At 37.7% G+C, this 57671-nt stretch carries 43 protein-coding genes (1 of these 43 running past the window's edge); 23 read left to right on the top strand and 20 right to left on the bottom strand.

What is annotated here, in order from left to right; translation table 11 throughout:
• Together HHL23_RS15170 and alaS are read right to left on the bottom strand one after the other, a co-directional pair.
• On the bottom strand, positions 1 to 592 hold the 5' end (the start) of the coding sequence (locus tag HHL23_RS15170) for a hypothetical protein (protein WP_169235637.1). The gene continues 890 nt to the left of window position 1, outside the view; 592 of the gene's 1482 nt are visible here — the first part of the coding sequence; its start codon is at positions 590 to 592; the stop codon falls past the left edge of the window.
• A gap of 195 nt (positions 593 to 787) precedes the next feature.
• Positions 788 to 3391: an alanine--tRNA ligase gene (alaS, locus tag HHL23_RS15165; RefSeq protein WP_169235636.1), complete on the bottom strand. Its 2604-nt coding sequence runs from the start codon at positions 3389 to 3391 to the stop codon at positions 788 to 790.
• A gap of 482 nt (positions 3392 to 3873) precedes the next feature.
• Here alaS and HHL23_RS15160 point away from each other — a divergent pair, with 482 nt between their 5' ends.
• From HHL23_RS15160 to msrB, 4 genes are all read left to right on the top strand, one after another.
• Positions 3874 to 4428: a sigma-70 family RNA polymerase sigma factor gene (locus tag HHL23_RS15160; protein ID WP_169235635.1), complete on the top strand. Its 555-nt coding sequence runs from the start codon at positions 3874 to 3876 to the stop codon at positions 4426 to 4428.
• Between the two features lie 14 nt (positions 4429 to 4442).
• Entirely contained in the window at positions 4443 to 4715 is a 273-nt protein-coding gene (locus HHL23_RS15155) for a hypothetical protein (RefSeq protein ID WP_169235634.1), read from the top strand.
• Positions 4716 to 4794: 79 nt separating this feature from the next.
• Entirely contained in the window at positions 4795 to 5241 is a 447-nt protein-coding gene (locus HHL23_RS15150) for a DUF417 family protein (protein WP_169235633.1), read from the top strand.
• Between the two features lie 21 nt (positions 5242 to 5262).
• Positions 5263 to 6360, top strand: coding sequence for a peptide-methionine (R)-S-oxide reductase MsrB (msrB, locus tag HHL23_RS15145; protein WP_169235632.1), 1098 nt, complete (start codon positions 5263 to 5265; stop codon positions 6358 to 6360).
• Positions 6361 to 6549: 189 nt separating this feature from the next.
• Here the strand turns inward: msrB and HHL23_RS15140 are convergent, their stop codons facing one another.
• The 4 genes from HHL23_RS15140 to HHL23_RS15125 all read right to left on the bottom strand — a co-directional run bounded on the left by HHL23_RS15140 (position 6550) and on the right by HHL23_RS15125 (position 9704).
• Positions 6550 to 7185 (bottom strand): hypothetical protein, encoded by a 636-nt coding sequence (locus tag HHL23_RS15140; protein ID WP_169235631.1) that lies wholly within the window; start codon positions 7183 to 7185, stop codon positions 6550 to 6552.
• On the bottom strand, positions 7100 to 7810 hold the full coding sequence (locus tag HHL23_RS15135; RefSeq protein WP_169235630.1) for a hypothetical protein: 711 nt from the start codon (positions 7808 to 7810) through the stop codon (positions 7100 to 7102). Before HHL23_RS15135 ends, HHL23_RS15140 begins: the two co-directional genes overlap by 86 nt.
• A gap of 144 nt (positions 7811 to 7954) precedes the next feature.
• On the bottom strand, positions 7955 to 8800 hold the full coding sequence (locus HHL23_RS15130; RefSeq protein ID WP_169235629.1) for an ABC transporter permease: 846 nt from the start codon (positions 8798 to 8800) through the stop codon (positions 7955 to 7957).
• On the bottom strand, positions 8793 to 9704 hold the full coding sequence (locus HHL23_RS15125; protein WP_169235628.1) for an ABC transporter ATP-binding protein: 912 nt from the start codon (positions 9702 to 9704) through the stop codon (positions 8793 to 8795). Before HHL23_RS15125 ends, HHL23_RS15130 begins: the two co-directional genes overlap by 8 nt.
• 212 nt (positions 9705 to 9916) lie before the next feature.
• On the opposite strand from HHL23_RS15125, the gene HHL23_RS15120 reads away from it, so the two are divergent.
• The 6 genes from HHL23_RS15120 (at position 9917) to HHL23_RS15095 (ending at position 16822) form a co-directional block, all read left to right on the top strand.
• A complete protein-coding gene (locus tag HHL23_RS15120) occupies positions 9917 to 10912 on the top strand; it encodes an alpha/beta fold hydrolase (protein ID WP_169235627.1) in 996 nt (331 codons plus the stop codon).
• Between the two features lie 138 nt (positions 10913 to 11050).
• A complete protein-coding gene (locus HHL23_RS15115; protein ID WP_169235626.1) occupies positions 11051 to 12415 on the top strand; it encodes an AAA family ATPase in 1365 nt (454 codons plus the stop codon).
• A 149-nt stretch (positions 12416 to 12564) separates the two neighbouring features.
• A complete protein-coding gene (locus HHL23_RS15110; RefSeq protein ID WP_169235625.1) occupies positions 12565 to 13671 on the top strand; it encodes an NAD(P)/FAD-dependent oxidoreductase in 1107 nt (368 codons plus the stop codon).
• A 15-nt stretch (positions 13672 to 13686) separates the two neighbouring features.
• Positions 13687 to 14727, top strand: a complete 1041-nt coding sequence (locus HHL23_RS15105) for a tetratricopeptide repeat protein (protein ID WP_169235624.1) — start codon at positions 13687 to 13689, stop codon at positions 14725 to 14727.
• 199 nt (positions 14728 to 14926) lie between these two features.
• Positions 14927 to 16039, top strand: a complete 1113-nt coding sequence (gene prfB, locus HHL23_RS15100) for a peptide chain release factor 2 (protein WP_169235623.1) — start codon at positions 14927 to 14929, stop codon at positions 16037 to 16039.
• An 87-nt stretch (positions 16040 to 16126) separates the two neighbouring features.
• A complete protein-coding gene (locus HHL23_RS15095; RefSeq protein ID WP_169235622.1) occupies positions 16127 to 16822 on the top strand; it encodes a DedA family protein in 696 nt (231 codons plus the stop codon).
• 41 nt (positions 16823 to 16863) lie between these two features.
• Here HHL23_RS15095 and HHL23_RS15090 read toward each other — a convergent pair whose 3' ends face one another.
• Both HHL23_RS15090 and HHL23_RS15085 read right to left on the bottom strand, forming a co-directional pair.
• Entirely contained in the window at positions 16864 to 17733 is an 870-nt protein-coding gene (locus HHL23_RS15090) for an alpha/beta hydrolase (RefSeq protein ID WP_169235621.1), read from the bottom strand.
• 202 nt (positions 17734 to 17935) lie between these two features.
• The gene (locus HHL23_RS15085; RefSeq protein ID WP_169235620.1) at positions 17936 to 18511 is read right to left on the bottom strand and encodes a GLPGLI family protein; all 576 of its coding nucleotides are present in this window, start codon (positions 18509 to 18511) and stop codon (positions 17936 to 17938) included.
• Between the two features lie 480 nt (positions 18512 to 18991).
• Here HHL23_RS15085 and HHL23_RS15080 point away from each other — a divergent pair, with 480 nt between their 5' ends.
• Entirely contained in the window at positions 18992 to 19891 is a 900-nt protein-coding gene (locus tag HHL23_RS15080) for a DUF808 domain-containing protein (RefSeq protein WP_169235619.1), read from the top strand.
• A gap of 50 nt (positions 19892 to 19941) precedes the next feature.
• On the opposite strand, the gene dnaJ is transcribed toward HHL23_RS15080, so the two are convergent.
• The 5 genes from dnaJ to proS form a co-directional block, all read right to left on the bottom strand.
• Complete coding sequence (gene dnaJ / locus HHL23_RS15075) at positions 19942 to 21060, bottom strand: molecular chaperone DnaJ (protein WP_169235618.1); 1119 nt, start codon at positions 21058 to 21060, stop codon at positions 19942 to 19944.
• 80 nt (positions 21061 to 21140) lie between these two features.
• On the bottom strand, positions 21141 to 21677 hold the full coding sequence (locus tag HHL23_RS15070; RefSeq protein ID WP_169235617.1) for a nucleotide exchange factor GrpE: 537 nt from the start codon (positions 21675 to 21677) through the stop codon (positions 21141 to 21143).
• A gap of 462 nt (positions 21678 to 22139) precedes the next feature.
• Positions 22140 to 23471, bottom strand: a complete 1332-nt coding sequence (locus HHL23_RS15065; RefSeq protein ID WP_169235616.1) for an Nramp family divalent metal transporter — start codon at positions 23469 to 23471, stop codon at positions 22140 to 22142.
• A gap of 114 nt (positions 23472 to 23585) precedes the next feature.
• Positions 23586 to 24884 (bottom strand): OmpA family protein, encoded by a 1299-nt coding sequence (locus tag HHL23_RS15060; protein WP_169235615.1) that lies wholly within the window; start codon positions 24882 to 24884, stop codon positions 23586 to 23588.
• Positions 24885 to 25002: 118 nt separating this feature from the next.
• Positions 25003 to 26478: a proline--tRNA ligase gene (proS, locus tag HHL23_RS15055; RefSeq protein ID WP_169235614.1), complete on the bottom strand. Its 1476-nt coding sequence runs from the start codon at positions 26476 to 26478 to the stop codon at positions 25003 to 25005.
• Between the two features lie 144 nt (positions 26479 to 26622).
• Here proS and HHL23_RS22845 point away from each other — a divergent pair, with 144 nt between their 5' ends.
• Together HHL23_RS22845 and HHL23_RS15045 are read left to right on the top strand one after the other, a co-directional pair.
• Positions 26623 to 27717 carry a prolyl-tRNA synthetase gene (locus tag HHL23_RS22845; protein ID WP_169235613.1) on the top strand — a complete coding sequence of 365 codons (1095 nt, stop codon included), beginning with the start codon at positions 26623 to 26625 and terminating at the stop codon, positions 27715 to 27717.
• Between the two features lie 28 nt (positions 27718 to 27745).
• Positions 27746 to 29152, top strand: coding sequence for an OmpP1/FadL family transporter (locus tag HHL23_RS15045; RefSeq protein ID WP_169235612.1), 1407 nt, complete (start codon positions 27746 to 27748; stop codon positions 29150 to 29152).
• A gap of 84 nt (positions 29153 to 29236) precedes the next feature.
• On the opposite strand, the gene HHL23_RS15040 is transcribed toward HHL23_RS15045, so the two are convergent.
• Together HHL23_RS15040 and HHL23_RS15035 are read right to left on the bottom strand one after the other, a co-directional pair.
• Entirely contained in the window at positions 29237 to 29962 is a 726-nt protein-coding gene (locus HHL23_RS15040; protein WP_169235689.1) for a ZIP family metal transporter, read from the bottom strand.
• Positions 29962 to 30690: a class I SAM-dependent DNA methyltransferase gene (locus HHL23_RS15035; RefSeq protein ID WP_169235611.1), complete on the bottom strand. Its 729-nt coding sequence runs from the start codon at positions 30688 to 30690 to the stop codon at positions 29962 to 29964. The genes HHL23_RS15040 and HHL23_RS15035 overlap by 1 nt, the downstream gene beginning before the upstream one ends.
• Before the next feature lie 135 nt (positions 30691 to 30825).
• Here HHL23_RS15035 and HHL23_RS15030 point away from each other — a divergent pair, with 135 nt between their 5' ends.
• The 3 genes from HHL23_RS15030 to HHL23_RS15020 all read left to right on the top strand — a co-directional run bounded on the left by HHL23_RS15030 (position 30826) and on the right by HHL23_RS15020 (position 33632).
• The gene (locus HHL23_RS15030; protein WP_169235610.1) at positions 30826 to 31989 is read left to right on the top strand and encodes a THUMP domain-containing class I SAM-dependent RNA methyltransferase; all 1164 of its coding nucleotides are present in this window, start codon (positions 30826 to 30828) and stop codon (positions 31987 to 31989) included.
• A gap of 63 nt (positions 31990 to 32052) precedes the next feature.
• Positions 32053 to 32457: a branched-chain amino acid ABC transporter substrate-binding protein gene (locus tag HHL23_RS15025; RefSeq protein ID WP_169235609.1), complete on the top strand. Its 405-nt coding sequence runs from the start codon at positions 32053 to 32055 to the stop codon at positions 32455 to 32457.
• Positions 32458 to 32627: 170 nt separating this feature from the next.
• On the top strand, positions 32628 to 33632 hold the full coding sequence (locus HHL23_RS15020; RefSeq protein WP_169235608.1) for a glycosyltransferase: 1005 nt from the start codon (positions 32628 to 32630) through the stop codon (positions 33630 to 33632).
• 53 nt (positions 33633 to 33685) lie between these two features.
• On the opposite strand, the gene HHL23_RS15015 is transcribed toward HHL23_RS15020, so the two are convergent.
• The gene (locus HHL23_RS15015; RefSeq protein ID WP_169235607.1) at positions 33686 to 34912 is read right to left on the bottom strand and encodes an aminotransferase class I/II-fold pyridoxal phosphate-dependent enzyme; all 1227 of its coding nucleotides are present in this window, start codon (positions 34910 to 34912) and stop codon (positions 33686 to 33688) included.
• A gap of 158 nt (positions 34913 to 35070) precedes the next feature.
• Between HHL23_RS15015 and HHL23_RS15010 the strand changes: the two genes are divergently transcribed.
• Positions 35071 to 35529, top strand: a complete 459-nt coding sequence (locus tag HHL23_RS15010; protein WP_169235606.1) for an Lrp/AsnC family transcriptional regulator — start codon at positions 35071 to 35073, stop codon at positions 35527 to 35529.
• A gap of 2 nt (positions 35530 to 35531) precedes the next feature.
• On the opposite strand, the gene HHL23_RS15005 is transcribed toward HHL23_RS15010, so the two are convergent.
• From HHL23_RS15005 to HHL23_RS14995, 3 genes are all read right to left on the bottom strand, one after another.
• Positions 35532 to 36566, bottom strand: coding sequence for a bestrophin family protein (locus tag HHL23_RS15005; RefSeq protein WP_169235605.1), 1035 nt, complete (start codon positions 36564 to 36566; stop codon positions 35532 to 35534).
• 125 nt (positions 36567 to 36691) lie between these two features.
• Positions 36692 to 38764: an alpha-ketoacid dehydrogenase subunit alpha/beta gene (locus HHL23_RS15000; protein ID WP_169235604.1), complete on the bottom strand. Its 2073-nt coding sequence runs from the start codon at positions 38762 to 38764 to the stop codon at positions 36692 to 36694.
• 75 nt (positions 38765 to 38839) lie between these two features.
• Positions 38840 to 40969 (bottom strand): S8 family peptidase, encoded by a 2130-nt coding sequence (locus HHL23_RS14995; protein WP_169235603.1) that lies wholly within the window; start codon positions 40967 to 40969, stop codon positions 38840 to 38842.
• A gap of 427 nt (positions 40970 to 41396) precedes the next feature.
• Here HHL23_RS14995 and dnaE point away from each other — a divergent pair, with 427 nt between their 5' ends.
• From dnaE to HHL23_RS14975, 4 genes are all read left to right on the top strand, one after another.
• Positions 41397 to 46064, top strand: coding sequence for a DNA polymerase III subunit alpha (gene dnaE, locus HHL23_RS14990; protein ID WP_169235602.1), 4668 nt, complete (start codon positions 41397 to 41399; stop codon positions 46062 to 46064).
• A gap of 365 nt (positions 46065 to 46429) precedes the next feature.
• Positions 46430 to 49945, top strand: a complete 3516-nt coding sequence (locus tag HHL23_RS14985) for a T9SS type A sorting domain-containing protein (protein ID WP_169235601.1) — start codon at positions 46430 to 46432, stop codon at positions 49943 to 49945.
• Positions 49946 to 50219: 274 nt separating this feature from the next.
• The gene (locus HHL23_RS14980; RefSeq protein ID WP_169235600.1) at positions 50220 to 51806 is read left to right on the top strand and encodes a GEVED domain-containing protein; all 1587 of its coding nucleotides are present in this window, start codon (positions 50220 to 50222) and stop codon (positions 51804 to 51806) included.
• 77 nt (positions 51807 to 51883) lie between these two features.
• Positions 51884 to 54391 carry a T9SS type A sorting domain-containing protein gene (locus tag HHL23_RS14975; RefSeq protein WP_169235599.1) on the top strand — a complete coding sequence of 836 codons (2508 nt, stop codon included), beginning with the start codon at positions 51884 to 51886 and terminating at the stop codon, positions 54389 to 54391.
• Between the two features lie 274 nt (positions 54392 to 54665).
• Here the strand turns inward: HHL23_RS14975 and HHL23_RS14970 are convergent, their stop codons facing one another.
• Positions 54666 to 55493: an ion transporter gene (locus tag HHL23_RS14970; RefSeq protein ID WP_169235598.1), complete on the bottom strand. Its 828-nt coding sequence runs from the start codon at positions 55491 to 55493 to the stop codon at positions 54666 to 54668.
• 61 nt (positions 55494 to 55554) lie between these two features.
• On the opposite strand from HHL23_RS14970, the gene HHL23_RS14965 reads away from it, so the two are divergent.
• Positions 55555 to 56652, top strand: coding sequence for a Nif3-like dinuclear metal center hexameric protein (locus HHL23_RS14965; RefSeq protein WP_169235597.1), 1098 nt, complete (start codon positions 55555 to 55557; stop codon positions 56650 to 56652).
• Between the two features lie 3 nt (positions 56653 to 56655).
• Positions 56656 to 57432, top strand: a complete 777-nt coding sequence (locus HHL23_RS14960; protein WP_169235596.1) for a zinc ribbon domain-containing protein — start codon at positions 56656 to 56658, stop codon at positions 57430 to 57432.
• Positions 57433 to 57671 lie beyond the last annotated feature (239 nt).

Raw genomic sequence — 57671 nt, 5'->3', positions numbered from 1 at the left:
TAGGAAGCGGAACCGCATTCTCCATAGAAGCTTTTCCCAAAGCCGGTTTTACTCTTGACTGATCAGAGGCCTGGGAAGCAGGTGCCAATGGATTAAGATCGTGAACCATACTTTCTTCACCAGATTCGCCAGCGGTAAGAAACGCACTGAATCCGTGGGTTTCCGGGGTGGCCAGCGTAGCAGAGCATAATCTGGTCATACCGCCCATTCCGTTCAAGATGTATTCTCCTTTGATAGGCTTAAATGTTTTATCTAAATAAACTCTGGAAACAGATTGGGTGATCTCATGATTGGTGATCATTAAGTAGCCGTCAGAATTAGGATCTTTCATGATTCCCATGCCGTCCGGCTGTCCTGCGAAAACAAAATTCGGAGTTCCTGAAAGTACATCAGAACTTGAGATCAGGGTAGTGATGCTCAGATTTTCAAAACCCGTCATTCCAAAAACGAAAGCTGGTTCCTGTGAAAAATTTTCAATCTTTATATTCTGATTGACAGGAGTGGTTTCCTGCTGATCGGTATTGTCGTCATTACAACCCTGAAATGCCATAGAAGTAAACAATAGAGCTCCAATAGTTTTGTTAATTTTCATAATTACTTTTATTGATTTCGATAGTAGCAAAGCTAAAGGTCTATTGTGAATTGTATTTTAAGGGGACGAAACAAATAGTTTAAGTTTAGGTAATGGTTTGTTAAGATAAGATCAATAATTAGAATGGATATAAATAAAAAAACTCCTGAAATTTTCAGGAGTTTTTACTTTTTTTATGATAAAGGACCTCTAATCCTAAAGATTTAGAGCTTTTTGGTAAGCATTTTCTAAACCATCAAGGTTTTTACCTCCTGCGGTTGCAAAGCCCGGGTTTCCGCCGCCGCCGCCCTGGATCTCTTTTGCCAGGTCTTTGACGATAGCTCCGGCCTGATAATCTGCTGCCAGATCTTCAGAAACGCCAACTGTAATCATTGGTTTTCCGTCGGCATCAGAAAGAATGATGGTTACGGAAGTCGGGATTTCTTTCTTCAACTGGAAAACAATATCTTTTACAGAACCAGCATCCAGAGAAGTTTTCTTCACCAATAACTGTTTGTTTCCTTTCTGCTCGTAAGCGTTTTTCCATTCGCCGATCTCGCCTTTTGCTTTTTCTTTTTTTAGAGCTTCTACTTCAGATTTTAAAGAAGCATTTTCTTCCATCAGTTTCTCGATAGATCTTACCACATCTTTAGACTTCAATAATTGAGAAAGCTCGTGAATTTGATTTTCCAGGTTTTTGAAATATTCCTCAGACTTGTCTCCGGAAATCGCTTCAATTCTTCTGATTCCTGCAGCAGCAGAACCTTCAGAAGTAATTTTGAAATGACCGATCTCAATGGTATTTTTTACGTGAGTTCCACCACAAAGTTCCTTAGAGCTTCCAAACTGAATCATTCTCACGCTATCACCATATTTTTCACCAAACAATGCCATGGCTCCTTTATCCAGAGCTTCCTGAATAGGAATACTTCTGAATTCCTGCAAAGCAATGCTTTCCTTTATTTTGTGATTTACTTTTTCTTCTACCAACGCCAATTCTTCCTCTGTCATTTTATTGAAATGTGAGAAGTCAAAACGGAGATAGTCAGGACCTACGTAAGACCCTTTCTGCTCAACGTGAGTGCCTAAAACCTCTCTTAATGCCTCATGTAAAAGGTGAGTCACAGAGTGGTTAGCCTGAGAATTTTTTCTGTCGGTAGCATCTGCTTTAGCATAGAAAACAGCTCCTGCGTCTTTCGGAAGACCATTAATCAATGAAATGATCAGTCCGTTTTCTTTTTTAGTTTCTAAAACCTCAAAGCTTTCTACAGCATTTTCCAGAACCCCTTTGTCTCCCACCTGGCCACCGCCTTCAGGATAGAAAGGAGAACTGCTCAATACCACCTGGTAGAATTCCCCGTCTTTATTTTCTACTTTTCTGTATCTTGTAATATACGTTTCCGATTCGATCTGATCGTAGCCTACAAAGTTTTCAGGTTTTGTTTCCAAAGTGACCCAGTCGTATACTTTCTGAGCAGAATCCGCCTTTGAACGAAGTTTTTGCTTTTCCATTTCAGCTTTAAATCCGGCTTCATCAATGGTAAGACCTTTTTCTTCCGCGATAATTCTCGTTAAATCATCCGGGAATCCATAAGTATCATATAATTCGAAAACTTCTTCGCTTGGTAATACTTTTGAACCGTCTGCAATCGTCTGCTCAATTAATTTTTCAACTCTTATTAACCCATTTTCAATGGTTTTTAAGAATGAATCCTCTTCACTTTTAATAACCTCAGTGACCAGGTTGCCTTGTTTTTCCAATTCAGGGAAGAAAGGTCCCATCTGATCTTTAAGAACAGCGACCAGTTCAAAAAGGAAAGGTTCTTTCATTCCTAAAAATCGGTATGAATAAGAAATAGCTCTTCTTAAAATTCTTCTGATCACATATCCTGCACCTCCGTTTGAAGGAAGCTGCCCATCTGCAATGGCAAACGAAACAGCTCTTATGTGGTCTACCACAACACGGATTGCAATATCTTTTTCGTCTTCTAAAATTCCGGTATATTTCTTTCCTGAAAGTTCCTCCACTTTAGCAATAAGCGGTGTGAAAACGTCAGTGTCATAGTTGGAAGACTTACCCTGAAGTGCCATACAAAGACGCTCAAAGCCCATTCCTGTATCAACGTGCTGTTGAGGAAGCTTTTCTAAACTCTTATCTGCCTTTCTGTTGAATTCCATGAAAACCAGGTTCCATACTTCCACCACCTGAGGGTGATCATTGTTAACCAGGTCAAGTCCTGAAATTTTAGCTTTTTCTTCAGGTGTTCTAAGGTCAATATGAATTTCTGAACACGGTCCGCACGGTCCGCTTTCCCCCATTTCCCAGAAATTATCTTTCTTGTTTCCGTTGATAATTCTGTCTTCAGAAATATGAGATTTCCAGAAATCGTAAGCATCCTGATCTCTTTCAAGATTTTCAGAGGCATCCCCTTCGAAAATCGTTACATATAAATTTTCTTTGGGAACTCCGAATACTTCAGTCAGTAATTCCCAGGCAAAAGCAATAGCATCTTTTTTAAAATAATCACCAAAAGACCAGTTTCCTAACATTTCAAACATGGTATGGTGGTAGGTATCTCTTCCCACATCATCCAGGTCATTGTGCTTTCCTGAAACTCTAAGACATTTCTGGGTATCGGCAATTCTTGGTGCCGTAGGTGTTTTATAGCCTAAGAAAAAATCTTTGAACTGCGTCATTCCCGAGTTGGAAAACATAAGGGTAGGGTCGTCTTTCAGAACGATGGGTGCTGAAGGAACGATCAGGTGGTCTTTACTTTTAAAATAATCTAAAAATTTTTGACGTATCTCTTGTGATGTCATAGTATTGCTTTGCTTTTAAAACTATCAAATTTTTGATAAGATGCAAATTTAATGTTTTTAAGCGATTTGTAAATCATTTTATGCTATGTTTTGAATGGGGTAGGAAGCAGATTTGTTATAGAAGACATTTCAGTTTGTTTTAAAGTGGATAGAGGATTGTTGCATTAGCACAAGGGCGCAAAGTTTCCAGGAAGTATCCTTGTCAAGGTTTTAAACTTTGACAAGGATACTTAGTAATTCCTAATCTCCCTCTCTCAGCTTCTTTTAATTCCCTTACTCCGAACTCAGATTAGCAATTAAAATTTTTTTACCTATGGTTCGCAGTGACATGCGTAATAAAAATTTTGCATGGTATGATTTAACTTTTTATATTCGTTTTAATATTACATAAAGACTCAATAGATTTTACGATTTGGAGGGGCGATATAATCAATCTTCTCCAAAATTGAAAAATTAGTTTTTATCATATTAAAGAATAAGAAATGACGAAAAATGAAGTGCTGAAAAGCTGGGTAGAACAATATTCAGGGCCTCTTCTGAAAAGAGCAGCGTATGTACTTTCAGATAAAATAGAAGCAGAAGATATAGTACAGGAAGTTTTTTTAGCTGCATTTTCGTCCTACGATTCTTTTGAAGGGAAAAGCCAGCCGCTGACCTGGCTGATGGCTATTTTAAATAGAAAAGCCGCTGACTTTTACCGGAAAAAATATAAATCAGAACCGCAGATCAAGCTGGATCATTTTTTTGATGAAACGGGTTCCTGGAAAAATGATGGTGTTTTGAACGACTGGAATGTTTCAGAGAAAGAATCTGAACTTTTAGACGATAATGATTTCAATAAAACGCTGGAAGATTGTATCGAGGATTTGCCCTCCAGATGGAAGATTCCGTTGAAAATGTATTATCTTCAGGAGAAAAAAGCACCGGAAGTGAGTCAGGAACTGGAAATTTCTGCGACCAATCTATGGAAGATCCTTCAGAGAAGCAGAATGCAGCTGAGGGAATGTCTGGATGCTAACTGGTTTGCCAACTTATAACCCTATCATAAAACATGTTGAGAAAATTTATTCATATTCTGTTCCTGCCATGCAGCAAAGCTACAATGCTGATGGAAAAAAGGAACGCACAACTGATATCCCGAAAGGAAGACTGGCAACTTTCCGTGCATTTGAAAATCTGTAAATGGTGCCGTGCTTATGAAGAAAAACTCAAAATTTTGGATGATATTTTAAAAAGAAAGCTTTCTCAAAAAGAAAATACTGAAATTAATGATTCTGATATTCAGGGTTTTAAAAATAAATTTTTAGAAAAACTGGATCTTTAGATAAAAAACTGTCAGGATTTTGAAAGGGTTCCGACTATACTTTTGAAAATCATAAAGTATCATTCAAAATCTTAAAGACATGAACGGAGCATCACCACTTAACGTCGAATCGGGGACGTACAAATCAGGGTATTATATTTCACTTTTCGGAGCTGCATTGATTCTGCTCTGGATCGGGATATTCAAATTTACGCCCACTGAGGCTGCTGCCATTAAACCTTTGGTCGAAAACCATTTTCTTACTTTCTTCGTATATAAAATAGCCAGTGCGCAGACGGTGTCAAATGCTATCGGAGTGATAGAAATTATCATTGCCTTACTGCTGGTATTTAGTGTGAAATTTGCATCTCTAAAGAAGTATGCCGGAATCGGAATGATTGTCACATTTTTGGTAACACTGAGCTATCTGTTCACCACTCCCGGAATCTGGAAAATAGTGGATGGCGTTCCTATCACAGATTTTTTTATTCTAAAAGATCTGATGTTATTGGGATTCGGTTTGATGATCGTTCAAAACAATAAATAAGTAATGGATAAAAAGAAAAAAATGAAAAATATATTTATCGTACTCGGAATTATTCTGGGTATCGCAGTTTTTGCTGCAGGATCGGGGCTTTTTAAAAATTCAAAGTCTAAAGAAATAACAAAAGAAAAGGAAAATCAGAACATTATGGATAATAAAAATGTCAGAGAAATCTATTTTGCAGGCGGATGTTTTTGGGGTACGGAACACTTCTTTCAGCAGATCCGCGGAGTCGTGGGAACTGAAGTAGGATATGCGAACGGAAATACTCAAAATCCAACCTATGAGGAAGTGGTAAGCCATACCACAGGTTTTGCAGAAACGGTAAAAGTAAAATATGATCCTGAACAGGTTGATCTTAAACTGCTGATCGATCTTTATTTTAAAACGATAGATCCTACAACTCTTGACAAACAAGGGAATGACAGAGGAAATCAATACAGAACAGGAATTTATTTCTCCAATAAAGAAGATGAAACAGTTGTGAAAAATGAGGTTTCGAAATTGGCTAAAAACTATTCTCAACCGGTAGTGGTAGAGACCGTTGCGTTGAAAAACTTCTACAAAGCTGAAGATTATCATCAGGATTATCTGGATAAAAATCCGGGAGGTTACTGTCATATCGAACCGGGACTTTTTGAAATAGCCAAAAATGCAAACCCTCTTCCTAAAGCAAAATACGAAAAGCAGGATAAAAATGCTTTAAAAGAAAAACTAACTGCTGAACAATACAATGTAACGCAGGAAAACGGAACAGAAAGACCTTTCCAGAATGAATATTGGAACGAAACCCGTGAAGGAATCTATGTAGATATCACGACGGGTGAACCTTTATTTATTTCTACAGATAAGTTTGAATCAGGTTGCGGATGGCCAAGTTTTTCAAAACCGATTACTAAAAAGCTGATCGATGAGAAAATGGATAAAACCGCCGGAATGATCAGAGTGGAAGTAAGAAGTAAAACCGGAGATGCCCATCTGGGGCATGTTTTCACCGATGGACCTACGGATAAAGGAGGACTTCGATACTGTATCAACAGTGCTTCACTGAAGTTTGTTCCAAAAGCTGAAATGGAGAAAAAAGGCTACGGAGATTATATTCCGTTGTTGGATAAAAAGTAATATGAAGGAGAGACCGCCGAGAGGCGGTCTTTTTTTGCCTAGACTAAAATATAAAACTTGTCCCGCTGATTTTGCGGATGACGAGGATGTTTGTGTTTTATTGATTATAACCTTATAGGTTTCTAAAACCTATAAGGTTTAATTATTGTGTAATTATTAACCAAGACAGGCCTCAAAATAAAAGACCTTTTAGTAATGAATTTGAAATCTTTCTTTAATACCGAGCATTGAGATATTCAGTAGAAATAAAAATCCGAATATGATATAATATCCTTCTTTGGGAAGATTGGTTAAAAACAGCTGAATTTTATCAAATAAATTTACTCTATAAACTTCATTTAAAGAAATAACATCATAGCAAAGTAGACAATCATATTCAAATTGTTTGACATTTGGATCGATGTAATTAACGGTTGCAAATAAATGTCCTGTCTTTTCTAAATCATATTCATAAGTATCCTGCTTGGCAATTGCCATATCATTCAATAAAGACGCAAAATCTCCATAGGTATTGTTCTTATCTAAAATAAATTCAATACCTGAATTTTTCTCATTTCTTTTCTGCAAATTTTTAATTTCAGCAACATAGAGCTTTGTATTTTCCCTTGCTTTATTGGGAGCCACTCTTATTTTTTTATACTTCCAGTTTCTATACGGCTCAAAACTTAAAAAGGATGGCTTCTCTCCAGTTTTTGCTTTTGCTGGAAGCCAGATATCCATAACAGAAACATTGATTTCCTCAAACTTCCGGTTGCCATAATACCAGAACAGTAGCGGAATAATAACAGCGCTGATCAGTCCCGGAAAGTAATACATCTTTTTCATACAAATGTTTTTCTTTGGATCTGAAGATTTTCTTTAATGCTGACATAGACATATTCACCAAAAATAAAAATCCGAATAGGATATAAAATGCCTGTTTAGGTAGATTTTTTATCACATTTTCTGGATCAGAAAAATTCTTGGTTTCTCTTTCTTTATAGTAAGGATCTGGTCCCACTGTTCCTCCGCAAGTAGCATAGTTTTTATTAGGATCTTTATAAAAATGGACAGCAAAAAAATGACCTGTTTTCTCTACATCAATTGCATAAGTTTCCTGTTGGGCCAGCTGCATAGTATTAATGAGTGCTATAAAATCCAGATAACTGTTATGATCGTCGATAACAAACTCAATTCCGGTTTCTCTTTCATTTCTTGTTTGAAGTTTCTTTAATTCAGAAATATAATATCCTTGATTTTGGGTGAATGTATTAGGCTTTACAATGATTTTTTTATACTTCCAGTTTCTATACGGTTCAAAGGTATTCTTCGGATTGTAGGCTTCTTTTGAAGGAAGTGCAAAATCCAGAACTGTATATTGGGGTTGTACCCTCTGGTTGCCATAATACCAGAACAACACTGGAATTAATACAGCACTGATCAGCCCCGGTAAATAGTATATTTTTTTCACTCCTGTCATTTTTATAAAATTAATGAAAAATTTAATACACGAATGGGTAGCCACTATTTTTAACATTCCAGCCATAAAAAACAAATAAAGTGATCCAAGGGACCACTTCATTATTTAATTTTTCAATTTTTAAATCTCAGATGTCTACCAATCCCTTTTTCTCAGGATCCAGTAAGAACCCCAAATAAAGACCACAGACCAGATGATACATGCGATCATACTTTCTGTAGGATAATGAGCTTCATATTTCACCCCCATCACCTTCACAAGATTCAATCGCATCAGTGGATTTGGAATTAGATTAGACATGCTCTCTAAAGGTAAAAGATTGGTGATGAAGAAATCATTCTCGAGAACGGCTTTTCTTTGTTCCCCCTGCATTCCTGTTAATTTCTGGTAGGCTTCGATACCTGCTAAAATCTTTTCAGCGATCCAGTAGGCGAAGAAACCAAGAAATACAAACATTGATTTTCTCAGCAATACCGAAAGGAACATGAGGAAAGAAAAGAACGTAAATAGTTTCACAAAATAATTTCCAATATAGTAAACCTCCTCATACACTTTGGCAGAATCGGTGACCTTAGAATATTGATGTCCCAAAAACATGGTGATAATAAATACAATCAATGTAGAAACAGTCGTAAAGATCGTAATGGTTAGAAGTTTTGACCCTATAAATTCCTTTCTGCTCAGTCCGTCTATAGTATTTTGCTTAAACATCCTGTTCGTGAACTCCTGGGAGATTGAAAATACAATGATCAGCCCCAGGAAAATTTTCAATAGCGCGACGATCCATGTGGTGAAATTCCATATTTCAGGGAAATTATAAATTCCCTGTTCCTTTAAATTGATGGTTCCTCCAAAAACATCCAGATCTACCAGTCCTATGAACAGAAGAGCGATCAGAATAGCAAAATATAAGACCGTGAAAACCTTAAACGGTCGGTAGTTCAGGTTTTTATAATATTCAAGTTTTAATAATTTAAGCATGGGTATTCGTGTTTTTTACAAGTTCAAGGAATTGAGTTTCAAGAGACAGTTTTTTCTTCATTAAATGGGACAGAAAAATTCCCTTTTCAGCCAGTTTCTGATTTAAAGCCGAAGCAGATATAGAAGCATCTTCGCGGATCTGAGCTTTGATGATTTCTCCATCTATTTTTACTGCGCTGAACCATTGAAGTTCTTCCAAAGCGCTTAAAAGCTGGTTATTATTGTCTGCTTTTAATTCAAAATATCCGTTGTTGGCCGTCATTTCATCCACTCTTCCGCTATAGATGGCATTTCCTTCTTTCAGGACAATCACGTGACTGCAGATCTTTTCGATCTCATCCAGAAGATGGCTGGCTATGATAATGGTAATGCCTTGCTTTGCGATATTACTGATGATCTCCCTGATCTGGATAATTCCTTCGGGATCTAGCCCGTTAGTCGGTTCATCGAGGATCATCACCTCAGGATTATTCAGCATAGCTGAAGCGATGGCCAAACGCTGCTTCATTCCCAATGAATACGTTTTGAAAGCATCATTTTTTCTTTCAAAAAGACCTACGGTTTTCAGAACTTCAGCAATTCTGGTATAAGGAGTTTCTTTGATCTCCGCTACAATCTTAAGATTGGTTTCGGCATCCAGATAAGGATAAAAATTAGGTTGCTCAATAATGGCTCCTATTCTTTTCAGGGTATCAGGCTCCGTTCCTTTCTTTCCAAACCAGTACCAGTCACCACTGGTAGGATTGATGGTAGACAGAAGCATCCCAAATGTGGTAGATTTCCCGCTTCCGTTAGGCCCCAACAGACCATATACATTTCCTTTTTCTACATCAAAGGAGATATTGTTGACTACAGTTCTTTTGAATTTTTTGGTTAAATTCTTTACTGACAAAATTTTTTCCATGTAATTTGTTTTACATAGTAGTAGTCTATGTAATTGAAGGATTGTTACAGATCCTGATATTTTTTCAGGGATGATAAAATTAATTTTCTCTATATTGAATGTAATAAGATTCAGATTGTCATTGTTTTATCTGTGTAACTATTTTTGTTGGACATAGACCTATTGACTACGTTTTAGCTTTGAAATTATCAACCAGATCAAAAAATATAACTATGAAAATTGCTAAATGGCTCAAAAGAATAGGCATGGCACTCCTTTTAATCATAATCCTGGTCTTAATTACAGGATTTATTTTCGAAGAATTATCCCGCTCAAAAGCTGAAAAAATTCAGGCTGACGGTCAGTTTGCAGAAGTTGAAAATCATAAGATGCATTACCTTCAGAAAGGAATCGGTGGACCGACAGTAGTTTTTGAAACGGCTTTCGATCCGGCAGGTCACCTTCAATGGTACCATATCCAGCAGGATCTTCCCAAAAACTACACTACCTTTTCCTATGACAGATCCGGAATTTTGTGGAGTGAACGGGGAGCAAATCCTAAAACAGGAGAGAAAATAGCAGAAGAGCTTCACACGCTGCTTGAAAAATCAAAAGTACCCAAACCATACATTCTTGTCGGACATTCTTTCGGGGGAATGCTTACCCGGTTTTTTGTCAAAAAATATCCTCAGGATGTTGCCGGAGTGATTTTGGTAGACAGTCAATATCCATCTGATGAAAAATACCTGTCCCCGGAATTATACAAAATGGTGAATCAGGGACTTCCTGGTGGTTTCTTAAAGTTTGCGAATACGTTTGGAGCAGCAAGGCTTATGTTCAGCAATATGTTTCCGGCCACTGCGCAATATCAATACCAAAATTCTATTATGCCTGCACTGCTCTATAAAAGTGCCGACGCCACACTGGAAGAACAGGATCATATGAAATCCATTAAAACAGAAGCTGCTGCGATCAATTCTTTTGGTTCTATTCCTCTTTTCGTCATTACAGCAGGAGATAAGACAAGATATAATAGTTTCATTAAAGATCAAAAAATAAAAAACGAAATACTTACAGCATGGGATAAAATGCAGAAAGATCTATTGAATCTATCTACCGACAGCAGACAAATTATAGTTGAAAAAAGCGGTCATTACATCAATCAGGACCAGCCTGAAGCCATAGAAGATGCTGTGAATGATATGGTGAAAAAAATCACAGTCCAATAGCTGAATGGATGACTTATAATCTGAGCCTCAATCTCAACCTTCATTAAACAAACTTTTTAATCTGCTATGTTATTTTAGTTATTTTCAACAGATGTTCAAGATTAAAATATTAAATTTGATAGAATTAATCGGTAGTTTATGAAGTTAATTGAGTTAGCAAAAGAGCTTAATGTTTCGGCAGAAGCCATCAAACAGTTTATTCAGGATTTTGATCTTGAGTTGGCAATCTGTATCAGTACCAACTTTGAAGTGAAGGAAGATTTTGAAAAATTTGCCCGTGAAAACTTGGATTTTTTAAAATTGTATGAAAAAGATCTTGACGAAAGTAAAACCCTGGAACAGATCGCTGGAGTGATCAACCAGCCAAAGGAAAAAGTAGAAGAAGTCATCAAAGAAGACAACCCCAATATTTTTGATAATGGTTTTTTCCGTTCATCAATTTCAAGTTATGGGATTGATAATAAACTCGGCGGCAACTACCAATTTGTCTACGATTATTTCGGACATAAGACCAGTCTGCAGCATCGGGATTTCATTGGATACAGAGATCTTTTCTTTTATATATCGGCGGTTTTAGAGCCGTTCCTCAATCCACAGCAGATCAAAGACTGGGGAATTCACAAACCTGCCGGGGTCATTCTGTACGGACCTCCGGGCAGTGGGAAAATATTCTGGGCCACCAAAATAGCTGAGATTATCGGGTATAAGTTCAAAGAAGTGAAAAAACATTATCTGGGGACATCTTTCATAGATGGAAACCAAACCAATTTTACTGATTTTCTGCTCACTATGATGAAAGAAGAAAAAGTCCTGCTTTTCCTTGATGATTTTGATGAAATTATGATGGAAAGGAAAGCAGAAACAGATCTCGCTTCCTGTAATCTGGAAACTCAGGAACTGATCCTGCATTATATTGGAAAATTTGGAAAAGAAGAATTGCTGATGGTGGGTTCCGCTAATACCGTTTCGGAGATCGACGAAGAAATTCTTGCTCAGGGAAGATTTGATGTCATGATTCCTATATTCCCACCCAATGCAGCAGAACGTTCGGAAATCATTCTTTATGTGATGACCAGAGGGCTTGAAGAAGACTCTCTTCTCTATAAGATTCTTAAAAAGAACAAAGCAGATAAAGTTCCGTTCTGGCATGAGATCTCTTCTAAAATGAAGGCGTTCAGCAACACCATGCTTATCGATTTTACACAGAGTCTTAAAAAGCGCCTTAAAAATCAATACCAGAAGACTAAAAACGAAAACCTTAAGATCGATCAGATTCTCCTGAATGCAGCTTTAAAAGATGCAGGAGGAAAGCTTACCGAAGAATATCTTGATCAGGTAGCAAGATTCCTTGCAGATGCTATTATCAATAATTTCGACGATTTTAAATTAAGAATCCAGGCTCTGAAAAAAGAACTGGAAACCTATAAAGTCGTAGAAGAACCAAGAAGAGCCATTGGTTTTCATCATAACGGAGAAAAGGAAGATGATAGTGCACAGGGATGATACGGGTTTTGCGTGTAGGAGAGTTTTAGAGTAGGAGGGTTTGATTATCAGCAAGTCTAAAATCTGATATCTAGCATCTAAAGTCTTTATTCCTGGCTCTTGTTTCTTGGCTCTTAACTTTTCAAATACATCAATAAGTTTTACAAAAAATGAATAGCATCTGGGAACTTGAAACTTTTTACAGAAAAAGAGATATTATCATTATCGGGTCTGGATTTTCCGGGCTTTGGACTGCTATATCCATTAAGGAAAAATATCCTCAAAAATCTGTTTTAATTATTGAAAGAAGTACCATTCCTCTTGGAGCCTCGACCCGGAATGCCGGTTTTGCCTGTTTCGGAAGTCTTACGGAAGTGATTGCCGATTCTCAGAAAATGGGCTGGCAAAAGACATGGGAACTCGTAAAGATGAGGTTTGAAGGTCTGCAGAAAATCAAAAGATATTTTAACAGTGATGAAATAGATTTTGAATTGAATGGAGGCTATGAAATTTTAAATAATGCTGAGCCTTTAGAGCATTTAGATACCGTTAATGAAAAGCTGAAAACGATAACCGGTCTTGATACAACTTACTTTCTGAATCAGGAAAAGATCAAAGAATTCGGTCTCGGAAAATCGGAGTTTTTAATTGAGAACTCATGTGAAGGAAGTCTGCATTCCGGTAAACTGCTGCAGAAACTTCTGGAGAAATGTTACGAACTGAAGGTAGAATTTCTTTTCGGAACGGAGGTAGAGTATGTTAATGAAAAAGCGAACGAAGTAGAAATCCATCTTTCTGAGACTCTTTCTGTAAAGGCGGACAAAATTATTTACTGTACGAATGCCTTCATCTCAAAATTCCTGGAAAAAGAAGAAATTATTCCGGCGCGCGGACAGATTCTTTTGACGGAACCCATTGATGGCTTAAAGCTCAAAGGAACATTTCATTACGATGAAGGATTTTACTATTTCAGAAATCTGGGAAACAGAATTTTGCTGGGCGGTGGTAGAAATCAGGATTTTAAAAGAGAAGAAACCACAGATTTTGAAACTACAGAATTTTTACAAAATCACCTGGAAAACTTTTTAAAAGAAGTGATTCTGCCTGATCAGGACGTGAAAATCTCTCTCCGTTGGTCAGGCATTATGGCGATGGGTTCAGAAAAAACACCCATTGTAAAAAAGCTTTCAGAAAGGCAGTTCTGCGCAGTAAGACTTTCAGGAATGGGAGTGGCGCTGGCTCCGGAAGTAGGGGAGATGATGGCTGAGATGATTTGATATAATTAACGAATGATGAAAAAAATACTACTTATTTTAGGCTTGGCCTGTTCGGCCTTTTGCCTGTCTCAGAAAAAAGAAATGAAGGATGCGTTTAAAACGAAGGATTATAAAGAAGCAGTTTCTTTAGGACAAGAAGTCCTTGAAACTACTCCGGAAGATTTTGAAACTAATCTTATCATTTCTGCTTCGTATAATAGTCTTGGTGATTTTCAGAATGCCCTTCTGTATTCAGGAAAACTTGAAAATATAGCGAAAAGTGATCAGGAGAAGAGTTGGACATTAATGCAGTTAATGGCTGTGAATTATGGACTTGGAAATAAAGAAGCTGCGAGGAAATACTATGAAAAGGCGAAAAACATTCAGCAAACAGGAAAAGCTGCATTAGAATTGGATAATTTGGGAAGGTTGATGGGTTTTGACGGCTTTTATGACCAATGGATTACTGTAGAAACAGAAAATATAATATTTCATTTTGAAAGTTCAATCAATCAGGAAACCAGAAATAAGATAGTGAAAACTCGACAAAATGCCTTTGTGAAAATCAATGAATTTTTTCAGGCAAACCTACCTAAGAAAATTGACTTTTTTGTCTGGGGTTCCAATGATGTATATAATCAGTTTTTAAAGCAAAGTTTAGGATTTACAGTGCCTAATTATGCCATTTCTCATAATCGGTTAAATCAGACTGCAGGACACGAGATCACACATAATCTCAGTTTCTGGCAGGGAAGTATAGGAAAAATCAAAACAGCATTAATCAATGAAGGAATTGGGGTCTGCTTCGATCAAAGTGGAAATGATAAACTTCAAGCTGCCAGGGAAGCCTATAAAAAATTTCCACTGGATATACAAAAAGTATGGGCAGAAAATCAGAATATCAACAGTGATATCTTATATCCAGTTTCAGGAGCATTTGTACAGACTTTAATTGATTATGATAAAGCTAAATTTCTTGAGCTGAATAATAATCAGACCTATGAAAGTGCAAAGAAAATTTATGGTGATAAAATAGATTCTCTGATCAAAAGATTTACGGATAAACTGAAAGAGTAGACTTAAGATAATTAGATTTCAACTGGGATATAACAACAACGGTCCTGTTTAAACCTCGAATGTTGAAATCAAACCCTCTTTCTCTCCCAAACTCTCCTACACTCAAACCTGCAACTTGCAAACTCTTCTACACCTAAACTCTCAAACTCGAAAGCAACTCACAAAAGAATTCCGTATTTTTGCATAAAATAAAAAATTCGTGATCAACAACGACCAGATAAAAGAAGTTCAGTCCAGAATCAGAGACTTACATAAATACCTTCAGATCGAAAAAAAGAAGATAGAAATAGCGAATGATGATGAAAAAACAGCTGCTCCAGAATTTTGGGACAGTCCAAAAGGAGCAGAAGTCTTTCTGAAGCAACTCCGCTCTAAAAAGAGATGGGTAGAAGATTATGAAGAGATCAGTACCCAGTTTGAAGACCTGCAGGTACTAGCAGAATTTGCCAAAGAAGACCCGGACTCTGAGAAAGAGCTGGATGAAACATTTCCGAAGCTTGTAGAAAAAATAGAAGACCTGGAATTCAAAAATATGCTTTCTAATGAGGGAGACGAGCTTTCTGCTGTTCTTCAGATTACTGCCGGAGCAGGAGGGACAGAAAGTTGTGACTGGGCTTCAATGCTGATGAGAATGTATACAATGTGGGCTGAAAAGCAGGGTTACAAGATTCGTGAACTTAACTATCAGGAAGGTGAAGTTGCCGGAGTGAAAACTGTAACGCTAGAGATCGATGGTGAATATGCTTTCGGATATCTGAAAGGCGAGAACGGGGTACACAGACTGGTAAGAATTTCACCGTTTGACAGCAATGCAAAACGACATACCAGCTTCGTTTCTGTGTATGTATATCCTTTGGTGGATGATACTATTGAAATCAACATTAATCCTGCAGATATTTCATTTGAAACGATGAGGTCATCCGGAGCGGGAGGGCAGAACGTAAACAAGGTAGAAACTGCCGTACGTCTTCGCCACGCACCAACCGGAATTATCATTGAAAACTCCGAATCCCGATCTCAGCTTCAAAATAAGGAAAAAGCCATGCAGCTCCTTCGTTCAAGACTTTATGAAATGGAACTTGAAGCCCGTATGAAAGCAAGAACCGAGATAGAAGCCAATAAGATGAAAATAGAGTGGGGAAGCCAGATCAGAAACTACGTGATGCATCCTTATAAACTGGTGAAAGACGTACGTTCTGCTCATGAAACTTCAGATGTGGATTCTGTGATGAACGGAAATATCACACCATTCCTGAAAGCCTTCCTGATGGCCGATGGTACCGCCGTTTCAGACGATGACATGGACTTGTAAAATATCATGTCCTTATTTTAGTTAAAATCTTATAATTAATTTTTGTTTAAGATATTTTACGCTTACTTTTGTTGTTAATCGTTATATATGGAAGATTTCAATAGCTGGAGAGATTTACTGAACCCCGAGTTTTATATTAAAATGGGTGGGTTCTGGCTTATTTTATTTATTGTTTTTGCTGAAACAGGTCTTTTTGTAGGGTTTTTCTTACCTGGAGATTCATTACTGTTTGTGTCAGGAATTTATGCGGTTGATATCATCAAAGCGACTTTTGGCTCCACAGGGAGCGACTTCCTGGATACGACTATTCTGGCTTCCTGCGTGGCAATTGCTGCCATTATTGGAAACGAGGTAGGGTATTATTTTGGAGTGAAGGCAGGTCCTGCTTTATACAAAAAGCAAGACACCATGCTGTTTAAAAAGAAATATCTTTATCAGGCTCATGACTTTTTTGAAAAACATGGTGCACTGGCGATCATTATGGCTAGATTCTTACCGGTAGTAAGAACATTTACTCCCATTGTTGCAGGTATTGTAAAAATGGACAAGAGAGAATTTTTAAGAGATAACGTTATAGGGGCTATTCTTTGGTCGTTTATTCTGATCTTTGCCGGACATTATTTAGATAAATTGTTCCAGGAGCAGTTCGGGATCAATTTAAAAGAGAAACTTGAACTGATCATCATCATTATCGTTTTAGTAACAACGCTTCCGGTGATCATCAAATTTGTATTCGGTAAAAAAGAAGATCATTCCAAATACGAGAACAAAGATTTAGATTAATACTACCACACAATTATATAGATAACCTGCTTTCCGGCAGGTTATTTTTTTATCCAGTTAAGAATGTTGGGATAGATAATGCTGTCTCTTTTTACTTTGCTGAAAAATCGTGGTACATGGCCTGTTCTTTTCATAAAGATCAGTTTGTGGGGTATATTCTGTTTGGAAAGAGCAGAATCCATGGACAATCCTTGATGCTGATTGACCAAGAAGTCATTATTTCCTTGAAAAAGCAGTGTAGGAACATTGGATATATTAGCGATGGGACTGGCTTCCTTAAATGCTTCAGATATATTTTTACGATCAAGTTTTGTTCCTACTACTTTCTGAAAAGTAGGAGAGGTGTATTTTGAATAAAATGAATTAAGATATTCCGGACTGTAAAAATCTGTTGGCCCGCTCAGAGAAATGATTTTTCTGATCTGCTCAGGATGACGATAACCGTAAAGAAGGGCAAGATGCCCTCCGGCACTTTCTCCCAGAAGTATATAATTATCCGGTTGAAGTTCTGCTTTTCCAGCCAGGGAATTAAATTTTTCAATGGCGAGGCCAATGTCTTCCAACTGTTGTTTATAAGTAATGTTTTTTCGTTTGGAAACAAGTCTGTAATTCATATTGACACTCGGAATCTTATGCTTAAAAAGCATTTTCTGAATTTGGATCATGTGCTCTTTTTTCCCGAGAGTCCAAGCACCGCCGTGTACAATAAGAACTACGGGAGCATCTTCAGCATAATCCAGCGGAAGAAAAACGTCCATTTTCTGTCTTTTATGCTCACCATATTTCAAATTATATATTTTCTGCTGGCCACCTTCGCCCACCCAAACCTTGAATTTTGTATGGCAAGACTGCATCAGAAAGCTTAAACAGCCTACAACAAAAAAATGGTATCTGAGAACGAGCTTTTTCATTAATTAAATGTAAAGAAAAATTGTCATATCAAGGAGCTTTGAAGCATGATTTTTACTATGTCCGAAGCAATATTGATATTAGCGATGTTGTTGTTTATAAATGTATTATTATTATTTCTTTTGTTAAATTTTTGAACCTGAAAAAATTAAAATCCTATTTATTTTTTCAGCAGATCCATTTCAATGATATTATTATCTTTCCTTATGGCTTCTTTCCTGATTTTTTCCAATTCCCGGACCTTCTGCTGGCCACTGATTGTAGTTCCATACTGATCCTTAAATCAGGGATTTTCCCCACTAAATGCGCTACAGGATTAACACGGTAATTTTTATAAAGCTTGATATACTGCGGATGGGATATCTTAATCTCTTTATTATTGTTCGAAACAGGATACGTAAAGTCGTCCTGAATACTCTTAATAGCTGTAATGATATAATAATGACTTTTCGTACTGTCTTCCATTTCAAGGATTAGCCCCGGAAGCCCTCCAAATTTATATGGCCCGTTCTGAAATGGGATATCTTTTGAAAACCATGCGGTCCAGTTTCTTCCACTATAGGCAATGGTGGTTTTCTGTGTTTTATAATTCATAATCGTTTTGAATTCAGGAATCAGTTTCCACTGTAAATTCATTGTCTCGCTGATTATGTATTGATCAGAAGCGATCATTTTTACAAAATCTATTGCAGAAGAATTGGAATATTTTATAATTCGTTCACTAATCATTCTCTTATTGGATGGCATAGGAAAATTTCCTTTTGCACTTTCACTGATCATGGTGGAATCTGATCTCTACCATTCTTGACCATAGAATTCAGATTTGTCTTTTCCCAATGAAAGAATCATTATTTCTTTTTCAATCTGATCTCTTTGTGTTGAATCTGGGATAAAGCGATATTCATAAATAAACTCTTTGTTTTGGCTTAAGAATAAATGATATGAAAAAAGGGTCAGGAATAATAGAACGGGTCTCATTTTGGTGATTGGGTTTAATATTTTGGTGATTATCACGAATATACGCAATTACACACAAGTTTTATGACCCATATTTAAGTTCTGTTTAAAGCTTTTCAGTGGTTTTAGAGGAAAGTCCTTTTTTGATCATATTAAAAACAGTTAAAAGTAAGCAGAGTTTTGCTCAGATGAACGCCCCATCGGCATAAAATATTTAAAATTAATATTCAGAAACAAATAAAAATAGATTTTAATAATTATTTTTGCCCTACTTAACATATATTAAAAAAACATTAAAATAATATGGCATCTGGTTTTTTTGCGATTTTAGATGATATTGCGGCACTGATGGATGATGTAGCTGTTACGAGTAAAATAGCTACACAGAGAACAGCCGGTATTCTGGGCGATGACCTAGCTGTGAATGCAGAGAAAGCTACTGGTTTTCTTTCTTCACGGGAAATCCCTGTTTTATGGGCTATTACCAAAGGCTCCTTTATCAATAAGCTGATCATTCTTCCCGTTGTATTCCTTCTCAACTGGCTCTATGCTCCGGCAATTAACTATGTGTTGATTCTGGGTGGATTATATCTGGCCTTTGAAGGTGTTGAAAAAATAATAGAATTTCTTTTTCACAGGGATAAAAAAGGTCACGAAGTGGTAGAAGAAATTATAGAAGATGAAAAGAGTGATGAAGAAATAGAAAAATCAAAGATAAAATCGGCCATTACCACAGATTTTATTTTATCTGTTGAGATTGTCATCATTGCTTTGGGAACGGTTTTGGAAGAAAGTCATCCTTTCATTACCCAGATTTTGGTAACGAGTCTGGTTGCTTTTATAGCTACAGTGGGCGTGTACGGAATTGTTGCTTTGATCGTAAGGATGGATGATGCAGGATTCAAATTAATCAAAAAGAGTAATGACAAAGGTTTCTTTGGAAAGCTTGGACACTTTTTGGTGAAAGCTTTACCTGTTGTTATTAAAGCTTTGGGAGTGATAGGTACCATTGCCTTGATTATGGTAGCCGGCGGTATTTTTGCCCATAGAATAGAATTTCTTCACCATGTTTTGCCTTCCTGGTCTTCTAATGAGATGCTTACTATTTTAAAAGAAATTATTCTCGGACTTATAGGGGGCTTATTTGCTGTAGCTCTTTTTACAATGGGAAAAGGAGTTGTTTCTTTAGTAAAGAAGAAATAGTCGTTTAAGATCAAAAAAAAGAGGCTTTTTAAAAGCCTCTTTTTTATATTTTAATTGAATAAATCTTTCACTTTATCAAAAAAAGTTTTTTCCTTTCCGGAAGGTTCTGCAACCATATCTCCGCTTGACATCTGTTTTTCAAAGAAATCTTTCTGTTCCTTATTCAGTTTTTGTGGTGTCCATACATTGATGTGGATGAACATATCTCCTTTTCCATAGCTGTCGATGCTTGGAAGCCCCTTTCCGGCTAGTCTAAGGATCTTTCCGGACTGAGTCCCCGGATCAACCGTGATTTTCACTTTACCACCTACCGTAGGGATTTCTTTCTTAGTTCCTAAAGCAGCTTCTGCATAAGATATATATAATTCCTGATGAAGATTGTCCCCTTCTCTCTTGATGGTTTTATCTACTTCCTCTTCAATGATTACCAATAAGTCTCCGGGAATTCCTCCGAACGGAGCGTCATTTCCTTTTCCTCTTACATTAAGCTGGATGCCGTCTCTTGCACCTGCCGGGATGTTAATTGAAATTTCTTCTTCATCTTTGATCAGTCCCTGTGCATTGGCACCTGCAGGAATTTTATCAGCTACTTTTCCGATTCCCTGACAAGATCCACAGGTAGTCTGTGTCTGCATCTGTCCGAACATCGTATTCATGACCTTCATCTGAACACCGGACCCGTTACAGGTAGGACATACTTTTGAAGTAGCCCCTTCAGCCATCTTCATTTTCTTTACTTTGATGGTTTTTTGGGTTCCGTTCACTATTTCCTCAAGATTCAGTTTGATTCTGATTCTCAAGTTAGATCCCTTTACCTGCTGGCGTCCTCCGCCTCCAAAACCTCCGAAGCCTCCTCCGCCTCCGAAAATATCTCCAAACTGACTGAAAATATCTTCCATATTCATACCTCCACCGAAGCCTCCGCCTCCAAAACCACCGTTACCACTCATTCCGGCGTGGCCGAACTGGTCATATCTGGCACGTTTCTGGTCGTCGCTCAGTACTTCATAGGCTTCTGCAGCTTCTTTAAATTTTTCCTCAGCCTCTTTATCACCAGGATTTTTATCAGGGTGAAATTTAATGGCCATTTTTCGGTATGATTTCTTTATCTCCTCGGCCGATGCAGATTTACTGATCTCAAGAACTTCGTAATAATCTCTTTTTGACATAATGCTTATAATTGATTATTGATGAGTCATCAATGAGATATTGTCTCACCATTGATGACCCATCATTGATCATGGGTATTTTAGTTTCCTGTTACTACTTTTGCAAAACGGATCACTTTATCACTTAAAGTATATCCTGTTTCAATAACATCTACGATTTTGCCTTTTAGATCTTCCGATGGTGCAGGAATCTGAGTAATTGCCTCATGGAAATCTACGTTGAATGTATCACCTGCATTGACTTCCATAGCTTTTAAGCCCTTTTCGGTAAGTCTGTTCTTCAATTTCTGATAGATCAGTTCTACACCCTGAAGGTCAGATGAATTTCCGTTTTTAGCAATTTCTTTCAAAGCTCTTTCGAAATCATCCAAAATTCCCAGCATAGAAATCATCATATCTTGGTTGGCATACTGGAAGAATTCCATCTTCTCTTTTGCCGTTCTTTTTTTATAGTTTTCGAATTCAGCGTATAATCTGATGTAACGGTCTTTCTCTTCTGCCAAAAGTTCCTCTGCAGAAGGTTTTGCTGTCACATTTTCCTCAGCTACCACTTCGTTCTGAATGTTGTTTTCTTCGTGATTATTGATGCTTTCTTCGTTAATATCCTGATTTTCCATAATTCAATATTTATTTAAATAGTTGTTTGACAAAGAGCCTGCCAAATAGAAAAAATGGACATTAAGGCAGAAAAAGGGAAAGAGAAATTGTCAATTTTGCAGCACAGTCTAATGGTTGATTTTGGGTGTAATTTGGATTCACCATTACTTTTTCACTGCTCACAACCATTTTTTTAATGTGAATGGTCAATTCCGCTTCGCAGGTCAATGGTCAATCTTAGTTGTTGGTATAATTCACAATTGCCTAATCACCATTCACAATCATTTTTAAATGTGAATAGTCAATTCTGCTTCGCAGGGCAATGGTCAATTTGGTTGTTGGTATGGTTCACAATTTACTATTCACCATTCACCATCATTTTTAAATGTGAATAGTCACTTCTGCTTCGCAGGGCAATAGTCAATCTTAGTTGTTGGCATGATTCACCATTGACTATTCACCCTCATTCACCGTTATTTTTTCTATCCGGCAAACGTCTGGTACAGAAGGTAAAGGTTTAGAACAATGATGACAAGAGAAATAATCCAGACAATGATTTTTAAGAAAGGTTTATTTACAAATTCTCCCATTTTAGCTTTATCATTGGTAAACATAACTAAAGGAACTACCGCAAAACTCAGCTGCATAGATAAGATTACCTGGCTTAAAACCAATAAATCAGTGGTTCCCTGTTCACCATAAATAATGGCCACTATTAAAGCGGGAATTACAGCAATCAGTCTTGTAATCAATCTTCTCAGCCATGGTTTTAATCTGATATTCAGGAAGCCTTCCATAACGATCTGTCCTGCAAGCGTTCCCGTAAGCGTTGAATTTTGTCCTGATGCCAGCAAAGCAATTGCAAAGGCAATACTTGCCATGGAAGCACCTAAAATCGGAGTAAGCATTTTGTAGGCATCATGAATGTCAGCTACGTGCTTATTTCCTGTAGTATGGAAGGTGGCAGCAGCTAAAATAAGGATCGCAGCGTTGATAAAGAAAGCAAGCATCAATGAAACGGTACTGTCTAAAGTGGCAAATTTTATGGCCTCTTTTTTTCCTTCTTTGTCACGCGTATAATCTCTGGTCTGAACAATACTGCTGTGCAGATATAGATTGTGAGGCATAACCGTAGCTCCCAAAATTCCTATGGCGATGTACAGCATAGCCGGATTTTGAATAATTTCCTTTTGAGGAACAAGTCCACCCAGTATTTCATTAAAGGCAGGTTGTGAAATCACAATCTCATAAATAAAACAGGCGAGAATAATGAAAATAAGACCGCCAACAATACTTTCTATCCATCGGAAACCTTTGGCCTGAAGCAAAAGTATGATCAAAACATCTACGGTTGTAATCACAATTCCCCAAGTCAGAGGAATGTGGAAGAGTAAGTTTAAAGCAATGGCAGAACCTATGACCTCGGCGAGATCGCAGGCGGCAATCGCTATTTCACAAAATACCCATAGGATAAAATTGGTCGTAGGGCTGAAATGGTCGCGGCATGCCTGTGCCAAATCTCTTTCCGCAACAACGCCCAATTTCACAGAAAGGTGCTGCAAAACCATTGCGAAAATGTTTGAAATAAGAATAACCGAAAGCAATGTATATCCGAATTGAGCTCCTCCTGCAATATCAGTCGCCCAGTTTCCGGGATCCATGTATCCTACGGCAATCATCAGTCCCGGGCCTGCAAAAGCAAGGTATTTTCTCCAAAATGAACCATTTTTTGGGACTTTTATAGATGAATATACCTCCGGCAGGGAGTGGGAAGTTTTATCTTTACGCCAGGCGTTATTTAAATTGAAATTCATAAATGTTAGAAATGACTAACAAATTTACTTAAATAAATGTAAATACGAAAGTAAGGTGAAAAAAAAATCCCGAAAACTAAATTTCGGGATCTTATTTTTATGGATTCTAGAGATCTATTTTGCAAATCTTACAGACATTTTTCTGTCTGCAGCTCTTTCTGCGTCAGAAGCTTTAGCATCTACTGTAGCAAACTTGCTACCGTAACCTTCTGCTTCTAAAACCTGAGTTCCTACTCCGGCTTTCGCTAAAGCTGCCTTAATAAATTCAGCTCTTGATTTAGATAATTTTACGTTGTTGGCTTCGTTTCCTACTTTATCAGTATACCCTCCAATTTTAATTTTTGCATCCGGGAATGCTTTTAAAATTGCTACTAAATTATCAAGCTGTCCCTGAGAACCTGCTTCCAGTTCAGTAGAACTTCCCATTTTGAAGTTTACATGGTCAAAATCATACCACTTATCTTTTAATGCAGCATCGTCAGCAGCATTTTTATAATTTCCTGATTTCAGGAAGGTAATCATCTGATCTTCCATTCCTCCTTTGTAACCTTTCAGCATAACCCCGTTAAGATCAATGTTCTCATCTGTTTTAGCAACCGGTGTTGCAGTTGGTGCCGAAGTATCTGCAGGAGTGATGGTAGCAGCAGTATCTGCTGTTGATCCTGTAGAATCAGTGGTTGTAGTGGTGGTGGTAGTCTGTTTCTTGTCACACTGTTTCCAAATGAAATAAGCTGCGGCAATTAAAAGTAAAAGCGGAAGCAACCATTTCCAGATTGAACCTCCGCCTTCATTATTATTTCTGTCAGGATTGGTTCCTGCAGATGTAGTACTTCTTGTAACTTCTATTTTAGGCTCTGGCTTTGGTGCTGCTTCTGCATGGGAAGTTGTTGTACCTCCTCCGAACCAGCTTCCTAAATTTAGAGAGGCTAAAGATAGTCCTGCCGGAAGAAGTGAAGAAACAATTCCTTTTTGCTCACCTAGCAGACTTGAAATACCTGATTTGTCTAAATTATTATCAGCAGCATATTTTCCGATAGAACCTACCGTAGCTCCCGTTACTAAATTCAACAGCGAACTTGAAGAGTTATTGCTGATTCCTGCATAGGTAGCAATAGCATTCACTATTCCACTGATTTTGTCTCCAAAAATAGAGGTCAACAAAGTGGAAATCACAGGGCTGCTGGATGCACCACCTAATAAATTTCCTAAAATTCCGCTCGACGAGGCATTGGTAATTGCATCCAAAACTCCCGGGTTATCAGAATTATTTGCTAATCCTCCAACAATGGCAGGAAGTAAACCTCCAATTGCTTTTGAAATACCGGATTCACTCTCTCCAAATTGAGAAGCTGCTTGTGAAACCAAAGCGGGACCTAACTGTCCTTTAATTAAATCAATGACATTTAAAGACATAATAAATTATTTTTTTAGATTAATGTTGAATAAATTTAAACAAAAATCTGTCCAAAAGTCACTTTTTTTGAATATTTATTTAATTTTTAGGAAAGTTTTTGAAAATGAGCCAAATATTTTAATAAGCTTTTGCGAATAATACACGTCTTTGAGACGGTTTACCGCTTACTAAAGAAATACCTTCTTCAACATCATCATCTAAAGGAATACATCTGATCGTTGCCTTCGTTTCATCCTTGATTTGCTCTTCTTCCTCAGCTGTTCCATCCCAATGTGCATAGATGAAACCTCCTTTTTCTTCAAGAACTTTCTTGAATTCTTCATAGGAATCCACTTTTGTGATGTTATCTTGTCTGAAATTTAATGCTTTTTCATAAAGATCTTTCTGAATCGTCTGCAATAATTCTTCGATATAAGTGTCTACTCCTTCAATAGAACGAAGTTCTTTAGTCAGATTATCTCTTCTTGCGATTTCCACAGATTTATTTTCAAGATCCCTTGGTCCCATTGCAATTCTTACCGGAACACCTTTTAATTCGTATTCTGCAAATTTCCATCCTGGTTTGTTATGTGTATCATCATCAAATTTTACAGAGATGCCTTTCGCTTTTAATTTAGCCACGATACCAAGGGCTACTTCGCTGATCTGAGTCAATTGCTCTTCACCTTTGAAGATGGGAACAATAACCACCTGGATTGGAGCAAGAGTAGGAGGAAGTACCAATCCGAAATCATCAGAATGGGTCATGATCAAAGCGCCCATCAAACGGGTGGAAGTTCCCCATGATGTTGCCCATGCGTGTTCAATTTTACCTTCTTTATTGGTGAATTTTACATCAAACGCTTTCGCGAAATTCTGACCAAGGAAGTGAGATGTTCCTGCCTGAAGAGCTTTTCCATCCTGCATCAATGCCTCGATACAATAAGTATCATCAGCTCCTGCAAATCTTTCAGATGGTGTTTTTACTCCTTTAATAACAGGCATAGCCATGAATTTTTCTGCAAAATCTGCATATACATCATTCATTTTTTCAGCTTCTTCTATTGCTTCATCTTTGGTAGCGTGTGCTGTGTGTCCTTCCTGCCATAAAAATTCTGCTGTTCTCAGGAACAGACGGGTTCTCATTTCCCAACGAACAACATTTGCCCATTGGTTAATCAGGATCGGAAGATCTCTGTAAGACTGGATCCAGTTTTTGTATGTATTCCAGATAATTGCTTCTGAAGTAGGACGCACGATAAGCTCTTCTTCTAATTTAGCATCCGGATCTACAATAAGTTTGTGTGGATTGTCCGGATCTGTTTTTAATCTATAGTGAGTAACTACTGCACATTCTTTAGCAAAACCTTCTGCATTTTTCTCTTCTGCCTCAAAGAGGCTTTTGGGCACAAAAAGCGGGAAATAAGCATTAACGTGACCTGTTTCTTTGAATCTTTTATCCATTTCATCACGCATTTTTTCCCAGATTGCATAGCCGTATGGTTTGATCACCATGCATCCTCGCACTCCAGAGTTTTCAGCTAAGTCAGCTTTTACCACCAACTCATTATACCATTTGCTGTAATCTTCGCTTCTTGAGGTTAATTTTGCCATTATTTTTTAAAATTTTTTTAACTTTTGTACATTATTGTAATCTAAAAATAAAAATCTATTTTTGATAGATTTTTCTACCAGTGTTTTGGTACATTTTTGGTACAGATTGCAAATATAATTTAAATTAAAAATCTTTACGTTATCATGAAAAAAAATATACATAAAAATTTACTCGGTTTGTTAAAGTCCAAAGGGATTTTAGCAATATCAGGTGGATTGCTACTTGTGTCTTGTGGCGCCCAGATGGGAGGATATACAGAGACCGATGGGGTGTACTATGACCCTAATAAAGATACACTGCCAGAAGGAGTAATCATCAATGATGGCGGAAACAGAGTTGGAGAATATTATGATTATTACCAGGACTCTAATGTGATACAGAATGCACAGGCTAATTCTAAGGAACAAGATAATAAATACAGTACATGGAGTGATAGCAATTGGGATACCAATGCTACCAACTCAGACTGGGGCGCATTTGCCGGAGCTCAGACCAACTTTTACGACAATTCCTGGGGATCTCCTTGGGGATGGGGAGGTTATAGTCCATATTGGGGGATGAACCGCGGCTGGGGTGCATCATTCGGTTGGGGCGGATCTTTTGGCTGGGGCTGGGGAGGCTCTATGGGCTGGGGAAGTCCTTACTGGGGATATGGATATTCACCTTATTGGGGAGGATATTATGATCCGTTCTGGGGTGGCGGTTACGGTAACCCATATTGGGGCTGGAATGGCGGCTACTGGGGGAATGGGTACAGGCCCGTTTACAGAAGAAGCAGTGGCGGAGGATTCAGTAATCCAGGCTTAACCAATGCTGTATATAGAACAAATACTTACAGAGGCGGCTTCAGAAACAGTAACGGAAACGGTTTCCAAAATAATAATGGCGGTTTCAGAAATAGCAGTACAAATGGCGGTTTTAGAAACGGTTCAAATGGCGGTTTTAGAACCAATGGTTCAAATAATGGCGGCTTCAGACAAGGAAACGGGAATGGTGGTTACAGACCGCAGCAACAGTCTGGTGGATTCCGTAATTCGGGTTCTCAACCAAGACCTAATTATAATTCTCAACCTAACTATAACAACAATAACAATGGCGGTTTCAGATCCAATGACAATGGAGGCTTCAGATCAAGTGGAGGTTCTTCAGGAGGAGGTTTCAGAAGCGGTGGTTCGTCCGGTGGTGGCGGAGGTATGAGATCTGGCGGCGGAGGCGGCGGCTTCAGAGGCGGCAGATAATTTCAAACTAAATAACTATTAAAAAATAATGTTAAGAAAATCTTTAGTATTAATGAGTGTTTCTGCTGCATTTTTTGCGCAGGCTCAGGATGTTTCTGTATTAAGAAATACTGTAGATGTTTATTCCAGTACTCCAATGGTGGGTTCGTCGAAATTTAATGCAATGGCTGGAGCTAACGGAGCATTAGGAGGTGATGCCAACTCACTGCTTACGAACCCTGCAGGTTTGGGAGTTGCCATTTCCGGAGAAGTTTCCGGAACACTGTCTATCGCAGGGAATAAGAATAAAAGTACATGGGCGGGATCTACTGTTGATTACAGTCAAACCAATACAGATCTTGGAAATGTAGGAGCCGTAATAGCTTTTCCACTAATGAGTGAAACAGGGTGGAAGTTTATTAACATAGGAATTAATTACTCCAACCAGTCGCTTGATAACTATGTTGAATCTCCCGGAAGTAATAATGTCATCAAGGATTTTGATGTTGATAAGAGTTCATCATTTGCAGGACATGCTTATGACAGGTATGGAAATCTGTCAAAAACAAGTTTTGGTGTAGGAGCCAACTATAATCATAATGTATATCTTGGTGCTTCATTTAACTTTTTCAATGCAGACATTGATCAGGTTGACAGAGCGGCTTTCCAATCTCTTCAGAATGGTTCTTTAGAATATTTTGACCGACAAAATACACCTTTTACTGAAAGGTCTTCCGGATTTTCTGCTACTCTAGGGGTAATTGGGAAATTGAGTCCTAACTTCAGGATTGGGGGTGCAATAGAAACACCTACGTTCTGGCGTATAGACAGAGTATATAATTTCTATAATGATCCAACTTATGGAGATGGTTCCGGGGGTGAATCCAGAGATCTTACGACACCTCTTAAAGCGACCGTCAGTGCAGCATTTGTTGCCAGTAAAAACTTTTCATTGAACGTAGATTATACGCTGGGACTAACAAGACCTAAATATGAGGTAGTTACAGGTGCTGAAAGTGAATTGAACAGTTTCTTTAAAGATAATTATAAAAACGTATCAGAAGTACGAATAGGTGCTGAATACAGGATGAAACAGTTTAGATTGAGAGGAGGTTACTCTTATGTATCTAATCCTTTTGATGCTTTGACGGTAAGCCAGGTAAATCCGGACGCTTCTACATCAGACCAGTCATACAGCAATATGATGCTTAATAGCAGAAATCTTGCTTCAGTTGGTTTGGGATATGATTTCAAATCGTTCTACGTAGATGCATCTTATCAGTATGTAACATCCAAATACAGCAATCCTTTCTTAAGAGGTATTGAAACAGGGAATCCTGCTACTGATACTGCTTATTATTCTCCTAATACTATTATGTCATCTGATTACTTTGCTGTCTCAGAAGTGAAAAATAACAGAAATAACTTCTTTATTACATTCGGCTGGAAGTTCTAATTCCAGATTGTGTAATGAGTGATTAAATTGAGGCTCCGGATCGTAAGATCCGGAGCTTTTTATTTTCGTTGAATTATAATAGTATTAATGAGAATGTCCTGCTGGAGGATGATGATGGAAAAGATGCATGATCAGGGCTAAAGAAACACCCAGGATTACAAGGCCTATCTTTACCCAGTCTATATTATGGTTTTTGTTGCTCTCAAAAATGATAACCGATGAAATATGCAGGAAGATTCCCCCCACGATAGCCAGAAAATAAGGCTGAAGATTAGGGTTGAAATAATTTCCAAGCAGCATTCCCATCGGAGAGGCAAGCGCAAATAAAGCAACAATCAGAATGGAAGGATAATGTGAATTTTTGGATTCATTTTTTCTGTTGAATAAAAAGGCTCCAAGAATAAATGAAATAGGAAGATTGTGAAATACAATTCCTAAAAGATAAGGCGATAGCTGTTCTTTCTCGTTAGCCAAAGGAATTCCCTCGATAAAAGCATGTATAAATAAACCTACCATCAGTGCCATAGGAAGGATGTTGTTCTCACTGTGATGGTGAAAATGCCCATGTTCGAAACCTTTCGTTAAAGCTTCCAGAATCATCTGAAGCAGAACTCCAGCAATCACGAAAATTCCAAGGCTGCTCCCGACTTCGGAGGTGTAGACCTGCGGGAAAACTTCATTCAGACAGATGGTAATCAGAAATCCGGCACTCAGCACCAACAGATTTTTGGCAAGTTTTTCCTTTTTTCCGAAATGCTTGCCGAGAAAAACTCCTGTAATAACGCTTAATATCAGTAAAACGACGGTTATCATGCCTTTTTCTTAAATAAATTGATACAGCGTGGTGAAACCTCACGGTCAAATTCATTCAGCTGATAATCACCCCATATCTTCAATCTTTCAAAACCGCAGTCTGCTGCATAGGAATGAATCGCTTCCAACGTATGAAGTTTTACTTTTTCGAAGAAATGAAAAGATTTTCCGTCCGTTTCAAAACGAATGTCTTTGATGATATGTCTCCCTTCGATCTTTTTTAGAATTTTAAAATCAATGTCACCACGGGTGATTGTGGTTTCAGGGACTATACTTTTTCTTACAAATTCTTCATTCAGATAATCCAGTACAAAATATCCTCCCGGTTTTAAAGCATTGTAAATCGACTGAAATACTTTTTTGTCATCACTTTCGTTATCAAAGTATCCGAAGCTTGTAAATAGATTGAATACCGCATCCATAGGATCGGCATCAATTGGGTTCCGCATGTCGTGAACATTGAAAAGAAGCGTTTGGGTTTCAAACTGTTTATCGAATTCAATACTCTGTCTGGAAAGATCAAGTCCCAATACATCGTACCCCAATTTATTCAAAAAAACAGAGTGTCTTCCTTTTCCACATGCCAGATCAATAATCTTGGATGAAGGGGGCAACTGAAGGTCTTCAGTAAGCTTCGTAATGAAATTTTCGGCTTCCGTATAGTCTCTGTTACTATAAAGAAGATGATAATAAGGTGTATCAAACCAAGATTCAAACCATTCCATAATGCAAAAATAACTAAATTTGTGCGGTTAAAAGCAAAGTATTTAAATATTGAAAGATCGAAAGATTCAATTAATTGTAAAATTGAATATGTAATCTTTTGATTATTAAGTTGTTAAATCTTTTAATAATAATTTATGGACACAGAAAATCTAAAGATTCAGATAAAGACATTCTTCGGACTGGAGGAGATTCTTGCTGAAGAGATCAAAAAATTAGGCGGAAAGAACGTTGAAATTAAAAACCGTGCGGTCAATTGTGAAGGTGACCTCGGTTTTCTTTATAAAATTAACTACTCTGCAAGAACAGCATTAAAAATATTAATTCCTGTTTTTGAATTTAAAGCATTTAATCAGCATCAGTTTTATACGAAACTTTCAGCCATTGCATGGGAAGAATATATGGATGTTGATCAGTCGTTCGCGATTGATGCTACGGTAAATTCTGAGACATTCAAACATTCTCAGTTCGTCACTCTTAAAATGAAGGATGCTATTGTGGATTATTTTCAGGATAAATTCCACAGACGTCCGGATGTAGAAACAAAAAGTCCTGACATCAAATTTCACCTGCATATTGACCGTGAATTGGTAACGGTTTCTATGGATTCTTCCGGAGATGCACTATTTAAGAGAGGGTACAGAAAAGAACAGGGTGAAGCACCTATCAATGAGGTGCTGGCAAGCGGAATGCTTCAGCTTGCAGGCTGGGACGGAAAAGGAAACTTCCTGGATCCAATGTGCGGTTCGGGGACTCTTCTTATTGAAGCAGCCATGATTGCACTGGATCTTCCTGCACAGATTTTCAGAAGGAGATTTGCTTTCCAGAACTGGGCGAATTATGATGCTGATCTTTTTGCAAAGATCAAAGAAGTAAGAGTAAACAGAGTAAGAGAGTTTACTGGAAAGATCGTGGGTTATGATATTGACGGTAGAATGCTGAACGCGGCCAGAACGAATATCGAAGCCGCAGAAATGGAAGATGTGATCGAATTGAGAACAAAAGACTTCTTTGAATCCAAAAAAGACCTTTTCCCGCTGTTAATGGTTTTCAATCCGCCTTACGATGAAAGAATTTCTATTAATGATGAGGATTTCTACAAAAAAATAGGAGATACATTCAAAACAAACTATCCTAATACATTAGCCTGGCTGATCTCTTCAGATCTGGAGGCGGTGAAAAAAATTGGTTTACGTCCTTCAAGAAAAATCAAGCTTTTCAACGGGAAACTGGAAACGAGATTTTTACAGTACGAAATGTATGAAGGAACGAAAAAACTTCATAAAATTGAAAAAGAATAATCAGTTTTACATAGAAACCTTCCTGTTTACGGAAGGTTTTTTTATTTTTGTTAAATTTAAAATATGGCCTGGGATCTTCTTGAAGCTTTAGGAAATGTAGTAAACGTGTTGGATCTTTTTTCCGGCAGTTCTTCTTCTGCACGCCTGAATTATAATAACAAATCTGCAAAAAAGAGAAAATCGAAATATTTTACTGAAAAAGTAAGTTCCGGTCTTATAGCAGTTGCTGCAGTTTTCCTCTTTATTGTGTTTAAAGATCCGCTTCCGGAAGAAAATTACGTGCAAACCTTAATTGTAATTTCTTTGATCGGAATTGCCATTTCATCTATATTGTTTTTTCTTCTGAATGTTATGGAGCTGTATTATTTTAAAAGTCTTTTTAAACTTTTGTTTTTCAGTGGCTCTGTCATCGTTTTTTTTATTTCTCTGGTATTGTGTGTTTACTTTAGATCAGGTTTGTTTTTGTAGTTAAGAAGGAACGTTTCATCGAATTAAGCCCATTGTTTTCTTCTTTTGTTAAATCAGGGGAGTAATAAAAGTCTTTTACAATGCTTATTTAAAAAGTTAATTTCTTTGAATAAGCTGTTAAACTGTTTGCGGGTTCCTCAGCGAATAAGTAATTTTGAAAAATTTTCAATTTGAGACCTACTATTTCCATCGTTGTTGCTATTTTTAACCGAAAAGACGAACTTTTTGAGCTGCTGAATTCTTTGACTTTTCAGACAGATAAAGCGTTTGAAGTTATTATCGTAGACGATGGTTCTCTTATTGATCTTAAGCCGACTATTCAGAATTTTGATGGGATATTAGAGATCAAATACTTCAGAAAAGACAATTCAGGTCCCGGTCTTACCAGAAATTACGGTGCGAAGAGAGCCCAGAATGACTGGCTGCTTTTTGTAGACAGCGATGTGATTGTAGAAAAAGATTATATCGAAAATATTAAAAAAGATATAGAGACCATTCCATGTGATGCGTTCGGAGGAGCAGATAAGGCCCACAAAGGTTTTAACCTGATGCAGAAAGCGATTTCCTATTCCATGACCTCTGTTTTTACAACGGGAGGAATCAGGGGAAGTAAAAAAGCGGTATCCAGATTTCAACCCAGAAGTTTTAATATGGGGGTAAACAAAGCCGTTTTTGAAAAGGTCGGTGGTTTTTCCGAAATGAGGATCGGGGAAGATCCGGATCTGTCGATGACACTCTGGGAGAAAGGCTTTACTACTGCATTTTTCGACGATATCGCAGTGTATCATAAGAGAAGAGTAGATCTGGGTAAGTTTTCTAAGCAGGTATATCAGTTTGGATGCGCAAGACCCATTCTCAATCAAAGGCATCCCAATTATGTCAAGATCTCATTTGCATTTCCTACACTGTTCATGCTAGGGTATATTTTAGGCTTTATAGAATATTTTATTTTAGGAAGAGGTATTATTCTGGCGTTTTACGGATTGTATACCTTCCTTGTATTATTCCATGCCATGATTGTGACGAAGAATATAAGCATCGCCGGAATGGCGGTCATCTCTACCTACATCCAGATGTTTTCTTACGGATACGGTTTTCTTAAATCATGGGTGCTCCTGAATATTTTCAGAATGAAGCCCGAAGATGCTTTCCCGAAACATTTCCATAAAAAATAGATTAAAAAAAATAAAAGCTGTCAGAAATTCCGACAGCTTTTATAACAATAAAATTAGGATATGTATAGAGTTTCATGGTTGAGAACGCCTGTTTTTAGCATGCATTCCCGCATTTTTTCATAAGTTCTGGCGATATCATGGTCCAGTCCGATTGAGAATCTGATCAGTCCGTCTGATATGCCCATGGCTTCACGCTCTTCTTCCGGAATCTCCGATGAAGTAGAACTTCCCGAGCATGAAAATAAAGTTTTGTAGAATCCTAAACTTACTGCTAGGTAGCCTAAGTTTTCCTGCTGCATCATTTCCATCAGCTCATTCGCTTTGTCAGTGGTGCCTGCATCTACCGTAAGTAGTCCTCCAAATCCGTATTCCTCATACATCATGCTTTTCATCAGTTCGTGATCCTTATGGGATTTTAGTCCCGGATAAGAAACTTTAAGCCCATCTTTTTCAAATCTTTCAGCAAGGTACATCGCGTTGTGACTGTGCTGTTTCATTCTGATGTGCAATGTTCTCAGGTTTTTCAAAATACTTGCAGAGCGGAAACTGTCCATCGTTGGACCCAACAGCATACATGCTCCGTTATTGACATTTTTGGTATCATTAATGAATTCCTGAGTTCCACAGTATACACCACCTACCGTATCGCTACTTCCGTTAATGAACTTGGTTAAACTATGAATGACGATGTCAGCACCTAATAATGTAGGTGAAACAGAAAGAGGGGAGAATGTATTATCTACAATCAGTTTTAAATTGTGCTTTTTACAGATCTCGGAAAGTTTTCTAAGGTCTGCCACTTCAAGAAGGGGATTACTTACACTTTCACAGTAAATCACTTTGGTATTAGGTGTTATTGCATTTTCTATAGACTCAAAATTGCTGATGTCTACAAAAGTAGTGTCAATATGAAAAGGAGGAAGGAAATTTTTAAGAAAAGCATAAGTTCCGCCGTAGATGGTTCTACTGGAAATGATATGGTCGCCGCTTTTACATACCTGCATCAAAACAGAAGTAATAGCTCCCATGCCTGATGCCGTAACGTTGGCAGCCTCCGTGTTTTCCATTTTGGCCAATGCTTGTGCAAGGTACAGATTCATTGGGGATGAATGTCTGGAATATAAATAACATCCTTCAGCATTCCCTTCAAAGGTGTCAAACATTGTTTTTGCAGAAAGAAACGTATAGGTGGAGCTGTCAGAAATCGATGGATTCACTCCTCCGAATTCACCAAAATATTGCAGATCCTGGATCTCATTAGCCGCATTAAAATTTTCCATAAGCTTTAGATTTTATTTGTCAGTCTAAATATGCTCCGTTTTCATAATTATTACAACATATATTTGAATATGTAGAATATAAATCTAATATTTTTGTTTTGAATAGAAAAAATGTTTATTATATTTGAATTTGTTAAACTTTATCCAAAAATTTATCTATGAATTTTGATGAAACTGATAAAAAACTGCTTCTGTTCCTGCAGGAAGACTGCAAACAGACTACCAAAGAACTGTCTTACAAGCTTGGTTTATCTGTAACGGCTGTTTATGAACGTATAAAAAAGCTGGAAAACCTTGGCGTGATTTCAAAATATGTAGCGTTGCTGGACCGGCACAAGATCAACAGGGATTTTATTGTTTTATGCCACATCAAGCTGACCCAGCACAAAAAAGAATTTGTACTGCAGTTTGAGAGAGAAGTTATGAATTTACAGGAAGTTACAGAATGTTTCCATGTAAGCGGTGATTACGACTATATCCTTAAAATAGGCGTAAAAGACATGGAGGATTACCGTAATTTTATGCTGAGCAAATTAACGGCACTCCAGCATATAGCGAGTACCCACAGCTCTTTTATGATCTCCGAGGTGAAAAATACAACCGCTATTGTGCTTTAAATTTATACTAAAACTCCATTTTTAGATGAAATGGACTCCGGAATGTCTGTTTCTCCCCCCATCTGTAAAAGATCAATTTCTATAGCTCTGCAAATAGAAAGCATCGGAACATCAAACATTAATCCAGCGAAAGGGTTTTCAGAATAATCGCCTACCAGTTCCATAATAATATAAATCCACCCGATAATAATACAGAAAGGAATGGAAGTCCAGATTCCCCAGTCACCGAGTTTAGCAAATTCATTCACCAAACCTAGCGGAAGCAAGAGGATAAAAAGGATGTTAAATACGAATGCAGTACTGGCAAACTGCCTTGGTGAAGGGAATTTTTTAATTCTTTCGGCTTGCCCCTGATAATTATAAAACTCGTTTAAGCAGTTTTGAAGTTGTACCTGGTTAAACTCAGAAATGATCTTCTTATTTTTTAATTCATTGATCTCTTTGGCCTGCTTTGAGATCAGATAAGTGGCGAAATTTTTATAATCCGATTGCAGTTCAAATTCTTCCTCTGAAAGGTATTTATGTAAAAAGATAGGTGTTCTTCCATAGTCAGGAAAACCTGCTTTGATCAGTCTGTGACGTTTAAGATCAATATTTTTAAATTGATCATCCTCTTCATTACTGATGTGTTCCCATTCTGCAGGAACCAGAAGCTGTTCACGGAAAGCATAAAGCCATGCAATATGACGGTAAATAATTCTTTTTCTGTAATCTTCGACCTCAAATGATCCTACTCCTTCATTTTCGGTATCAAAAGCGTAGATCATCGAAGCGAACGAGCGGCTTGAGTTCACGATTCCACCCCATATTTTTCGTGCTTCCCACAATCTGTCATAGGCCTGATTGTTTTTAAAACCTACTAAAAAAGCCTCTGCGGTACCAATCAATGCAACCGGAACCCAGGGAATGATCATCCAATGCCAGTTAAAAAAATAAAAGAGACCTGTAATCAATGTACACCAAATCGAAATCCAGATCAAATGAATGCCGGATAAGTTTAAAACCTGTTTGTAGTTGACGTATTTTGTGGTGATCATATTGCTGTGTGAAATTTGATGGCATATAAACAAAAGAAATACCAAAAGCGGTATTTTAATGTTGATTAAATGTAATAAAAAAAACCTCTAAAAAATTAGAGGTTTCATATAATTCATATTTCTGATTAATATTTCAGCATTTCTTCGATTTTTTTACTAAGCTTTTCAGCGTTTGGAAGCATTTCTTTTTCCAGAACCAGATTGATCGGAACAGCTGGTACATCCAGAGATCCCATTGTTTCCACAGGAGCATCCAGATACTTGAAGCAGTTTTTCGAGATACGGTGCGCAAATGCTTCGGCAAATGAGTTGTTCAGCTGTTCTTCTGTCAGAACGATACATTTTCCATGAGCTTTTACCCTTTCAAAAACAAGTTCTTCATCAAGAGGAATTAAAGTTCTCAGGTCGATCACTTCAACTCTTCCGTTAAAATTCTTAACTGCCTCTTTTGCCCAGTAAATTCCCATTCCATAGGTAACAACCAGTAAAGTTCTTCCTTTTTCCGTTTCATTTTGATCCGCTTCAATGATCACCTTGCCTTTTCCAAAAGGAAGGATGTAATCTTCTGCCGGCTCAATGGTTTTAGCATCTTCAGTTCCCGGAACTTTACTCCAGTATAAACCTTTGTGTTCAAGCATGATCACAGGGTTTGGATCGTAATAGGCTGCTTTTAATAAACCTTTGAAATCAGCTGCGTTGCTTGGATAAGCGATTTTAATCCCTTTAATATTGGCTAAAATACTTTCAACACTTCCACTGTGGTAAGGTCCGCCACCTCCATAAGCACCAATCGGTACACGGATAATATTGCTTACAGGAAATTTTCCCTGACTTAAATAACTGGATTTTGAGATTTCAGTGATCAGCTGGTTGATTCCTGGATAAATATAATCGGCAAACTGAACTTCTACGATAGGCTTTAATCCTACAGCACTCATTCCAGCGGTTGATCCAATGATATACGCTTCCTGAATAGCGGTATTGAAAACCCTTTTACTTCCGAATTTTTTTCCTAAAGTAACCGTTTCTCTGAAAACACCTCCGATTCTTTCTCCCACATCCTGTCCGTAAAGAAGGGCTTCAGGATGTTTCCACATTATTTCCTGAACCGCATGAATAGCTGCGTCTACCATGACGATTTTTTCACCACCTGCAGGTTCGCGCGTTCCCGTTTCCTCCGTGATCGGAGTAGGAGCAAAAACGTGCTGCATAACGGTTTCAGGTTTCGGGTCTTCAGCATTTTGTGCTCTTTCGAAAGCTTCTTCTGCTTCAAGACGGGCTTTTTTAGTAATCTGTTTTAGAAGATCTTCATCCGTCCCTGATTCCAGAAGTTGTTTTCTAAGGATCTCACCCGGATCTTTAGCTCTATGTTTTGTTAAATCTTCCTCATCTCTATAGAATTCTCTTCTTACCCCCGATGTATGATGACCGATAAGAACCGTTTTAGCACAAACCACAATAGGTTTTCTTTCGTTTCTTACAAAATCGACAGCCTTTTTCATGGCCTCGAAACTTTCCACAAAATCAGTTCCGTCTACACGCATTCTGCTAAGGCCTGTAAATCCTGCCACAAAATCGTAAGCATCACAGGTTCTTGCTTCTTCTTTGGTTACAGAAATTCCCCATTCATTATCCTGTACCAGAAATATAATAGGAAGCTGATGAAGAGCTGCAAACTGCAAAGCTTCACTTACTTCACCTTCTGTTACAGAGTTGTCCCCAAGACTGCATATCACAACAGGGTTGTTTTCGAAGGTCTGTAAATTGAAATCCTGAATATATTTTATCCCCTGTGCAACCCCAGTCGTTGGGATGGTTTGCATTCCTGTTGCAGAACTCTGGTGGATGATTTTAGGTTTGTTTTCATCACGGCTTGAAGGGTGAGAATAATACGATCTTCCACCTGAAAAAGGATCCTCTGCTTTGGCCAGCAGCTGAAGCATTAATTCATAAGGTTCAAAACCGATACCCAAAAGAATACTTTCGTCTCTGTAATAAGGAGAAATCCAGTCTTCTTTTTTAAGCTGATAAGCAGTGGCCAGCTGAATGGCTTCATGACCTCTTGAAGTACTATGAACATATTTACATATATTTCTGTTTTCTTCATAGATATCCGCCATAGCTTTAGCCAGCATCATATGATTGTACGCTTTAAGCAAAATATCCTGAGAAACTTTTTCGTGAAGTGTATTTTCCATAGGAAGCAAATATACACAAAAAAACAAAACACTAACAAGCGTTAGTATTTTGTAAAAATTATAGGAGCTAAAGGGTTATTCCTTAATGACTTTTTTAGAAATGACCTCTTTTCCGGTTTTTATTTCAATGATGTAAATTCCGTTATTGAAGGTTGAAAAATCTATGGGTTCTTTATCACTGCTAATCATACCACTGTATATCTTTTTACCTGAAATATCATAAACAGTAAATACAGATTGTTGAGGTGCTTTCAATATATAAACTATATCTTTTGTGACAGTTGGTGCCACAGAAAGGTTACTTAAAGGTGAAGCTTCAGCGGTTCCAAGGACTCCATTTTGGCCAGTTATGATAATTGAATAGTTTTGAGGTGCCGTAGCCCCTGAATTGTTTTTTATTGTTCCTTTATGAGAAATTTCAATCCGGTATTTTCTGCCTCCTGCTGGGGCATTTATAATAACCTGTTCCACATTGTCTACTGTATTGTCTCCTTTGGTGGCGGGTATCATGGGACTGAGAGGATTAAGTTTCCATGGAGTGTATACTGTATTGGTGACGGTATCTATAATTCTTACATCAATGTCGTTGATCAGTTTGGAATTTCGATCATTATGAATTTCAGTCCACAGACTGCCGAAATTAGTGAATTCAGGATCTATCCAGGATAAGGTTACTTTTAGTGGTTCGGAGCCGGAAGCAATGACGCTTTTCTGATTGATAGTACCATTATCGAGCTTTTCATCATTAAAAAGAACCGTATTATTTGATTTTCCCACCAATAATTCTGCCCCTTTTTTCGCATTAATAAAACCCCAGCCAAATTGAGGGTCGGGACCTGTATTTCCTGCTTCTGATGCTGAATGTATCATTAATGTTTTAGCAGAGGCTGCATTTAAAACGTTTCCTGAAAATAGCTGTTTGCTGATTTGTGTCCAAAGTCCTATAATTCCAGTAACAACCGGGGCTGAAAAAGAAGTGCCGCTTCCTGTAGCAATAATGCTGCTTCCCGTTGTATTATTGGCGCTGTTGGCACTACTGACGTTTGTTCCAACTGCGATGATGTCCGGTTTGATAGCTCCATCATCCCTCGGTCCTGCACTGCTGTAGCTGGAATGTATGATGTCAGGTGATGAGATGTATCTGCCTCCGTTGGTGGTAACAATGTCTGCTGCTCCCACTACAATAATATTCTTCGCCAAAGAACCTGTACCAATGCAGTCATACCCTTGAGAGCAGTTGTTTGGAGGTATAGTATCTGTAGATGAGAATTCCACAAAATATCCGTTGGAATTTTCATAATATTTTTTTTCAGCACTGGCTTGCGGCCCGTCTCCAAAAAAGTTACCGGCAGATTTTACAATAATGAATGAAGGATTGTCATAGACGATTCGATCATAATTTTGGTCGTTGGTGAGATAAACTCCCTGGGCGTCATAATAAATGTTAGGACTTGTAAAGCTTCCCTGCCAAACCCAGGCTCCTACTCCGGCAATCGGCCGGTAGGTCCATCCACTATTGATGCCATAAGAATGGTTTGATATATTGGGCTGTGCGATCACTAATTTTTGAAATACACTGCTGGCTGCAGAATTTCCAGGGAGTGGGGTTGTTCCAAAGGAATAAGCATCTATCGTTGAATTAGGAGCAATTCCTTTAAAATTGACCTGTCTGGTTGTTCCATTATTGGATGTGATCGTGGAGGGATAATTTTTGGCGCCGATAAATCCGGCAACAGCAGTTGCATGATCACCATAGATGAAGCTGCTGCTTTCCTTGTTGCTTATTCTGTTGGGGAAATTATTAAAAAACATATGGTCGGCATAGACTCTTGCTTCGCTTGTTGCAGAGCTGCCATCAAAAATCGTAAACTTGATATTTTCGCCATTAAAAGAACCTGTTAATCCTGAAATATTGCCCTCCTGTAAAAAATCAGCATTTGAATTTAAAATCTGGTCTTTATCTGTAGCCTCCAGAAAGTAAGGTTTATCATCAGGCAGGAAACCGGCGAGGGTGCTTCTTTTTTCCTGAATTTCTTTTGATGTTTCCTGGTTTTTGTTATTGCCATAGTGTTTGAGAAAATAGAGATCGAGCTTTTTATTATTTTCAACAGTCTGTTTCTCAAACTCTCTTTTAAGGTTTTCATTTTTTTGTGCGTTACCTAGTGTAATACCTAAGGTACCCACTAGAATAAAAATTTTTTTCATTAAATTGTATTGTGTTTTGAGACGCCAAAGATATTGAACATATAGATATAATGTTCTGTATTTTAGTTGATTGATTTAAATTATAAATTTATTTTTATAAATATGTTTATAATTTTATATGTATTATGTATTTTGATGTCTTTTATACGTTTAAAAAAGCAATATTGTGGCTAATAGCCCTGTTAAAACGTGAATTTGTACTTCAAAATTGATCAGAGACGGTGTCATGGCACAATAGAATGATAATTACAAATAAAAATGGGCAATATTAGCCGGTATCTAGCATTGTTTTTAAATGAAATTTTATTTTTTATTTATAAGATAGAAATTGTAAAAAGTTATTAGCCTTTCTTTGTATTTTACTGCTGAATTTTTGAAAAAATGAAGTAACTTTACATTCTCTTTTTTAAAAAAGTTAGAAACTTATATGTATTTAATTTTTGACACAGAAACAACTGGTTTACCTAAAAATTTCAATGCACCCCTTTCAGACTCAGACAACTGGCCAAGAATGGTTCAGATTGCATGGCAGGTGCACGATGATGATGGTAAATTAATTGAAAATCAGGATTATATAATAAAACCTGAAGGATATGATATTCCCTTTAATGCAGCAAGAATTCACGGAATTACCACCAAAATAGCCAATGAAGAAGGACAGGATCTCCAGGAGATTTTAGAAGAATTTTCTAAAGTGCTGGACAGGGTAAGAGTAGTTTCCGGACACAACGTAGAATTCGATTACAATATTGTAGGAGCAGAGCTTTACAGAAAAAATTTAAAAGACAATCTTCAGGATAAACCTAAAGCCGATACTATGGTTTTAGGAACAGACTATTGTAAGCTTGGCGGTGGAAGAGGAGGAAGATATAAATCTCCCAAACTGGAAGAGTTGTACGAAAAACTGTATGGTCACAAATTTGACGAAGCCCACAATGCTGCTGCCGACGTAAATGCAACTGCTAGGGTATTCTTTGAAATGATGAGAATCGGGATCATTCCTGCTGAAGTTCTGAAAACTTCTGAGGATCAGCTGGCGTACTTTAAAACACTTTATCCCGATCCGATAAAGCCGTTTCATATTGTCATCAGAAGACAGGTTGCAGACTTCAATAATAAGAAAAAACAGGCTGACACCGGGAATATTGATGAAGTTGATATCGGAAAATATTTCAATTTTAACAGCCACAGTGTTTTCTCTACTTTAATGGCTACTTCCAGCATTAATGACCTGATCAAAAAAGCTTCCGATGAAAACTTTCCTGCAGTAGGAATGGTGGATATCGGGAATATGATGGGGGCTTTTAAATTCGTGTCAGCAGTGGAATCTGCCAATTCTGACCGTTCAAAGAAGCATAAAGAATTCCTTGCCAAAAAACAGGAAGCAGAAGAAAGTGGAACGGAGTTTACGGAAGAAGAACCTATTTCCGAGCCTTTAATCCCTGTTGTTGGCTGTGAATTTTATATTTCAGACCGTTACGAGCAGAAGCAGTTTACCAAAGATGATCCGGACAGAAGAACACAGGTTGTTCTTTTGGCTAAGGATTTTGACGGATATAAAAATTTAGCAAAACTTTCAAGTATAGGATTCTTAAAAGGATTCTATTTTGGAGTTCCGAGGATCAGCCGGGAGTTGATTTCTCAATATAAAGAAGGATTAATTGCCCTGACTTCCGGAATCAACGGAGATATTCCCGATGCGATTTTAAATACAGGGGAACAAAAAGGGGAAGAGCTTTTCAAATGGTGGAAAGAAACTTTTAAAGACGATTTTTATGTTCAGATTCAAAACCATAATCTTCCGGAAGAAGAGCATTTAAATGATGTTTTACTGCATTTTGCAGATAAATATGATGTTAAAATTTTAGCTCAAAACGAGACTTATTATACCAATAAAGACGATTCTAATATTCAGGATATTGTAAGTTGTATCAAAGATGGAGAAAAGCTGACAACGCCGGTTGGTAAAGGTTTTGGTAAAAGAAGAGGTCTTGCTTCAGGAGAGTATTTTATTAAGAATTCTCATGAAATAAAAGAAGCTTTCTTAAATTATCCTGATGCTTTTGATGCATACGAAGAATTTACAGGAAAATTTAAACCTTACACCTTAAAGAGAGACGTTTTACTTCCAAAATTTGACATTCCGGAGGAATTTATTCATGCCGAAGATGAGATTGATGGTGGAAAACGTGGTGAAATGGCCTATTTAACACATTTAACTTACGAAGGCGCCAGAAAAAGATATGCAGATACCGGAATTACTGATGAAATTAAAGAACGTTTAGACTTTGAGCTTGACGTAATTGCCAATACCGGTTATCCGGGATATTTCCTTATTGTACAGGATTTCTGTAACGAAGCCCGTAATATGGGCGTTTGGGTAGGACCAGGAAGGGGTTCCGCGGCAGGTTCCGCAGTAGCGTACTGTATTGGAATTACCAACGTTGACCCGATTAAGTATGATCTCCTTTTTGAGAGATTCCTGAATCCTGAAAGGGTTTCGATGCCCGATATTGATATTGACTTTGATGATGAAGGGCGTGACAGGGTGATTAAATGGGTTATCGAAAAATACGGACAAAGTCAGGTAGCGCAGATTATTACCTATTCCGTTTTGGGAGGGAAATCTGCGATTAAAGATGCAGGAAGGGTATTGGATCTTCCCATTCCTGATACCAATAATATCGCGAAACTGATCCCGGCCAGTCCCGGAATGAATATTGCCAAAGCACTGGCAAAATATGATAAGCTAAAGCCTGAAGAGCAGATGCTTGTGGATGAAATGAGAATGGTACTCAGTAATCCTGATGATCCGCGTTTCGATGTATTGGCGAGTGCCAAGAAAATGGAAGGATGTATCAGGAATACAGGAATTCATGCCTGTGGGGTAATCATTACCCCTGAGGATGTAAGTAATCTTGTTCCGGTAACGATTGCGGCGAAAGATGCGGACATTCTTGTTTCACAGTTTGACAACTCGGTGGCAGAAAGTGCAGGGCTTCTGAAAATGGACTTCCTAGGGCTGCGTACTTTGACGATCATTAAAGATGCTATGAAACTGGTCAAACAAAGACATAATATAGATCTTGATCCGGATGATATTCCGCTTGATGATGCAAAAACTTATCAGTTATTTAAAGAAGGAAGGACGATCGGGATTTTCCAATATGAAAGCCCGGGAATGCAGAAATACATGAGAGAGCTTAAACCTACCGTTTTTGCCGATCTTATTGCTATGAACGCATTGTACCGTCCGGGACCAATCAAATATATTCCGAACTTTATCAACAGAAAGCACGGAATTGAAGAAATTGTTTATGACTTACCGGAAACTGAAGAATATTTAAAAGAAACTTACGGGATTACCGTTTATCAGGAGCAGGTAATGCTTTTGTCCCAGAAATTGGCCAACTTTACCAAAGGTGAAGCCGATACGCTGAGAAAAGCGATGGGTAAAAAGCAGATTGATGTTCTTAATAAAATGTACCCTAAATTTATAGAAGGCGGACGGAAAAACAATCTTAACGAAGAGCGGTTAGAAAAAATATGGAATGACTGGAAGGCCTTTGCAGAATATGCCTTCAACAAATCTCACTCTACATGCTATGCATTGATTGCGTATCATACAGCCTATCTGAAAGCTAATTTTCCGGCAGAATATATGGCGAGTGTGATGAGTAACAATATTAACAATACAGATTCTATCACCCTGTTCATGGAAGATTGTAAAAGTATTGGAGTAGATGTTTTAGGGCCGGATGTTAATGAATCTCAATATAAATTCTCAGTAAACGAAAAAGGTCAGATCCGTTTCGGTTTAGGAGCCATTAAAGGAATTGGGGAAGGGCCGAGTGAAGCTATTACAAAAGAACGGACCAACGGAAGGTTCAAAAATGTTTATGATTTCTTTGAAAGGATTTTGCCTTCTCAGATGAATAAAAGAGTGGCAGAAAGTTTAGTGCTGGCAGGAGCTTTCGATGAATTAGGCTCTTACCACAGAGGTCAGTATTTTGATATTGATATGGCCGGAAAAACGAATCTTGAAAGATTGATCAGATACGGACAGAGTTTTCAGGAAAGCAAAAACGAAATGGAACACTCTCTCTTTGCTGATTTTGCCGATGAAGTACAGATTGAGCAGCCTAAATTACCACCTTGCCCGGAATGGCCAAATATGCATAAGCTTAATAAAGAAAAGGAAATCATCGGGTTCTATCTTTCTGCACATCCGCTGGATGAATTCAAATACCATTTTCAGTTTATGCAAGGGCAGTTGTCTAAAAAGAATGTACTGGAAAAAGATGAAGAAGAAAAGCTGGTGACGGATGAAGTTCCTATTTTAGAAAAGGATTCACAGGATGAAACGGTAGATCTTATCGAAATTGTCTCTGATGAAATGTCCATAGGTGAGGAAGAGATCATAGAAGAGGTTATGAAAAAGGCTGAACCAAAAGGAAATTTCATGTTTTTAAATCTTGATGAGGTAGATGCTTACAAAGAGCAGGCTTTTGCCAATAAGCAGGAAGAGCTGTTTGAAGAAAAAAAGAAAGACTGGAAAACACTTCAGAAAGAAAGAGAGAATGGCGGAGGCGGAAAAGAATATACCGTAGCCGGACTGATCACTGAGTATAGGGTTCAGGATGGTTTCAGAAGCGGTGAGAAGGTAGCCTTTGTTACGCTGGAAGATTATTCCGGGTCTTATTCTTTCAGGCTTGGAGACAGAGATTATATGCGACTGAAAGAAAAACTGGAGGTTCAGAGATTTGTGATTTTCAAAATAAAGTTTGCACAGGTGAAGGATGGGAGAGTCTTTGTGAATGTAAATGATGTTATTGAGCTTCAGGAAGCTTTTGAAAGATTTGCAAAAAGTATCTCTCTGGTAATGGATGTCATGGATGTACGTGCTGAAGATCTGGAATTTTTCAGGACCGTTCTTGACCGGAATAAAGGGAATCAAAAACTTAAATTCTTTATTAAAAATATTGAAGATGATTCACAAATTGAAGTTCAGTCTATGAAACATTCTGTAGATCTGAATGGAGATCTCATTAAGGAAATTCAGCTTCTTAATAAGTATGAGTTTTATTTGAATTAAGAAAAGTGAAATATTAAAATAGAAAGCGGCATTTTGTCGCTTTTTTTGTTGATTTTAAGTCGTTGCTTGGTGAAAAAATAAATATCTTTTTTACGTTAAATCGGGATTTATCCATTATTTTGGATTTTTGTTTTTAATTTAATTGCCTGTAAATCAGTATTTTGAATTAAATTCAATTATTAATGATTTAATGTTAAAATTAAACGCGTATTTACTTTTAATTAATAAATAAACTATTTTACGACTTTATTGTTAATATTTTATGATAATTTTTGAGTTTAGATTAAATATTTGTTTACTTTTGCCCTCTAGTTTTATTTTTACTACGTATGAAAAAAACTCTATTGTCGTGTTTATTTTTTCTCATGGCGACACTCATCAATGCCCAGGTTGTCTTGGGCAGTGGGACTACACAAGGCGGGTATATGCCCGTGGATGTGAATTTTGGCTATAATTACAGTCAGCAGATTTTTACCAAGACTGAAATTAATACAACAGCAGCTGGCAATATTACGGGTGTTAAATTTTTTCTCCCGAATACTGCAGATATTTCTAAATCTGTTGATTGGGTGGTTTATGTAGGACATACCACTAAAACAACTTTTAGCTCTGGTACAGACTGGGTTCCTTTAGCCAGTATGACCCAGGTGTTTTCAGGAGCGGTAAGTATAGTAGGTAGTGAAGTTACTGTCAATTTCAGTTCACCTTTTGCCTATAACAATACAGATAACCTGATTATCGCTATTGATGAAAATACGGCAGACTTTACGGGTACCAGTAATAAGTTCTACACGTATACAGGATCTTCAAATTCCGGATTGGCGTACAGAAGTGATACCATAAACCCGGATCCTACAGCTCCTCCTTCAGGAACACGTGTGGCTACCAAATCTATTACCGCATTGTTGGGTCTTTCTCCGGCGGCGCCGCTTTGTCCGGTTGTTTCAGCTCCCGCAGTGAATGCTACCAATGTGTCTGTTTTACCTACTATTACCTGGGCCGGGTCCAACTCTGCATCTTCTTACAAGTTGAGCGTAGGAACTACACCAGGAGGTACAGATGTAATGAATATGGTAGATTTGGGAAATGTAACCAGCTATACATTTACGAGTGCTCTTAGCTTCAGTACTCAGTACTATTACACGGTGAATGCTTTAAACTCAACAGGAACAAGTACCGGATGTACAGAAAGGAGCTTTACTACTGTTTCGTTGGGATGTCCTTCCGTGAGTATTCCTGCAGCATCTGTACTGGGAACTTCGGTAAAACCTACATTTACATGGTCTGCTGTAACAGGAGTGCTGGGATACCGTTTGAGTATCGGAACATCTGCAGGCGCTAATAATGTCTTGAGTAATTTTGACTTAGGAAATGTTTTAACTTACACTTTAACCACTGCACAGCAGCTTAATCCTTCTACTCAATATTTTTATACGATAACAGCTTATACCGGAAGTGCTACTTCTACGGGATGTACTGAAAGGAACTTTACTACCGGAGCAACATTACCTCCGGCTAATGACGATTGTTCGGCAGCGGTTTCATTAACGGTTAATTCAGGATTGACTTGTACTGCTACAACACCAGGGAATACCCTTGGGGCTACTTTTTCTATGGCAGCTACACCTTGTAGTGGTAACCCGGGAGATGATGTTTGGTATAGATTTACAGCTACAGGAAGCAGTCATCTGATTACCATTTCCAATGTAGTTTCTACTGGTGTCAGTTCAGACACTGACATGTACTTTCAGGTTCTTGGAGGAAGCTGTGGTAGTATGACCAACTTATTGTGTTCTGATGCGGATTTAAATATAGTGACAGGACTTACCGTGGGTCAGACCTATTATGTAAGAGTTTATACTTATTCACCTAATGCAAATACCAATGCAAGCTTTACTATCTGTATATCTACGCCACCACCACCACCTGCGAATGACGAATGTGTAAATGCTGTAACGGTAACGGTGAACGCTGATATGAACTGTGGTTCTGTAACTTCAGGAAACACTTCAGGAGGAACTAACTCCAATGTACCAGTAGGTGCTTGTTCTGGTACTCCGGATGATGATGTATGGTATAAATTTGTTGCTACAGGTGCCAAACATACGATTTGGCTGAAAAATGTAGTTTCTGTTGGAACATCTTCATCTACTTCACTATATGCTCAGGTATTTAGTGGTGCTTGCGGTACATTGACCAGCACTACATGTATCACTTCAAATACAAGTTATACTGTTTTGTCTAATCTGACAGCAGGGGATACTTATTATGTAAGAGTTTATAATTCAAATGCTAATTCAGGAGCTTCACTATATGCAAATTCATTTGATCTTTGCATCGGAACGCTTCCTGCGCCTCCTGCAAATGATGATTGTGCAGGTGCTGTTACCTTGACTGTGAACCCAGATATGAGCTGTGGATCTGTAGCTTCTGGAACTACTTTGGGAGCAACCAATTCTTCAATTCCTGTAGGTACCTGTACAGGCACTCCTGATGATGATGTTTGGTATGCATTTACTGCAACAGGTACTGCGCATACAATCTGGTTAAAAAATGTGGTATCTGTAGGAAGCAGCTCATCTACGAGCTTGTATGCTCAGGTATTCACAGGAGGATGTGGAGCTTTGGTAAACAAAACATGCATCACATCTAATACAAATTATACTACACTGACAGGTCTTACAGCTGGAGAGACTTATTACGTAAGAGTTTATAACTCCAGCGCAAATACTTCTACAACGGTTTATGCCAATACATTTAGTATATGTATCGGTACTCTGCCTCCTCCTCCAGCTAATGACGACTGTGCTAATGCTGTTTCATTAACTGTAGGTAGTACAGGAACTTGTATGAATCCAGTAAGCGGTTCTACTTATAGTGCGACTCAAAGTACTGGAACAACACCAACATGTGCTGCTTCTGGTATCAATGATGATGTTTGGTATTCATTTACGGCTACTGCGACTACTCATTTGGTAACAGTAAATTATACTGATAATGCTACAGCAACACAGGTTTATTCAGGATCTTGCGGAAGTTTTACAACAGTTGCGTGTACAGATGGAGGTTTTGGTAACTCAAATGTACTGTTGCAGAGCTTGACCGTAGGTCAGGTTTATTATGTAAGAGTATATTCTTCATCAAGTACAGCTGCTACAGCTTCAACTTTCAGCATCTGTGTTACATCACCAGTGGCTCCTGCTAATGATACCTGTGATACTGCAATAGCAATTCCTTGCGGAGGAACAGTAGAAGGTAACAATGCGCTTGCTGCCAATGAAACTTTACCTAGCAGTACTTGTGGTGGTACAACTACTACGGCAAGTTATAAAGGAGTGTGGTATACTGTAAAAGCTAATGTAGCAGGGGCTATTACAGTAAGTGCTTGTGGAGCAGAATTTGACAGCTACTTAAGGGTGTATTCAGGAAGTTGTGCAGCACTTACATGTGTAAGTAATACGTCAGGAGTTGGATATGCTGATGGCGGATGTCCTGGTGTTAATCTTAATGATTCATCTACTTTAACATTCAATGCAACAGCAGGTACAACGTATTATGTATTACTGACTGGTTATGCTGCCACGAGATTTGGAAAATATACTATTTCTGTGACACAGGATTGCTCTACAATGGGTACATCTGATGTTAAAAAAGAGAATAATCTTAAAGCGTATCCAAATCCATTTACAGATGTCTTGAATATTTCTGATATCTCTAAAGTAAAATCAGTATCAATTGTTGATCTTGTAGGAAGAATAGTGAAAACTATCGATAATCCTTCTTCAGCTCTTCAACTAGGAGACCTTAAACAAGGAATGTATCTTGTCACTCTTAACATGAAAGACGGATCAAAACAAATTATCAAGGGCATTAAGAAATAAAATTTTATTGACCCTATTATTTTATAGAATAGCAGCTGAAAAGCTGCTATTTTTTTGTATTTATAAGTGTAATGATGTGCATTAATGATTGATGCAAAAACTTTTATACTGCTTATGTTTATATATGTGGAAGGCTTATTTATATAATCAATTAAAAATTAATTATTTACAAAGTTTTTTATACAAAACTTAAGGAGCTATCTATTTTTTTAACAAAAAAAATAGATATTGTGTTTTTTTTATTAAATTAGCGATTACCATAAAATAATATTACATGAAAAAGATTTTACTTGCGAATTTACTAATGATTGGCACGTGTGCATTTGCTCAGACCTATTGCATACCCGAATTTTCTAGCGGTTGCGATGGAGGGGACATGATCGACAGCTTTGCGATTCCATCTGCGGGATTTAGTCATTTGGATACAGGCTGCTCTCAGGGAGCGTACGGAGATTATACCTCACAGACGATTAACATGAGTGCCGGAGTTAATTATGCCTTTTCTATTGGCCATGACTATTCCAATCAGAATGTGCGTATCTGGATCGATTTTGATAATAATGGAACCTTTGATGATGCAGCGCCAGAACTGGTTGCAGCGGCAAGCAGTGTGGGACCTGATGATAATTCAATTACTAACGGGAGTATCATTATTCCTGCTACAGTGACACCCGGAACTTACAGAATGAGAGTAGGGGACCGATATTCCAGTCAACCAGAACCTTGTAATACATCTGGGTATGGAGAAGCACATGATTACACAGTGACTATAGGAGCTGTACCAAGCTGTCTGGCACCGAGTAATCTATCTTCCAGTGCAGTCACTTCAAGCTCAGCATCTGTTGCATGGACAGCTTCAACGAGTACCGTAGGGGTAGGTTACGAATATTATTATTCTCAAACAAATACAGCACCCACCAGTACTACTGCAGCAACAGGAAGTGTAGGAGCATCTTCTACATCGGTGCCTCTGTCTACGCTATCTTCTGCTACTACTTATTATGTATGGGTGAGATCTGTATGCAGTGCTTCTGATAAAAGTGCATGGTCGATAGGAACATCATTTACAACACTTTGTGCCGTTGTAGTACCTTCCGTAACCTATACAAACGATTTTTCAACATTCCCTGGAAACTGTTGGGAACAAGCTTCGGGTGGGGATGCCAGTACAGGACCTGACGATACGGAAGAATTATGGTTTGATGGAGACTTCCTGAATTCCGGTGATAATGCGGCAAAAATAAACCTTTACTTTACCGGAACTAAAGCATGGTTGAAAACCTTACCTTTCAATTTGTCTGCAGGAGGATACAGGGTTAAATTTGATTATGGAGTTACAGAATTTTTGGAGACTACTGCTTCTGCTATGGGATCTGACGACGTGGTTCAGTTCTTGGTTTCAGGTGATGGAGGAAGTACATGGACTGTCCTTCAGACGTGGGATAATGCGAGTGGACCATCTAATACCTCTACGACCTATTCTTATAATTTGACATCTTATACGGGAGCGAATACGATCTTTGCATTTTATGCCTCGGACGGGTCTGTGAACGATCCTGAAGACTACGAATTCTTCGTAGATAACTTTAAAGTAGAATCTGCATCATTGGCTACATCTGAAGTTTCCAAAGCAAAAGAAGATATTAAAGCATATCCAAACCCTTTCACAGATGTATTGAACATTTCAAAAGCAGATCTTGTGAAGTCGGTTTCAGTTTCTGATGTTTCCGGAAGATTGGTGAAAACTATTGATACTCCTTCTTCTGCTCTTCATTTGGGAGACCTGAAACAAGGATTGTATTTTGTGACTTTAAATATGAAAGACGGTTCTAAACAGATGATTAAAGCCATCAAAAAATAATCTTGTCATTTATCATAAAAAAAACGGTTATATCATAACCGTTTTTTTTTATCTTTCCATATTGAAAAAAGATTAACATGAAAAAACTATTAAACAGATTATTACTATTATTAATATTAACCCTTAATATATCTATATCAGCACAAACATTCCCTCCTCCTACCAATGATGATTGTGTCAACGCAATCCCTTTAACGGTAAACGGAGATATGAACTGTGCGGTGAGTAGTTTCGGAAATACACTAGGTGCTACATCCTCTGGAATACCTTCTACATGTTTTGGTAATACAGATGATGATGTTTGGTTTAGTTTTGTAGCGGTTGCAACCTCACATACTGTTAGCATTTCAAATATTGTCAATACCGGATCTATGACCGGCTCACAATATTTATCGTTTCAGATAATGAAGGGTGGCTGTGGAGCGCTAACTGATCTACTTTGCTGTGAATGGGATTTTGCTTCGCTAACGAATCTTACCCCGGGAGAAAAATATTATATCAGAGTTTATACCACAGGCTCAGGAATGGGCAGCGCTGCTAGTTTTAAATTATGCGTAGGTACTCATACTCCTCCTCCAAATGATGAATGCGCAAATGCAATTTCTTTATCGGTGAACCCAGATTCAAATTGTGGGATTGTTACATCCGGAACTACACTTTCTGCTACTTATTCAGGAATGTTGACATCTCCCTGTACGGGAAGTCCTGATGATGATGTTTGGTATAAATTTACTGCAACTGCGAATACGCATACGCTATGGTTGAAAAATACGGTTGCTTTAAGCCCTTATTTAAGCCCTAAACTATATGCACAAGTATTTAAAGGAAGCTGTGGAAGCTTAGTAAGTACGATTTGTATTACTGCTAATGATATAGCATCCGTTATGTCTGGACTAAATCTCGGAGAAACATATTATGTTAGGGTTTACAGTTATGGCAGTACTACGCCTACAATACTTCATGCCTATACATTTGATATATGTATTGGTACTATTGCTGTGCCGACTCCGGTTAATAATGACTTTGTCAATGCGACTTCATTACCCATAAACCCTGATAAAAATTGTGTATTCACGACTTCAGGAACAACTTATGGAGCGTCTGAATCCGTCCCTTCAATAGTGTCACCATGTACAGGAAGTATATCTAATGATGTTTGGTATAAATTTAAGGCTACCAAAACCTTACATACTATTGATTTTAAAAACATTACTTCTGTTGGGCCTATGTATTCAAATTATTTTGCAGCAGGAGTGTATAGTGGGACTTTAGGAAATTTAACGAGTATTAAATGTATCAGCATCAGTATTATGGCAACTGGTGGTGGATACTATTCAAGTCCTACGAATTTGGTAGGTCTTACTCCTGGAGAAACATATTATATAAGGGTTTATGCATCAACTACAAATATGGCGCATAATTTTAATATTTGTATAGGTACTCCGAATGCTCCGGTCAATGATTATTGTAGCAACGCCATTGTTGTACCTGTAAATCCTGGAACAACCTGTAATTTAACAGTTCCAGGTACGACTTATGATGCTTCGGAATCTAATCCTAATTTGGTGGGATGTAATACAACAAGTAATACATTCATCGATGATGATATATGGTATAAATTTACGGCAACTCAAAATGTTCATGGAATTAGTTTAAAAAACCTTACCCCTGTGGGAAATAACCTTTCAGAAGTTTGGATAAAGATATATAAAGGTTCTGATTGTGGGGCGCTGGTCGATTTCGAATGTACTCGTCAGGAAATGTATAATTATGACAGTATTTTTGGCTACGTAAATAGTCCTTGGTTTGTACCAGGTGAAACGTACTATATAAGGATTTATACTGAAAGAAGCGGTCCCTTCGCATATACATTTGATTTATGTATAACCTCCCCGCTTACAAATACTATATGTAATAATCCTATATCATTAGCGGTCGCAGACAGTTTTGATGCTGGTGCTGTTACGGCATCAAACGTTGGAGGCATTCGTTCGAATCCTATCTGTTCAAGTTATGGCAGTTTCTACGCTTGGTTTAAAGCTGTAGTTCCGGCTTCAGGAGGTATGATTATTGAAACAGCTCCTGTAGCAGGCTCTCCATTTGTTGATTCTGTAATTACAAATTCAGGAAGATGTGGGAGCACAATTAGCTTTTGTAATGATAATATTTCTCCAACTAATTTATTTTCACGAGTAATATTAACCGGAAGAGTCCCGGGTGAAACCATTCTGTTTGCTGTTGCAAGCAACGGATCAGTGAAACCTTATAATGGTATCCCTAATCCTAAGGCAGGGGAATTTAAAATTTCAGTATATGATCCGGGTAATTTATTAGCAACCGATGACGTGGAGGTAAAGGGTAATAATATCAATGTTCATCCAAACCCTTTCACAGATGTATTGAACATTTCAAAAGCAGATCTTGTGAAGTCGGTTTCAGTTTCTGATGTTTCCGGAAGATTGGTGAAAACTATTGATACTCCTTCTTCTGCTCTTCATTTGGGAGACCTGAAACAAGGATTGTATTTTGTGACTTTAAATATGAAAGACGGTTCTAAACAGATGATTAAAGCCATCAAAAAATAAAAAGAAAATACTCACATTCATAGAGAAAGCCGGCCATATGGCCGGCTTTCTCTATATTACTCATCCTTATCATTTATTGGGTACTGGTTGTATATCTCCTGTGTTCATATGCTCAAAGACAGTTGGGAAAAACATTACGAGTATAAAATAAATAATGATCATTAATACGATTAAAGAGAAAAGTATAATGACCAGACTATTGGGTTTATTTTTCTTTTGTGGTTCCATGATTTTTGTGGTATTTTGGTGAATAGATTAATATCAATACCAAATACTAAGCTAATTTCTTGCCACACTGTTTACAGTATCTCGCGTCGTCATCTATATCTTCGTTGCCACACTGGTCACAGATCTTTTCCAGATTCTGTCTTTTGTTCCGCATTTCTGCCGTTACAATTCCCGTAGGAACGGCGATGATAGAATATCCGGCAAGCATTAAAATAACAGCAAAAAATTTACCCATTGGCGTAATAGGGGAGACATCACCATAACCCACTGTGGTTACAGTAACTACCGCCCAGTAAATAGACTGCGGAATCGTTTCAAAACCGGGTCTTCCGCCTTCCACCATAAACATGAGGGAGCCTACGATCACTGAGAAAATAATCAGGAATAAAAGAAAAATATAGATCTTTCTGGAACTGTGTTTTAAGGCTCTCACGATGAGGTAGCCGTCATTCATGAAATCCAGAAGATTGAAAATTCTGAAAACTCTCAGCATTCGCAGCATTCTGAAAATCAGAAAATATTTTGTGACCGGAAAGAAAAAACTGAGGAAGAAAGGAACCAGTGCCAAAAAATCGATGATTCCGAAAAAGCTGAAAATATAGTTTTTCTTATTTTTTACCACACTGATACGCATCCAGTACTCGACGGTGAAGAAGATAGAAATAATCCATTCCAGGATCAGAAAGGTTCTGTGAAATCTTTTGTCGATTTGAGGTACACTTTCCATCATAATAATGGCCGTACTTATCAGGATCAGAGATAATAATGTAATGTCAAATAACTTCCCGAGTCTGGTGTCGGCACGATAGATGACTCTGTAAAGAAACCTTTTCCAAAGCTTGTCTTCAGGAACAAGATTATGTTCTCTTTCCATTTTTAATGTTTTTTAAAATTAACAAATTATCGTTACTTTCGTAGCAAACATACAGAATAAAATGACAATAAGCGAAGTAATTTCAAAAATAGAGAACCGTATTCCTCTGCAGCTGGCGGAAGACTTTGATAATGTAGGACTGCTCTGTGGAGTTCCAGGCCGAAATGTCAGCGGTATACTGGTATGCCATGATGTACTGGAGAATGTGGTGGATGAGGCTATCCAGAAAAACTGTAATCTGATTGTATGTTTTCATCCCATTATTTTCTCAGGATTAAAATCTCTGACGGGGAAGAATTATGTGGAAAGAGCTGTGCTAAAAGCTATTGAGAATAAAATAGCCATTTATGCGATACATACGGCGTTTGATAATGACTTTTTTGGAGTCAATCATGGAATCTGCAGCCATTTAGGATTAAAAGATCTGAAAATTCTTCAGCCTAAAAAAAATAATTTAAAACAGTTAACGGTTTTTGTGCCGAAGGATCATTCGGACAAAGTGAGAGAGGCTCTTTTCTCTGCAGGAGCGGGGAATATAGGCTTCTATGATGAATGTAGTTTTACACTGAACGGGAATGGTACTTTCAGACCGGGGGAAGGTTCCAATCCATTTTCAGGACAGCAGAATATCCGTGAACAGGCAGATGAAGATATGGTATCCGTTATTTTTGAAAGCTATAAACAGGGACGTATTATTTCAGCGATGAAGGCAGCGCATCCCTATGAAGAGGTAGCCCATCAGATTTATCAGCTGGATAACGAAAACCAGCATTCAGGATTGGGAATGTATGGCGATTTTGAGGAAGAGATGGATGAACAGGATTTTTTAAGACTCGTGAAAGAAAAATTCGGACTTGAAGTGATTAAACATTCTGATTTTACGCAGAAAAAAATCAGAAGAGTAGGTGTTCTTGGAGGATCCGGAGCCAGCGGAATAAAATCAGCTTTGTCACAGAAATGTGATGCCTATCTTACCGGAGATATCAAATACCACGACTATTTTATGGCAGAATCCAAAATGCTGATCTGCGACATAGGCCATTATGAATCAGAACAATTTGTAACTCAACAATTATTTGAAATTTTGTCACAAAAATTTAGTACATTTGCAATTTCAAAATCTATTGAAAAAACAAACCCAGTAAATTATTTCATTTAAGATATGGCAAAAACCAACGATATTTCAGTTGAAGAAAAATTAAGAGCTTTATACGATTTGCAGATCATTGATTCAAGATTGGATGAAATCCGAAATACCAGAGGAGAATTGCCAATTGAAGTTGAAGATCTTGAAATTGAGATTGAAGGACTTGAAAAAAGAGCTGAAAAATTTCATGCAGATATCAAAGATCAGGACGACCAGATCAAAACCAAGCATGAAGTGATCAACCATGCAAAAACTTTAATTGAAAAATACAAATCTCAGCAGGATACGGTAAGAAACAATAAAGAGTTTGAAGCATTAGGAAAAGAAATGGAATTCCAGGAGCTGGAAATTCAGCTTGCTGACAAGAGAATTAAAGAATTCGGAGTTAAAATTGCTCACAAAAATGAAACTTTAAGCGAACTTAACGGGAAAATCAGTGACCTAAAAAACCATTTAAAATTCAAAAAAGTAGAATTGGATGGTCTTGTCTCTGAAACTAAAAAAGAAGAGGAATACTTAATAGAGCAGTCTAAAGAGTATGCAAGTAAGATTGACGAAAGATTACTAGCTTCATATAACAGAATCAGAAAGAGCTCTATCAACGGATTAGCGGTTGTAGGATTAGAAAGAGGAGCACCAAAAGGTTCATTCTTTACCATTCCTCCTCAGAAGCAGATGGAGATTGCACAGAGAAAGAAAATCATTATTGATGAGCATTCAGGAAAAATTCTTGTAGATGACGAATTGGTAATGGAAGAAAACGATAGAATGAAATCGGTTATTAAATTCTAATTTCGATTTTTAAATAATATAAAAATGTGTTTCAGAAATGAAGCACATTTTTTTTGTTTCGTATAAAGATGATATTTTGGCTAAAGCCTTTGGATTATGCTTTTAAGGTGAACGGGCTAAAGCCCAATGTCATTAAGTTATGGATTTAATACGTTGATTATCAGTTATTTTAATTGTTTTTTTGGTTTGTTTTTTGTATATTTAACAGTGAATCAAGCAGTTAAATCGAGAAGAAAAAA

Origin of the sequence: Chryseobacterium antibioticum (assembly GCF_012927325.1) — a bacterium.
GTDB classification, from domain to species: domain Bacteria; phylum Bacteroidota; class Bacteroidia; order Flavobacteriales; family Weeksellaceae; genus Chryseobacterium; species Chryseobacterium antibioticum.
Note: the sequence above shows the minus strand (reverse complement) of the source record. Positions and strands in the feature narration are given on the sequence as shown.

What these genes read in the sequence shown, in the direction of transcription:
- alaS (WP_169235636.1), bottom strand. Translation starts at nt 3,391, where the DNA reads ATGACATCACAAGAGATACGTCAAAAATTTTTAGATTATTTTAAAAGT.
- HHL23_RS15160 (WP_169235635.1), top strand. Translation starts at nt 3,874, where the DNA reads ATGACGAAAAATGAAGTGCTGAAAAGCTGGGTAGAACAATATTCAGGG.
- HHL23_RS15155 (WP_169235634.1), top strand. Translation starts at nt 4,443, where the DNA reads ATGTTGAGAAAATTTATTCATATTCTGTTCCTGCCATGCAGCAAAGCT.
- HHL23_RS15150 (WP_169235633.1), top strand. Translation starts at nt 4,795, where the DNA reads ATGAACGGAGCATCACCACTTAACGTCGAATCGGGGACGTACAAATCA.
- msrB (WP_169235632.1), top strand. Translation starts at nt 5,263, where the DNA reads ATGAAAAATATATTTATCGTACTCGGAATTATTCTGGGTATCGCAGTT.
- HHL23_RS15140 (WP_169235631.1), bottom strand. Translation starts at nt 7,185, where the DNA reads ATGAAAAAGATGTATTACTTTCCGGGACTGATCAGCGCTGTTATTATT.
- HHL23_RS15130 (WP_169235629.1), bottom strand. Translation starts at nt 8,800, where the DNA reads ATGCTTAAATTATTAAAACTTGAATATTATAAAAACCTGAACTACCGA.
- HHL23_RS15125 (WP_169235628.1), bottom strand. Translation starts at nt 9,704, where the DNA reads ATGGAAAAAATTTTGTCAGTAAAGAATTTAACCAAAAAATTCAAAAGA.
- HHL23_RS15120 (WP_169235627.1), top strand. Translation starts at nt 9,917, where the DNA reads ATGAAAATTGCTAAATGGCTCAAAAGAATAGGCATGGCACTCCTTTTA.
- HHL23_RS15115 (WP_169235626.1), top strand. Translation starts at nt 11,051, where the DNA reads ATGAAGTTAATTGAGTTAGCAAAAGAGCTTAATGTTTCGGCAGAAGCC.
- HHL23_RS15110 (WP_169235625.1), top strand. Translation starts at nt 12,565, where the DNA reads ATGAATAGCATCTGGGAACTTGAAACTTTTTACAGAAAAAGAGATATT.
- HHL23_RS15105 (WP_169235624.1), top strand. Translation starts at nt 13,687, where the DNA reads ATGAAAAAAATACTACTTATTTTAGGCTTGGCCTGTTCGGCCTTTTGC.
- HHL23_RS15095 (WP_169235622.1), top strand. Translation starts at nt 16,127, where the DNA reads ATGGAAGATTTCAATAGCTGGAGAGATTTACTGAACCCCGAGTTTTAT.
- HHL23_RS15090 (WP_169235621.1), bottom strand. Translation starts at nt 17,733, where the DNA reads ATGAAAAAGCTCGTTCTCAGATACCATTTTTTTGTTGTAGGCTGTTTA.
- HHL23_RS15085 (WP_169235620.1), bottom strand. Translation starts at nt 18,511, where the DNA reads ATGATCAGTGAAAGTGCAAAAGGAAATTTTCCTATGCCATCCAATAAG.
- HHL23_RS15080 (WP_169235619.1), top strand. Translation starts at nt 18,992, where the DNA reads ATGGCATCTGGTTTTTTTGCGATTTTAGATGATATTGCGGCACTGATG.
- dnaJ (WP_169235618.1), bottom strand. Translation starts at nt 21,060, where the DNA reads ATGTCAAAAAGAGATTATTACGAAGTTCTTGAGATCAGTAAATCTGCA.
- HHL23_RS15070 (WP_169235617.1), bottom strand. Translation starts at nt 21,677, where the DNA reads ATGGAAAATCAGGATATTAACGAAGAAAGCATCAATAATCACGAAGAA.
- HHL23_RS15065 (WP_169235616.1), bottom strand. Translation starts at nt 23,471, where the DNA reads ATGAATTTCAATTTAAATAACGCCTGGCGTAAAGATAAAACTTCCCAC.
- HHL23_RS15060 (WP_169235615.1), bottom strand. Translation starts at nt 24,884, where the DNA reads ATGTCTTTAAATGTCATTGATTTAATTAAAGGACAGTTAGGTCCCGCT.
- proS (WP_169235614.1), bottom strand. Translation starts at nt 26,478, where the DNA reads ATGGCAAAATTAACCTCAAGAAGCGAAGATTACAGCAAATGGTATAAT.
- HHL23_RS22845 (WP_169235613.1), top strand. Translation starts at nt 26,623, where the DNA reads ATGAAAAAAAATATACATAAAAATTTACTCGGTTTGTTAAAGTCCAAA.
- HHL23_RS15045 (WP_169235612.1), top strand. Translation starts at nt 27,746, where the DNA reads ATGTTAAGAAAATCTTTAGTATTAATGAGTGTTTCTGCTGCATTTTTT.
- HHL23_RS15035 (WP_169235611.1), bottom strand. Translation starts at nt 30,690, where the DNA reads ATGGAATGGTTTGAATCTTGGTTTGATACACCTTATTATCATCTTCTT.
- HHL23_RS15030 (WP_169235610.1), top strand. Translation starts at nt 30,826, where the DNA reads ATGGACACAGAAAATCTAAAGATTCAGATAAAGACATTCTTCGGACTG.
- HHL23_RS15025 (WP_169235609.1), top strand. Translation starts at nt 32,053, where the DNA reads ATGGCCTGGGATCTTCTTGAAGCTTTAGGAAATGTAGTAAACGTGTTG.
- HHL23_RS15015 (WP_169235607.1), bottom strand. Translation starts at nt 34,912, where the DNA reads ATGGAAAATTTTAATGCGGCTAATGAGATCCAGGATCTGCAATATTTT.
- HHL23_RS15010 (WP_169235606.1), top strand. Translation starts at nt 35,071, where the DNA reads ATGAATTTTGATGAAACTGATAAAAAACTGCTTCTGTTCCTGCAGGAA.
- HHL23_RS15005 (WP_169235605.1), bottom strand. Translation starts at nt 36,566, where the DNA reads ATGATCACCACAAAATACGTCAACTACAAACAGGTTTTAAACTTATCC.
- HHL23_RS15000 (WP_169235604.1), bottom strand. Translation starts at nt 38,764, where the DNA reads ATGGAAAATACACTTCACGAAAAAGTTTCTCAGGATATTTTGCTTAAA.
- HHL23_RS14995 (WP_169235603.1), bottom strand. Translation starts at nt 40,969, where the DNA reads ATGAAAAAAATTTTTATTCTAGTGGGTACCTTAGGTATTACACTAGGT.
- dnaE (WP_169235602.1), top strand. Translation starts at nt 41,397, where the DNA reads ATGTATTTAATTTTTGACACAGAAACAACTGGTTTACCTAAAAATTTC.
- HHL23_RS14985 (WP_169235601.1), top strand. Translation starts at nt 46,430, where the DNA reads ATGGCGACACTCATCAATGCCCAGGTTGTCTTGGGCAGTGGGACTACA.
- HHL23_RS14980 (WP_169235600.1), top strand. Translation starts at nt 50,220, where the DNA reads ATGAAAAAGATTTTACTTGCGAATTTACTAATGATTGGCACGTGTGCA.
- HHL23_RS14975 (WP_169235599.1), top strand. Translation starts at nt 51,884, where the DNA reads ATGAAAAAACTATTAAACAGATTATTACTATTATTAATATTAACCCTT.
- HHL23_RS14970 (WP_169235598.1), bottom strand. Translation starts at nt 55,493, where the DNA reads ATGGAAAGAGAACATAATCTTGTTCCTGAAGACAAGCTTTGGAAAAGG.
- HHL23_RS14965 (WP_169235597.1), top strand. Translation starts at nt 55,555, where the DNA reads ATGACAATAAGCGAAGTAATTTCAAAAATAGAGAACCGTATTCCTCTG.
- HHL23_RS14960 (WP_169235596.1), top strand. Translation starts at nt 56,656, where the DNA reads ATGGCAAAAACCAACGATATTTCAGTTGAAGAAAAATTAAGAGCTTTA.